The organism is Enterobacter sp. 22452 (assembly GCF_052045065.1).
GTDB lineage: Bacteria > Pseudomonadota > Gammaproteobacteria > Enterobacterales > Enterobacteriaceae > Enterobacter > Enterobacter mori.
In genome coordinates, this window is sequence record NZ_JBQEOB010000003.1 from 227,032 (window position 1) to 284,702 (window position 57,671).

At 54.2% G+C, this 57,671-nt stretch carries 49 protein-coding genes, 1 tRNA gene and 2 pseudogenes (2 of these 52 only partly in view); 26 read left to right on the top strand and 26 right to left on the bottom strand.

Annotation, left to right across the window (positions count from 1 at the left end):
- Both ACTJJA_RS10960 and ACTJJA_RS10965 read left to right on the top strand, forming a co-directional pair.
- Positions 1 to 154, top strand: the end of a protein-coding gene (locus ACTJJA_RS10960; protein WP_440667939.1) for an MFS transporter. It extends 1,466 nt beyond the left edge of the window; the window shows 154 of its 1,620 coding nt (coding positions 1,467-1,620); its start codon lies off the left edge, out of view; its stop codon occupies positions 152 to 154.
- Between the two features lie 30 nt (positions 155 to 184).
- Positions 185 to 1,006, top strand: coding sequence for an alpha/beta fold hydrolase (locus ACTJJA_RS10965; RefSeq protein WP_440667940.1), 822 nt, complete (start codon positions 185 to 187; stop codon positions 1,004 to 1,006).
- Here the strand turns inward: ACTJJA_RS10965 and ACTJJA_RS10970 are convergent.
- The gene (locus ACTJJA_RS10970) at positions 969 to 2,390 is read right to left on the bottom strand and encodes an MFS transporter (RefSeq protein WP_440667942.1); all 1,422 of its coding nucleotides are present in this window, start codon (positions 2,388 to 2,390) and stop codon (positions 969 to 971) included. The two genes, ACTJJA_RS10965 and ACTJJA_RS10970, sit on opposite strands and share 38 nt — an antisense overlap.
- Before the next feature lie 41 nt (positions 2,391 to 2,431).
- Positions 2,432 to 3,520: a cellulase family glycosylhydrolase gene (locus ACTJJA_RS10975; protein ID WP_440667944.1), complete on the bottom strand. Its 1,089-nt coding sequence runs from the start codon at positions 3,518 to 3,520 to the stop codon at positions 2,432 to 2,434.
- A gap of 185 nt (positions 3,521 to 3,705) precedes the next feature.
- Between ACTJJA_RS10975 and ACTJJA_RS10980 the strand changes: the two genes are divergently transcribed.
- Positions 3,706 to 4,713 carry a LacI family DNA-binding transcriptional regulator gene (locus tag ACTJJA_RS10980; RefSeq protein WP_010427279.1) on the top strand — a complete coding sequence of 336 codons (1,008 nt, stop codon included), beginning with the start codon at positions 3,706 to 3,708 and terminating at the stop codon, positions 4,711 to 4,713.
- On the opposite strand, the gene fosA is transcribed toward ACTJJA_RS10980, so the two are convergent.
- Positions 4,699 to 5,124: a FosA/FosA2 family fosfomycin resistance glutathione transferase gene (gene fosA / locus ACTJJA_RS10985; protein WP_032660973.1), complete on the bottom strand. Its 426-nt coding sequence runs from the start codon at positions 5,122 to 5,124 to the stop codon at positions 4,699 to 4,701. The genes ACTJJA_RS10980 and fosA overlap by 15 nt on opposite strands.
- Before the next feature lie 199 nt (positions 5,125 to 5,323).
- Between fosA and trpS the strand changes: the two genes are divergently transcribed.
- The 3 genes from trpS (at position 5,324) to ACTJJA_RS11000 (ending at position 7,284) form a co-directional block, all read left to right on the top strand.
- Entirely contained in the window at positions 5,324 to 6,325 is a 1,002-nt protein-coding gene (gene trpS, locus ACTJJA_RS10990; RefSeq protein WP_440667946.1) for a tryptophan--tRNA ligase, read from the top strand.
- Between the two features lie 188 nt (positions 6,326 to 6,513).
- Positions 6,514 to 6,858 (top strand): hypothetical protein, encoded by a 345-nt coding sequence (locus ACTJJA_RS10995; protein ID WP_048957625.1) that lies wholly within the window; start codon positions 6,514 to 6,516, stop codon positions 6,856 to 6,858.
- A 54-nt stretch (positions 6,859 to 6,912) separates the two neighbouring features.
- Positions 6,913 to 7,284, top strand: coding sequence for a hypothetical protein (locus ACTJJA_RS11000; RefSeq protein ID WP_440667948.1), 372 nt, complete (start codon positions 6,913 to 6,915; stop codon positions 7,282 to 7,284).
- 10 nt (positions 7,285 to 7,294) lie between these two features.
- Here ACTJJA_RS11000 and ACTJJA_RS11005 read toward each other — a convergent pair whose 3' ends face one another.
- The 4 genes from ACTJJA_RS11005 to ACTJJA_RS11020 form a co-directional block, all read right to left on the bottom strand.
- The gene (locus ACTJJA_RS11005; protein WP_440667950.1) at positions 7,295 to 7,750 is read right to left on the bottom strand and encodes a hypothetical protein; all 456 of its coding nucleotides are present in this window, start codon (positions 7,748 to 7,750) and stop codon (positions 7,295 to 7,297) included.
- A 21-nt stretch (positions 7,751 to 7,771) separates the two neighbouring features.
- Positions 7,772 to 8,035, bottom strand: coding sequence for a hypothetical protein (locus ACTJJA_RS11010; protein WP_096927824.1), 264 nt, complete (start codon positions 8,033 to 8,035; stop codon positions 7,772 to 7,774).
- Positions 8,010 to 8,540, bottom strand: a complete 531-nt coding sequence (locus tag ACTJJA_RS11015; protein ID WP_440667952.1) for a DUF2778 domain-containing protein — start codon at positions 8,538 to 8,540, stop codon at positions 8,010 to 8,012. The genes ACTJJA_RS11010 and ACTJJA_RS11015 overlap by 26 nt, the downstream gene beginning before the upstream one ends.
- Positions 8,541 to 8,708: 168 nt before the next feature.
- Entirely contained in the window at positions 8,709 to 9,176 is a 468-nt protein-coding gene (locus ACTJJA_RS11020; RefSeq protein WP_440668260.1) for a SymE family type I addiction module toxin, read from the bottom strand.
- A gap of 300 nt (positions 9,177 to 9,476) precedes the next feature.
- Between ACTJJA_RS11020 and ACTJJA_RS11025 the strand changes: the two genes are divergently transcribed.
- On the top strand, positions 9,477 to 10,346 hold the full coding sequence (locus tag ACTJJA_RS11025; protein ID WP_440668262.1) for a phosphorothioated DNA-binding restriction endonuclease: 870 nt from the start codon (positions 9,477 to 9,479) through the stop codon (positions 10,344 to 10,346).
- 100 nt (positions 10,347 to 10,446) lie between these two features.
- A pseudogene (locus ACTJJA_RS11030) lies at positions 10,447 to 11,535 on the top strand (ISL3 family transposase); the annotation flags it as partial.
- A 40-nt stretch (positions 11,536 to 11,575) separates the two neighbouring features.
- On the opposite strand, the gene ACTJJA_RS11035 reads toward ACTJJA_RS11030, so the two are convergent.
- Complete coding sequence (locus tag ACTJJA_RS11035) at positions 11,576 to 11,713, bottom strand: hypothetical protein (RefSeq protein WP_402741017.1); 138 nt, start codon at positions 11,711 to 11,713, stop codon at positions 11,576 to 11,578.
- Between the two features lie 416 nt (positions 11,714 to 12,129).
- Between ACTJJA_RS11035 and ACTJJA_RS11040 the strand changes: the two genes are divergently transcribed.
- The 4 genes from ACTJJA_RS11040 to ACTJJA_RS11055 are packed head-to-tail and all read left to right on the top strand — an operon-like array spanning position 12,130 to position 21,346.
- The gene (locus tag ACTJJA_RS11040) at positions 12,130 to 15,198 is read left to right on the top strand and encodes an anti-phage-associated DUF499 domain-containing protein (protein ID WP_440667955.1); all 3,069 of its coding nucleotides are present in this window, start codon (positions 12,130 to 12,132) and stop codon (positions 15,196 to 15,198) included.
- The gene (locus tag ACTJJA_RS11045; RefSeq protein ID WP_440667957.1) at positions 15,195 to 15,782 is read left to right on the top strand and encodes an anti-phage-associated DUF3780 domain-containing protein; all 588 of its coding nucleotides are present in this window, start codon (positions 15,195 to 15,197) and stop codon (positions 15,780 to 15,782) included. Before ACTJJA_RS11040 ends, ACTJJA_RS11045 begins: the two co-directional genes overlap by 4 nt.
- Entirely contained in the window at positions 15,782 to 18,619 is a 2,838-nt protein-coding gene (locus tag ACTJJA_RS11050; RefSeq protein WP_440667958.1) for an anti-phage-associated DUF1156 domain-containing protein, read from the top strand. The genes ACTJJA_RS11045 and ACTJJA_RS11050 overlap by 1 nt, the downstream gene beginning before the upstream one ends.
- Before the next feature lie 3 nt (positions 18,620 to 18,622).
- The gene (locus ACTJJA_RS11055; protein WP_440667960.1) at positions 18,623 to 21,346 is read left to right on the top strand and encodes a phospholipase D-like domain-containing anti-phage protein; all 2,724 of its coding nucleotides are present in this window, start codon (positions 18,623 to 18,625) and stop codon (positions 21,344 to 21,346) included.
- Between the two features lie 209 nt (positions 21,347 to 21,555).
- Here ACTJJA_RS11055 and ACTJJA_RS11060 read toward each other — a convergent pair whose 3' ends face one another.
- From ACTJJA_RS11060 to rraB, 10 genes are all read right to left on the bottom strand, one after another.
- Positions 21,556 to 22,545 (bottom strand): restriction endonuclease, encoded by a 990-nt coding sequence (locus tag ACTJJA_RS11060; RefSeq protein ID WP_440668264.1) that lies wholly within the window; start codon positions 22,543 to 22,545, stop codon positions 21,556 to 21,558.
- Between the two features lie 140 nt (positions 22,546 to 22,685).
- Positions 22,686 to 26,201, bottom strand: coding sequence for an AAA domain-containing protein (locus ACTJJA_RS11065; protein ID WP_440667962.1), 3,516 nt, complete (start codon positions 26,199 to 26,201; stop codon positions 22,686 to 22,688).
- Positions 26,202 to 26,525: 324 nt separating this feature from the next.
- Positions 26,526 to 26,903, bottom strand: coding sequence for an RNase H family protein (locus tag ACTJJA_RS11070; protein ID WP_440667964.1), 378 nt, complete (start codon positions 26,901 to 26,903; stop codon positions 26,526 to 26,528).
- Between the two features lie 68 nt (positions 26,904 to 26,971).
- Entirely contained in the window at positions 26,972 to 27,751 is a 780-nt protein-coding gene (locus ACTJJA_RS11075) for an HNH endonuclease (protein ID WP_440667966.1), read from the bottom strand.
- Between the two features lie 314 nt (positions 27,752 to 28,065).
- A complete protein-coding gene (locus ACTJJA_RS11080) occupies positions 28,066 to 28,749 on the bottom strand; it encodes a YrhA family protein (RefSeq protein ID WP_440667968.1) in 684 nt (227 codons plus the stop codon).
- Positions 28,750 to 28,759: 10 nt separating this feature from the next.
- Positions 28,760 to 29,875, bottom strand: coding sequence for a DUF6883 domain-containing protein (locus ACTJJA_RS11085; protein WP_440667970.1), 1,116 nt, complete (start codon positions 29,873 to 29,875; stop codon positions 28,760 to 28,762).
- A 662-nt stretch (positions 29,876 to 30,537) separates the two neighbouring features.
- Positions 30,538 to 30,622: transfer RNA gene (locus ACTJJA_RS11090), tRNA-Leu, on the bottom strand.
- Between the two features lie 106 nt (positions 30,623 to 30,728).
- Positions 30,729 to 31,451 (bottom strand): topoisomerase II, encoded by a 723-nt coding sequence (locus ACTJJA_RS11095; protein ID WP_440667972.1) that lies wholly within the window; start codon positions 31,449 to 31,451, stop codon positions 30,729 to 30,731.
- A 30-nt stretch (positions 31,452 to 31,481) separates the two neighbouring features.
- Entirely contained in the window at positions 31,482 to 32,240 is a 759-nt protein-coding gene (miaE, locus tag ACTJJA_RS11100) for a tRNA isopentenyl-2-thiomethyl-A-37 hydroxylase MiaE (protein ID WP_440667974.1), read from the bottom strand.
- A gap of 41 nt (positions 32,241 to 32,281) precedes the next feature.
- Complete coding sequence (gene rraB / locus ACTJJA_RS11105; protein WP_029739283.1) at positions 32,282 to 32,707, bottom strand: ribonuclease E inhibitor RraB; 426 nt, start codon at positions 32,705 to 32,707, stop codon at positions 32,282 to 32,284.
- A 99-nt stretch (positions 32,708 to 32,806) separates the two neighbouring features.
- Between rraB and argL the strand changes: the two genes are divergently transcribed.
- The 3 genes from argL (at position 32,807) to xynR (ending at position 34,761) form a co-directional block, all read left to right on the top strand.
- Complete coding sequence (argL, locus tag ACTJJA_RS11110; protein ID WP_216820367.1) at positions 32,807 to 32,902, top strand: putative translational regulatory protein ArgL; 96 nt, start codon at positions 32,807 to 32,809, stop codon at positions 32,900 to 32,902.
- Complete coding sequence (argF, locus tag ACTJJA_RS11115) at positions 32,872 to 33,876, top strand: ornithine carbamoyltransferase (protein ID WP_440667977.1); 1,005 nt, start codon at positions 32,872 to 32,874, stop codon at positions 33,874 to 33,876. The genes argL and argF (ACTJJA_RS11115) overlap by 31 nt, the downstream gene beginning before the upstream one ends.
- 126 nt (positions 33,877 to 34,002) lie before the next feature.
- Positions 34,003 to 34,761, top strand: a complete 759-nt coding sequence (xynR, locus tag ACTJJA_RS11120) for a DNA-binding transcriptional repressor XynR (protein ID WP_440667978.1) — start codon at positions 34,003 to 34,005, stop codon at positions 34,759 to 34,761.
- Between the two features lie 4 nt (positions 34,762 to 34,765).
- Here the strand turns inward: xynR and ACTJJA_RS11125 are convergent, their stop codons facing one another.
- The 5 genes from ACTJJA_RS11125 to ACTJJA_RS11145 form a co-directional block, all read right to left on the bottom strand.
- Positions 34,766 to 36,376: a glycoside hydrolase family 43 protein gene (locus ACTJJA_RS11125; RefSeq protein ID WP_440667980.1), complete on the bottom strand. Its 1,611-nt coding sequence runs from the start codon at positions 36,374 to 36,376 to the stop codon at positions 34,766 to 34,768.
- Positions 36,377 to 36,387: 11 nt separating this feature from the next.
- Positions 36,388 to 37,770: an MFS transporter gene (locus ACTJJA_RS11130; protein WP_440667982.1), complete on the bottom strand. Its 1,383-nt coding sequence runs from the start codon at positions 37,768 to 37,770 to the stop codon at positions 36,388 to 36,390.
- A 226-nt stretch (positions 37,771 to 37,996) separates the two neighbouring features.
- Entirely contained in the window at positions 37,997 to 39,964 is a 1,968-nt protein-coding gene (gene yagF, locus ACTJJA_RS11135; protein WP_440667983.1) for a xylonate dehydratase YagF, read from the bottom strand.
- 14 nt (positions 39,965 to 39,978) lie between these two features.
- On the bottom strand, positions 39,979 to 40,887 hold the full coding sequence (gene yagE / locus ACTJJA_RS11140) for a 2-keto-3-deoxygluconate aldolase (protein WP_440667985.1): 909 nt from the start codon (positions 40,885 to 40,887) through the stop codon (positions 39,979 to 39,981).
- A 226-nt stretch (positions 40,888 to 41,113) separates the two neighbouring features.
- Positions 41,114 to 41,566: a YhcH/YjgK/YiaL family protein gene (locus ACTJJA_RS11145; protein WP_440667987.1), complete on the bottom strand. Its 453-nt coding sequence runs from the start codon at positions 41,564 to 41,566 to the stop codon at positions 41,114 to 41,116.
- A 674-nt stretch (positions 41,567 to 42,240) separates the two neighbouring features.
- Between ACTJJA_RS11145 and arcA the strand changes: the two genes are divergently transcribed.
- The 5 genes from arcA to ACTJJA_RS11170 all read left to right on the top strand — a co-directional run bounded on the left by arcA (position 42,241) and on the right by ACTJJA_RS11170 (position 47,423).
- Entirely contained in the window at positions 42,241 to 43,461 is a 1,221-nt protein-coding gene (gene arcA / locus ACTJJA_RS11150) for an arginine deiminase (protein WP_029739276.1), read from the top strand.
- Positions 43,462 to 43,471: 10 nt separating this feature from the next.
- Entirely contained in the window at positions 43,472 to 44,383 is a 912-nt protein-coding gene (gene arcC, locus ACTJJA_RS11155) for a carbamate kinase (protein ID WP_440667990.1), read from the top strand.
- Positions 44,384 to 44,408: 25 nt separating this feature from the next.
- Positions 44,409 to 45,413, top strand: coding sequence for an ornithine carbamoyltransferase (gene argF / locus ACTJJA_RS11160; protein ID WP_032647051.1), 1,005 nt, complete (start codon positions 44,409 to 44,411; stop codon positions 45,411 to 45,413).
- Between the two features lie 46 nt (positions 45,414 to 45,459).
- On the top strand, positions 45,460 to 46,863 hold the full coding sequence (locus tag ACTJJA_RS11165; RefSeq protein ID WP_440667992.1) for a YfcC family protein: 1,404 nt from the start codon (positions 45,460 to 45,462) through the stop codon (positions 46,861 to 46,863).
- 80 nt (positions 46,864 to 46,943) lie between these two features.
- Complete coding sequence (locus ACTJJA_RS11170; RefSeq protein ID WP_003863366.1) at positions 46,944 to 47,423, top strand: arginine repressor; 480 nt, start codon at positions 46,944 to 46,946, stop codon at positions 47,421 to 47,423.
- A 3-nt stretch (positions 47,424 to 47,426) separates the two neighbouring features.
- Here ACTJJA_RS11170 and ACTJJA_RS11175 read toward each other — a convergent pair.
- Positions 47,427 to 47,544: pseudogene (locus ACTJJA_RS11175) on the bottom strand (hypothetical protein).
- On the opposite strand from ACTJJA_RS11175, the gene ACTJJA_RS11180 reads away from it, so the two are divergent.
- The 5 genes from ACTJJA_RS11180 (at position 47,524) to gbpA (ending at position 51,112) form a co-directional block, all read left to right on the top strand.
- Positions 47,524 to 47,628 carry a pyrBI operon leader peptide gene (locus tag ACTJJA_RS11180; protein ID WP_071524139.1) on the top strand — a complete coding sequence of 35 codons (105 nt, stop codon included), beginning with the start codon at positions 47,524 to 47,526 and terminating at the stop codon, positions 47,626 to 47,628. The pseudogene ACTJJA_RS11175 and the gene ACTJJA_RS11180 sit on opposite strands and share 21 nt — an antisense overlap.
- A gap of 34 nt (positions 47,629 to 47,662) precedes the next feature.
- Positions 47,663 to 48,595 carry an aspartate carbamoyltransferase gene (pyrB, locus tag ACTJJA_RS11185; RefSeq protein ID WP_089599762.1) on the top strand — a complete coding sequence of 311 codons (933 nt, stop codon included), beginning with the start codon at positions 47,663 to 47,665 and terminating at the stop codon, positions 48,593 to 48,595.
- Between the two features lie 12 nt (positions 48,596 to 48,607).
- Positions 48,608 to 49,069 carry an aspartate carbamoyltransferase regulatory subunit gene (gene pyrI, locus ACTJJA_RS11190; protein ID WP_080328857.1) on the top strand — a complete coding sequence of 154 codons (462 nt, stop codon included), beginning with the start codon at positions 48,608 to 48,610 and terminating at the stop codon, positions 49,067 to 49,069.
- A 74-nt stretch (positions 49,070 to 49,143) separates the two neighbouring features.
- Positions 49,144 to 49,530, top strand: a complete 387-nt coding sequence (gene ridA / locus ACTJJA_RS11195; RefSeq protein WP_014882305.1) for a 2-iminobutanoate/2-iminopropanoate deaminase — start codon at positions 49,144 to 49,146, stop codon at positions 49,528 to 49,530.
- 130 nt (positions 49,531 to 49,660) lie between these two features.
- On the top strand, positions 49,661 to 51,112 hold the full coding sequence (gene gbpA / locus ACTJJA_RS11200) for an N-acetylglucosamine-binding protein GbpA (protein ID WP_440667995.1): 1,452 nt from the start codon (positions 49,661 to 49,663) through the stop codon (positions 51,110 to 51,112).
- Between the two features lie 82 nt (positions 51,113 to 51,194).
- Here the strand turns inward: gbpA and ACTJJA_RS11205 are convergent, their stop codons facing one another.
- Both ACTJJA_RS11205 and mgtA read right to left on the bottom strand, forming a co-directional pair.
- Positions 51,195 to 53,579, bottom strand: a complete 2,385-nt coding sequence (locus tag ACTJJA_RS11205; protein WP_440667997.1) for a beta-N-acetylhexosaminidase — start codon at positions 53,577 to 53,579, stop codon at positions 51,195 to 51,197.
- Positions 53,580 to 53,781: 202 nt separating this feature from the next.
- Positions 53,782 to 56,490: a magnesium-translocating P-type ATPase gene (gene mgtA / locus ACTJJA_RS11210; protein WP_440667999.1), complete on the bottom strand. Its 2,709-nt coding sequence runs from the start codon at positions 56,488 to 56,490 to the stop codon at positions 53,782 to 53,784.
- 389 nt (positions 56,491 to 56,879) lie between these two features.
- Between mgtA and treR the strand changes: the two genes are divergently transcribed.
- Positions 56,880 to 57,671, top strand: partial view of a trehalose operon repressor TreR gene (treR, locus tag ACTJJA_RS11215; protein WP_440668001.1) — the 5' portion only. Its footprint extends 156 nt past the window's final position; 792 of the gene's 948 nt are visible here — the first part of the coding sequence; the start codon lies at positions 56,880 to 56,882; its stop codon lies beyond the right edge, outside the window.

Consider the following 57,671-nt stretch of genomic DNA (forward strand, 5'->3'; position numbering starts at 1 on the left):
GTTTATCGAGACCTTCCTGATGGGCTCGTGGATTGAACATCTGCGCCAGCAGGAGCGCCACACCATGAATGACCTCCTGCTGCAGAGCCGCGTTCTGGCTTTTCATCAGGGCACAACATCACCGGCAATTCGCTACCTGGTCGCGCCGGTATAACCATAACCATCACCTGCACAGGAACACACTATGGCAACGTTTAAGGCAAAAGACGGCACGCAGATTTACTACAAAGATTGCGGCGCGGGCAAACCGGTTCTCTTCAGCCACGGCTGGCCGCTGGACGGCGACATGTGGGACAGCCAGTTGAATTACCTGGCCGAGCGCGGCTTCCGCGCCATCGCCTTTGACCGTCGCGGCTTTGGCCGCTCGGATCAACCGTGGAACGGCTACGACTACGACACTTTTGCGTCCGACATCAACGACCTGATCACCCCCCTGGATCTGCAGGACGTGACGCTGGTGGGCTTCTCCATGGGCGGCGGCGACGTGACCCGCTACATCAACAACTACGGCAGCGCGCGCGTGGCCGGTCTGGCGCTGCTGGGCGCGGTAACGCCGATCTTCGGCAAATCCGACTCCTTCCCGCAGGGCGTGGATCAGAGCGTGTTCGACGGCATTCGCGACGGGCTGCGTAAAGATCGCGCCCAGTTCATCAGCGACTTCGCCACCCCGTTCTACGGCATCAACGCCGGGCAGACCGTCTCTGCCGGTGCCCTGACCCAGACGCTGAACATCGCCCTGCTGGCGTCGCTAAAAGGCACCATCGACTGCGTGACCGCATTCGGTGAAACCGACTTCCGCCCGGATATGGCGAAAATCGACGTGCCGACGCTGGTGATCCACGGCAGCAACGACCAGATCGTGCCGTTTGAAAGCACCGGCAAGCTGGCGGCAGAGATGATCAAAAACGCCACGCTGAAGGTGTACGACAACGCGCCGCACGGCTTTGCGCTGACCCACCAGGACCAGCTCAACGAAGACCTGCTGGCGTTTGTGAAGTCGCTGTAATTTTCTGTAGGCCGGGTAAGGCGCAGCCGCCACCCGGCGCTTTCGCAGACGCGTTGCGCTCCGCCAGCAGCCGACAAATCTCCGCATGCTTCTCCTCGGTAAAGGTAAAGCGCGACATAAACACGATGCGGATCAGCGACCCAATCGCCGGCAGCAGGCAAATCCCGAAGAACAGCCCCGACAGCACGCCTTCGCTCTGAATTTGCGCCTGCGGCACGTAGCCGATCATCGTCAGGAACACGCCGATTAACCCGCCGCCCACCGCCACCGACATCTTGCCGGTAAAGGTCTGCCCGGAGAAGGTGATCGCCGCGCAGCGCTTGTGGGTGTGGTACTCCGCGTACTCGATGGTGTCGGCAATCATCGACGAGGTGAGGATGTTAGTCATCATCACGAACAGCGTGCTCAGGCCGAGCAGAATAAACAGCATCGTCACCTGCTGATACCCGACAAACCACATCACCACGCGCACCGCCACGTCCAGCCCGCAGAGGATCATAAACAGCTTCCGCTTCTGCATCCGGCGCGTCAGCATCGGGGCGACCAGGCACAGCACCGCCGCCACGATCCCCATCACGCCAATCGCCATCTGCAGGCTGCCGTCGCCCAGGTTGTTGATAAAGAAGTAGATATAGAGACCGCCCGCCACGTTGTGGAACACGCAGAAGAAGAACGACAGCAGGACGATAAACAGCGGCTTGTTCTGGCGCAGGTTGTGGAAGGTGTCGCGGATGGTCACCTTCTCCGGGCTCGGCGGCACGCGCTCTTTGATCTGCATAAAGCCGTTGAGCATCAGCGGCAGGCCCACCAGCATCATCACCAGCGCCGCCATAAAGTAGCCTTTATCGTTGCTGTACTGGGCGAAGAACGCCGCCAGCTTCGGGAAGAAGATGTTGGCGCAGGCAATCCCCGCGTTCACCCCGAGCATCGCCGCCGTCACCGCGCGGGTGCGCTGGGCGGAGTCGTTGGTCATCACCGACGACATCGACCAGAACGGGATATCGGAGATGGCGTACAGCGTCCCCCACAGGATGTAGGTCACCCCGGCGTAGAGGATTTTGGTGGTCATGTCCGCTTCGATTTTATAGAACGACAGCAGCGTGACGCCGGTGATCAGCAGCGGGGCGATCAGCAAAAAGTGGCGAAACTTGCCGAACCGGCTGTTAATGGTGTCCATAATGCTGGCAAACAGCGGATCGTGAACCGCGTCCCACGCGCGGGCAATCAGGAAGATGGTGCTCGCCGCCAGCGCCGAAATCCCCAGCACGTCGGTGTAAAAATAGTTAATAAACGAACCCACTAAACCAAAGCTAAAACACTGACCTAATCCATAACCAAAATAAGACCACAGCTCGCGAGACGGTATTTTCATTGTCGTTGCCATTGATATATGCCTGCCTGGTTGCCCGGNCCGGGTCGATATTATTAGCCCTGCACCTTCGGGGCGATCTTGCGCAGCTGCTGCATCAGGGCGATTTCACGGCGCGAGAACGGAATGCCGTTCTCCTCGAACACGTCGTGGAACCACAGGCGGCAGTAGTCCGTGGACTCCTTCATCACCACCGGCCACGGCAGCCACGTCTGGGTTTTGCCGCGCACCAGCCCCCACTGGTACGGCGCGACCTTCGCCGCGTACATCAGCGGGAGCTGCTCTTCAATGGTGCTGCCCACGTGGCGCGCCAGCCATTCGGTGCAGAACAGCGGGCGACCGAGCTGTTGCAGCTGCTGGATAATCGCCGTCATGCGCCCCGTGTGGGTGTAGGCGTGGAAGCTCACCACGTCCGAGAGCGCCAGCGCGGTCTGGTCCAGCGGATGCTGAAAGAACGTCTCGCCCTCCTCTTCCGGCGGCAGACGCCACGCGCAGACGGTGAGCGGCTGGGTCGGGTCTTCTTCACGCACCCACTGGAACGCGAGCTTCATAAGCTTATGGGCGCAGGTCTCCAGCTTCGCGTCGTACTGCACCTCCTGCGTGCCCGTCGCGAAAATGCCGCGGTTGCCCGGCTCGTTGTAGAGATCCCACAGCAGAACGCGCTTATCGTCGCGGAACTGGCGGACAACGTCACGGATATAGCGTTCAATGTTTGCCCAGCAGTCGGGATCGCACACCTTGTCGCGCCCCGGGCTGGCCGCCGCCTGGCTGTTGTGCTTGCCCGGTACCGGCGGCTTTTGCGGGCCGAGGTACGGCTCGTCGCCGGAGAAACCACAGTCGTCCATCAGGGTCAGCATGGTGCTGAAGCCGCGGCCGTCGGCAATCGCCAAAAAGCGGTCGATGCGCGCCATCAGCCCGTCGCGGTCGTGCTCCCAGACGATAAACGGCAGGTTGATGCGCAGGGTGTTATAGCCCGCGTCCGCCGCCCAGCCCAGCTCGCGCTCGATGGTGGCGGCATCGAAGGTCTCTGCCTGCCAGATATCGGTCCAGTTCACCGCCGTCGACGGCAGATAGTTAAACCCGCACAGCCAGCCCTTCTGCTGATACCACGCCTGTGCCTGCTCCCTGCTCCATTGCTCTTTCATTACGCGTCCTCTTACTGATAATATTTAGCTAATAAATATTAGTTGCGGGATAAATGCGCAAATCGCGGCGTTTAGAAAAGCGACGGCTCTCACAAAGTTCACGCTTCGATGAATGAGAAACGTGATCGACGGCGCTAAAGCGTGCGGTTAGGGTATGATGCGAAGTCGCGAAAGGGAGAGGACGGATGAAGCGAAAAACGAAGGTAACGATGAACGATATTGCGCGGGCGGCGGGCGTGTCGCAGGCGACGGTATCGCTGGTGCTTAACCAGTCCCGCAACATCAAGCTCAGCGACGACACCCGGCAGCGGGTGATTGGCGTTGCCACTGAGCTCGGCTACGACCGCCTCCCCGCCGTTCACGCCCCGCGCAACCAGGAAGAGATCGCCCTGCTGGTCAGCTCCATGCAGAGCTTCGACCCGTTTATCGACGCCATCAGCCAGGCGCGGGAAGCGGCGTGGCGCAACGAGACCCTGCTCACCGTCTACGACTACGGCGACGACATTGAGCTGGCGCTGAACATCATCCGCCAGCTGGAGAAGCGCAACTGCATCGGGATTATTCTCGCCTCTCCGGTCACCACGCTGGTGGACATGACGGCATTCCAGGACTGCACCCGCATCCCGCTGGTGCTGCTCAACCAGCGCGACCCCGGCTCGCCGCTGCTGCCGTCGTTTATCCCGGACGACTACGCTAACGCCTTCCAGGTGACTAAACACCTCATCGCCTGCGGGGCCACGCGCATCGCCCACATCACCGGGGAGAGCTGGATGGAGGCCTCCCGCCAGCGTCTGGCGGGCTACCAGGCGGCATTACAGCAGGCCGGACTCGCGTGCGACGACGGCCTGGTGCGCCAGACCAACTGGCAGTTCAGCGAGTCTTTTACCGCGACGACCTCTCTGCTGGAACTGGCCGAGCGCCCGGACGCCATCTTCTGCGCCAGCGACTGGCTGGCGATTGGCTGCTATCAGGCGCTGGCGGTGAACGGCGTGCGCATCCCGCAGGACATGCTGCTGGCGGGCTACGACGACCAGAAGATTTCCGAGCAGCTCACCCCGCCGCTGACCAGTATCCAGCTGCCCTACAGCGAGCTGGGACGGCTGGCGGTGGAGTACCTGTGCAATCAGGAAGATGCCGCCACGCACGTGACGCTGGCGGGCAGGCTGAAGGTGCGCGCCTCAAGCCTCGTCTGAGGTAAACACCATGCCCGCATAGGGCTTCTCGCGACACGCCGCCAGCCGCGCGGCGAGACTGCCCACATGCAGCTCCAGCTTGTGACCGTCCGGGTCGAGAAAATAGAACGACGCCCCCTCGCTTTTGTTCTGCTTCCAGACGGTGACGCCCGCCTGCTCCAGCTTGTTCGAGAACGGTTCAAAATCCGCTTCCGCCACGGTAAACGCGTAGTGGGTGTAGTCGCTCTCCTGCGGCGGCACGTACTGGCGCGCCTCGTCGTACGACAGGCAGACCCACAGATCGCCGCAGGTGAGATAGGCCCCGGTATTCCAGCGGGCGTGCAGCGTTAGCCCCAGCAGCTCGTGCCAGAAGGTGACGCTTTTTTGCAGGTCGCTGACCGCAAGGGTCAGATGATTGAGTGATTGCAGCATGACGTGCCCTTTTGTTTTTCGCACCGGACGTGATACGGTAAAAGCATGAACATAAACCACGCCGTGCTCACCGTAAACCGCTGGTGGCTGCCTTCTTAAAGGCGGCACGGAGTAGTTTTCCTCATTTTCAGATAGCCGCCGAAAGGCGGCTTTCACATTTCTAAGACCCCTTTCGGCATTACCACGTTAAGGAGTCTTTATGAACGCACTAACCATCCTCACCGGCGACCGCCCAACCGGCCCGCTGCACCTCGGCCACTTCGTCGGATCGCTGCGCCAGCGCGTGGCGCTGCAGCAGACGCACAGCCAGTTTGTGCTGATTGCCGACCTGCAGGGGCTGACCGACAACGGCAGCAACCCGCAGAAGATCCGCGACAACATCCCCGAAGTGCTGGCCGACTACCTCGCCGCCGGCATCGACCCGAACCTGACCACGATCTGCCTGCAGTCCGCCCTGCCCGCCCTCGCCGAGCTGACGATGCTGTATATGAACATCGTCACCGTCGCCCGCGTGGAGCGTAACCCGACGGTGAAGAACGAGATTGCGCAGAAGGGCTTTGCCCGCTCGCTGCCGGTCGGGTTTATGGCCTATCCCATCAGCCAGGCGGCGGACATCACCGCGTTCAAGGCCGAGTGCGTGCCCGTCGGCGACGACCAGCTGCCGATGATTGAGCAGACCAACGAGATTGTGCACAAGATGAACAGCCTGCTGCCCGCCCCGGTGCTGCGCCACTGCAAGGCGATGCTGAGCGACACCAGCCGCCTGCCCGGCATCGACGGCAGCGCCAAGATGTCGAAATCGCTGGGCAACGCGCTGCACCTCTCGGCCAGCGAAGAGACCATTCATCGCGCAGTGAGCGCGATGTACACCGACCCGAATCACCTGAAGGTGAGCGACCCGGGGCAGATTGAGGGGAACGTGGTGTTTACGTATCTCGACGCGTTTCACCCGGATAAGGAGAAAGTGGCGGCGATGAAGGCGCACTATCAGGCAGGCGGGCTGGGTGACCGGGTTTGTAAGAACGAACTGGAAGCGTGCCTGCAGGAGCTGATTGCGCCAATGCGGGAGCGGAGGGCGATGTATATGCGTGACAGGGGCGAGTTGATGGCGATGCTGAAGCGCGGGACGGAACGGGCGCAGGGGGTGACGCAGGAGACGTTGAGGGAGGTGAAGGTGGGGCTGGGGGTGCCGGTGTTTTGATTACGTGAGTTGATTGAGGTTGGGCGGTGGAGTGCGTGGGATTGGCATGATGCCGCTAACTCGATTATTACGGAAATCAGCGAGGCGCAATAAATTCTGAAATGCATTATTAGCCAATGTCGTTTGTCATTCTGTAGAGAGCGCTATATTCATAGACTCTTTATTTTTCAACCGTCTCGGCAAAAGCTATGAGCAAGTTTATTATTTACATGCTGAATATATTATTTTGTGGTTATGTACTGGCTACATGCCTCATTTCTTTGGTTAGTTTTGATAACTGGGAGGACCGTACAATCGCAATAACAATCATATTAGGAAGTGCACAACTTATTGCGACATTACTTAATCGGGTGTTGCCTCATAAGTTACATATTTTAGGGGGGATAGCTGAACTGATAGAAGGTCCGCTATTAGTGATTGGCGCAATTGTGTGTCTGGATGTGTTTGAACCCTGGCCGATAAAGATTATTGGGATGTTTACGTGGATTGTTTTGATTTTCTTTGTACCTTCAATAATAAGTCCCAAGCGTTAACTCAGTCTATTAATCAATGTCTACGTCATTTCTTCACCCACGGAATCCAACATAATGTACCCTACTCTTTCGCAGGTCATTGAGGTTGTACGTCAGTCCTCGGGACATCATCGCAAGCGCATTGATGAGAACACCCTAATCGAAGCCGACCTCGATATATGCGGCATGGATGGCGATGCCCTGATTGAAGACTGCGAGGCAGCGTTTGGCGTTACGCTCGTCACTGAAGAAGATGGTTATGAGAAAACTTTTTCTCTCGCTGAAAACGAGTTTCTCTTTAGTACCGAGGGCATAGATTACTTTGGTATCTGCCGCTTGATTCGCAGGATACGAGGCATTCCCGAACCTGTGATACGCGATTTAACCGTTGGCGAACTCCATGCTGTATTGGTTAAGGCTGTGAAAGAGCAGATAAAGCACGAGTGATTTTTTCTTACTACGGGCATGGGATAACATGCCCGTTACCTATCACTTTGGTCAGTTCAATGTCACCCGTAGCGGTATTAAAGTACAGATAGAAAAAATCTGCGTTTAACCGTTCGGGTTTCGACCAGACCTCCTTCACTTCCAGGCTACGCTTTTCCTTCACATACCCTAACATTTCGAGATAAGCGCGCAACGGCGCAGCACTGGTAGCGCCTTTAAAAACGATACTGTTTGAAGGTTCGTAACCATCGCCCGAATGCGCCTCAAAATAATAGTCGTCCGTTACTTTTGGGGCGTTTTCAATCTCCCTGTCTGTCAGCAGGTGGGAGTGGAAAAAATCGTTTTCCGTGTAAACCGTCGTCTCATCAGAATCAGATGCCACAAGCCATACAAACAACCATCCGAGGATAAAAACGGTGGCAACCGTGAGCGCTGACCACTTCAGGGCGTTTAAAAGGATTGTCATAGAAAATGCCTATGAAATGTCTTATCCCTGCCTCAGATTGCATATCTTCCGAATGGCGAACATCAGTAGCGCGGTAACGACGACCATCATCCCACCCAACACCCACAGGAATGATGGGTCTGCTTCACCATCAGCAAACCCCAGACCGGTGCGATTTAAAAAATCGTTGCTGGTTTGAGACAAGTAATCGAGCAAGCCTCCCAGAGGAAACAGGACGATAAAGAAGGAAGCAATGAGGCATGCCAGACCAATAAGGATATTATTTTTTAACTTTGCATGAAGCATAATCAGCCCTTCCTGTCACATCAATACGTCCATATGCCATCAACCCTTTACCACCAGGAACACGAATCTTCTTACGTGCAAGCAAAGATTGTCTGACCAGTTGAAAATCAGGGATATTATAGAACGTTATGCATCCCCACGACTCTCCCTCACCATTCGGCCTCAATGGATGAAGTCGAAATGAGCCTCTGTCGACCCCATTCACAAATACGTTATCAGCCATGGTCGAAGCATTAAACAAGCCGAACCATTCAGAATGATTGGTACCGTTCTTGAAGTCTTTTACAAACCGCTCAACCCGATTAGCAATACTGCCTTCCGGTGCATCAACGATCCAGTACGTACCCACTGGTAACGCAGCATTCCTGATAAAGGCGCACTCAGCAATATTGGTTACAGGTTCAATCCCTGAAAAAACGGGAAACGTCCCAACGCCATAAACGTGTAGTTTCAGCCTTCTTCCATCTACGGAGACATCGTTGTAATCCATCCTACAAATCTGCATAGCAATCCTCCCTGTTGCTTTGCGGAGAATGTTACAACCGATTTATTGGGTGCACCAGCGTAGACAGATAATTAATTTAAAAAAGAAAAAAATACGGACATGTATATTCACATCCGTATTAACTTATCCTTTTACAGGATTAATGAAGGGAGACTTTAGATATTATTCTTATTCTGCCAGACCAGTTCCGCGCTTCACCATAGGTATATCTCCCGTATCATTCAACGCCCCAGGAAACGTTTTTAACCACTGTGCTATTTTCTGTTTATTTATATTCACCACACTCATACCTTCCAGGCATCCCCATAATTCTCTTGTATGTTGTGGCGTAATCACAATGCAGTCTTTCATGGCGCGGATTTTCACCGGCATGCCGTCGATAAAGCCCGCACGGGTTAACCACTCGCCGCCCAGAAGAAGGTATTTCATATCTATGCGGGAATAGAGTTCGCAGCAGGCTGCACTGTCCTGCGGCGTTTCGGCGCGGGGATGGACGGGCGCCGCGTTGAGCTGGTTGCCGTGAAGTCGGCGGGCGCTGTTTTTGCGTACCAGCTCGCGGTTTTCAATCATGCCGGTGAAAGAGTCTGATTCTGTTTTGCAAACAGTAAACTCTGGCTTAAAATTCGTCGCAGCCATATACAACTCCTATCAAGTTGGTTGTGGTTAGCGGTATGGGGGTGTTGCAGCACCTTCATATCGCGAATTCCTCGTTAAATATTCTTTGATACTTCCTTCGCCGTTCGGCGTAATTTCTGGTGCTTATTATACAGGGCTGAATATAAATACAGCGGTTTGGTGCGGGGTAAATTTGAAATTTGCGAGGGGGATTCAGGAAATAGTGTTGTGTGCAGTAAGCTCATGTTTTTGTTGATTGTGGGTTGATTGGTCTGGGTTTTGCGAGCATCATCGCAATTATTTACCTTCTTCCGTAACGCGATGGCTTCCAGCAAAACTCTCGAACAGGCAATTGCCGACATCACCATCTGGCGCAAAGGCGAACAGCGTGCGCCGCATAAGCCATTATTGCTTCTTTACGTGCTGGCGAACTATCAGCAGGGGCATGCGCGACTGTTTGATTACGGAACAGAGGTCCACGAGCAGTTGCTTAGCCTGCTAGAACGCTTTGGCCCACAGAGGAAGGCGCATTACCCAAATATGCCCTTCTGGCGGCTCAAAGGGGATGGATTTTGGGATCTGAAGAATACTGAGTTCTGTTCGACCAATGGCAGTAAGCAACCGCCCGTTAAAGAACTTGTGGAACATAACGTCGCAGGCGGGTTTGATGAAGAACACTTTGCGCTGCTGAGTAAGAACAAAAACCTGGTCGGCTCGCTTGCGCAGCAGATTCTTGAAGCGCATTTTCCGGAAAGCATTCAGGAAGAGATCGCGGATGAGATGGGTTTTGATATTAAGCAGATCCGTAAGGTTCGCGATCCGCTGTTCCGCCAGCAGGTGTTGCGTGCGTATAACTATGAATGTGCCATCTGCGGATTCAACATGCGACATGATAACGCCTCCGTTGGACTCGAAGCCGCGCATATAAAATGGAAGCAGTTTGGCGGGCCGTGTGAGATCCCGAACGGGCTGGCGCTGTGTGCGATTCATCATAAGGCGTTTGATAAGGGATCGATTGGGCTAGATGAGAGTATGCGGGTGCTGGTGTCCGAGGCAGTAAATGGGAGCGGGATTGTTGGGCGGTTGTTCTGGGATTTTGCAGGAAAGCAAATTGCGCTGCCGGTGGTGAAAGGGAACTATCCAAAGGAGGGATATGTGGAGTGGCATCGTAGGGAGGTGTTTAGAGGATGAGTGCGAAGGCCGGACTCGCCTTTTCGTTTAATTTCTTGAAAATTAATGGATTGTGAGGTTTTAATTAGGGGATTTGCCCCCAGAATGGGACATAAAATTGAATACTGCTTGGAAGATCAAAAAGTTGCGTGATTTTTCACGTAAAATTTTTGCCGAGTCGCTGGCCCCCTTCGCCGGTTCCCGGCAGCAGTCTTCGCAGGCGTTGCAAAATTTACAGCGCCAACTGGGATTAATCGCCGGTGGTGAGGCTGGAAGACGGGCTGCAACGGCAGCGGGTCTCCGGACCAGCGCAGATACTCTTCTTCGCAGGGTGGTCAATACTCCGGAGACGAAACTGCCTGGCACGCCTCATGTCGGTATCGATGAGTGGGCATGGCATCGAGGCCATCGTGACGGCACGTTAATAGTCAATCTTGATACTCACCGTCCCCTCGTCCTGCTCCCTGGCCGCGATCAGCGTACGCTGGCTGCCTGGTTCAGAAAATATCCAGAAATACAGGTTGTCTCACGCGATCTCGGTGGTATCTATGCTACAGCGGCATGTGAAGGTGCTCCTCAGGCCAGACAGGTGGCAGATCGCTGGCTCCAGTCAGGTACATTCCCTGCAATGTCGACCCGGCCTCCGAAACCTGGCCTTCTGGATCCCTGGCGTGAGTGGCTGGAAGAACGGCGCGAAAGTGGCGATCATAATGCCAGCCAGATCTGGCGAGAAATGGCTTCACGGGTAGCGGTTGCCAAATGGCATAACGATGGGGCTGCCCTAGTTAGTGCGCCAGCCTGTCTTCCGTCAGCTTGACGCGTGAGCCGTTGGTTTGTTGCCCTGGCGAATAATAAGGGGCGAAGAAAATTATGCCTCCCGCTTCATCGGGCTAATGTGTGAAAAAGAGCCGCAGCTGAAAATAGCACAGCAACTGGCGTTGGACTTCTATCGGATCCTGAAAACCAAAAACAAGCCACTGCTAAGTAGGTGGTTCACTCATGTCAGCGAAAGCGGCTCTGTTGAGCTTCAGCGCGTTGCTGCCGGGATGGAAGCTGATGCAGCAGCAATATGTGAAGCCATTATCAGCAGATGGAGTAACGGTGTAGTTGAAGGGCATGTAAATCACCTGAAAATGCTGAAGCGGCAGAGATGTACGGGCGTGCCGGGTTCGAGTTACTGAAGCAACGGGTGATGAGTCCTCTGGCTTGAAAGGCTCCACCCAAGTTGCGGAAGACCCACTTTCGCACCGTTAGTAACAGCGTACAGCCCGGACAGAAAAGGCGTCCATCCACAGCCCCATCTGGCCAGCTTCCGAGGTATACTGTGGGCGGATGCGTATGGAGTAGACCGTGCGTGATTCAGTTCGCCAGACTGCAGCGTTTTCCATGAATATAGCTCCATCTGGTTTAGAAAGAGTTCCAATCTAACGATATTGGGACCAGAATCACAGGCGGCAGTGGCTTTACGCTTACAATAACTATTACTATTCTATCCTGACAATTTTAAGCCTCGTTTGTTACGATGTAACCTTATAACTATGTGGTTCCTCAACCTTTTTTGCCCAAAAAATGCCCAATGAAGTACAAAGCGGAAAACAGATGGTTATCCGTTGATGAGATTGCAGATTACCTCGGGATTAAGCGAGACATGGTATACAAGTAGATCGCAAAGAAGGGTATACCTGCACACATGATTGGACGCCTTTTGAAATTTAAAAAGGATGAAGTAGATGGCTGGATACGCGATGGCAAAGCTGGCGAAAACAGTAATCAAGAATAAAAAAGCAAATTTAGGAGCAGTTTAATGAAAACCGTACGTAGTGCATGCCAGTTGCAACCGAAGGCCTTGGAAATCAATGTCGGCGACCAGATTGAACAGCTTGATCAAATCATCAACGACACCAATGGCCAAGAGTACTTTAAAAAGACCTTCATCACTGACGGTTTTAAAACTTTGCTCTCCAAGGGTATGGCGCGCTTAGCCGGTAAATCAAACGATACTGTTTTCCACCTGAAGCAAGCTATGGGTGGTGGTAAAACCCACTTGATGGTCGGCTTTGGTTTATTAGCCAAAGATGCTGCCCTTCGAAATAGCCACTTAGGATCAATGCCCTACCAATCAGATTATGGCTCAGCCAAAATAGCAGCATTCAATGGACGCAATAATCCCCATTCCTATTTCTGGGGTGAGATCTCTCGGCAGCTAGGTCGAGAGGGTGTATTCAGGGAGTACTGGGAATCCGGAGCCAAAGCTCCAGATGAACAAGCATGGATAAATATCTTTGATGGTGAGGAACCCATCCTAATCTTGTTGGATGAAATGCCACCATACTTCCACTACTACAGCACCCAAGTCCTTGGGCAAGGAACTATAGCTGATGTAGTGACACGGGCTTTTTCCAATATGTTGACCGCAGCGCAGAAGAAAAAGAATGTATGTATTGTAGTTTCCGATCTTGAGGCAGCTTACGATACAGGAGGCAAACTGATTCAGCGTGCATTGGATGATGCTACGCAAGAACTCGGGCGCGCCGAGGTATCCATTACGCCGGTAAACCTCGAATCCAATGAAATCTACGAGATTCTGCGTAAACGTTTGTTTTTGTCTCTGCCAGACAAAAGTGAGGTCTCTGAAATTGCGTCGATCTATGCATCAAGACTTGCGGAAGCCGCTAAAGCCAAGACCGTAGAGCGCAGTGCAGAAGCACTGGCAAATGACATCGAATCTACTTACCCATTCCACCCAAGCTTTAAAAGCATCGTTGCTTTGTTCAAAGAAAACGAAAAGTTCAAACAAACCCGTGGTTTGATGGAGTTGGTTTCTAGACTGCTTAAATCGGTGTGGGAAAGCGATGAAGAGGTGTATTTGATCGGTGCCCAACACTTTGATCTTTCGATACACGATGTTCGTGAGAAGCTGGCTGAAATTTCAGAAATGCGCGATGTTATCGCAAGAGATCTTTGGGACTCCACCGACAGCGCTCATGCTCAGATCATTGACCTCAATAATGGCAACCACTATGCACAACAGGTTGGTACGCTATTGCTAACAGCCAGCCTCTCCACCGCAGTGAACTCAGTTAAGGGCTTAACCGAGAGCGAAATGCTGGAATGTTTGATTGATCCTAACCATCAGGGTAGTGACTACCGAAACGCATTCACTGAACTTGCTAAATCAGCTTGGTATTTGCATCAAACACAAGAAGGGCGCAATTACTTCAGTCACCAAGAAAATCTCACCAAAAAGCTTCAGGGATATGCCGACAAAGCACCTCAAAACAAGGTTGATGAATTAATTCGTCACCGACTAGAGGAAATGTATAGACCAGTCACGAAAGAAGCATACGAAAAAGTACTACCACTCCCTGAAATGGATGAAGCACAGGCCACACTGAGGAGTGGTCGTGCCCTGTTAATAATCAGCCCAGATGGCAAAACACCACCTGGTGTAGTGGGCAACTTCTTTAAGGGCTTGGTAAACAAAAACAACATTCTGGTATTAACGGGCGATAAATCCTCTATTGCCAGTATAGAAAAGGCTGCACGCCATGTTTATGCTGTTACCAAGGCAGACAACGAAATTACAGCATCACATCCGCAGCGCAAAGAGTTGGATGAGAAGAAAGCACAGTATGAGCAGGACTTCCAAACTACAGTGCTCTCTGTATTCGATAAGCTCCTGTTCCCCGGTAACAATCGAGGTGAAGACGTTTTACGGCCTAAAGCGCTGGATAGCACCTATCCATCCAACGAACCATACAACGGTGAACGCCAAGTCGTGAAGACCCTCACGTCCGACCCCATCAAGCTTTACACCCAGATTAACGAAAATTTCGACGCACTGAGAGCCCGAGCAGAGTCATTGCTGTTCGGTACTTTGGACGAGGCAAGAAAGACAGATTTGCTCGATAAGATGAAGCAAAAAACACAGATGCCTTGGTTGCCAAGCCGTGGCTTCGATCAACTCGCTATCGAGGCATACCAGCGAGGTGTATGGGAGGATTTAGGCAATGGCTATATTACGAAAAAGCCCAAGCCAAAAACCACTGAGGTAATCATCAGCGAGGACTCATCACCGGATGATGCCGGCACCGTTCGTCTTAAAATCGGCGTGGCTAATGCAGGTAACAGCCCACGCATTCATTATGCTGAAGATGACGAAGTTAACGAAAGCAGCCCAGTACTTAGTGATAACACACTAGCAACCAAAGCATTGCGAGTGCAGTTTTTGGCAGTAGACCCTACCGGTAAAAACCTTACTGGAAACCCAACCACTTGGAAAAATCGACTGACATTACGCAATCGGTTTGACGAAGTGGCGAGAACAGTCGAATTGTTCGTTGCCCCCCGTGGCACAATCAAGTACACCCTAGATGGTTCAGAAGCACGTAATGGTGAAACCTACACCGTGCCAATCCAGCTCGGTGATCAGGAAGCCACTATCTATGTCTTTGCTGAATGTGATGGCTTAGAAGAGAAGCGAAACTTCACCTTTGCGGCAGCAGGTTCTAAAGAAATACCGATCATAAAAGATAAGCCCGCCACTCTGGTCAGCCCCTCACCCAAACGTATGGATAGCTCGGCAAAAACCTACGAGGGTTTGAAAATCGCCAAAGAGAAAGGTATTGAGTTCGAGCAGATTATCTTAATGGTTGGATCTGCACCAAAGGTGATTCATATATCGCTAGGTGAGATGAAAATCAGCGCAGAATTCATTGAAACCGTATTAACGCACTTGCAAACCGTGTTAAGTCCAGAAGCCCCTGTGGTCATGACCTTCAAAAAAGCCTACACACAGACTGGGCATGATCTTGAGCAATTTGTTAAGCAGCTTGGCATTGAAATCGGTAACGGCGAGGTGGAACAACGATGAATAAAACCGTTGATTTTGGGGCACCGGCAGAATTCGGTATGCATCACTTCTATGTGGAGATTCCCGCAGCGCCCCGTGACGCTGTTGTGATCTATGAAGACTATGGCTTTGACGGTGAAGATTCTCGCCGAGAAACAGTAGAGTGTCGCCTGATATTAGCCAGAGAGCTCTGGACTAAGATCCGCGATGACGTTCGCCGTGACTTTAACGCTCGCCTAAAGATAAAGAAGCAAGGCTCCGGTACTTGGTCTACCGGTAAAGTGAAGCTTGACCGCTTTCTTGGACGTGAGTTGTGCGTTCTTGGCTGGGCAGCAGAACATGCCTCACCCGATGAATGTCTGGTAATTTGCCAAAAATGGCTGGCTTTACGCCCAGAAGAAAGATGGTGGCTTTACAGTAAAACCGCAGCTGAAGCAGGTCGTGATGACCAAACACAACGAGGCTGGCGTAAAGCGCTCTATTGCGCGCTATCGGATGGGGCCAATATCAAATTGGAAACCAAAAAGAGGCCCAAGTCTAAAAAGCTACAAGTTGAAGATGAGACCCAGGATCTGTTTGGGTTTATGGAAAAGGGAGAGTTTTGATGGCCTTGCAACCGTTTGAATGGAGAGACAAACCGTCTCTTATTGAGCACCTGTTCCCGGTACAAAAAATATCTGCCGAGACCTTTAAAGAACGAATGGCAAGCCACGGTCAGTTGCTGGTGTCGTTGGGTGCTTTTTGGAAAGGCAGAAAACCTCTCATCTTAAACAAAGCGTGCATTCTGGGCTCATTGTTACCAGCAACTGACAACCCGCTTGAAGATTTAGAGGTATTTGAGCTGTTAATGGGCATAGACTCTGAGTCAATGCAAAAGAGAATTGAGGCTTCACTACCAGCATCAAAACACGAAACAATCGGCGATTACTTGGTAATACCCTATGCCGAACAAATCAGGATTGCTAAGCGCCCGGAAGAAATTGATGAATCTCTTTTCGTCCATATTTGGAAGCGGGTCAACAAGCATCTTGGTACTTCCGCTCACACTTTTGCGCAACTAGTTGAGGAAATAGGTGTTGCACGGTTTGGCCATAGGCCAAGAGTGGCAGATGTATTTTCTGGTTCGGGTCAAATTCCGTTTGAGGCTGCTCGCTTAGGTTGCGATGTCTATGCCTCTGACTTAAACCCGATCTCCTGCATGCTTACTTGGGGCGCTTTGAACGTTGTTGGTGCGAGCGCGCAAAAAAGCGTAGAAATAGACAAAGCCCAACGGGATATCGTTAGAAAAGTTCAAAAAGAGATTGATGAGCTTGACATTGAGTCCGATGGCCGAGGATGGCGAGCAAAGGTATTCCTATACTGCGTTGAAGTGACCTGCCCTGAATCCGGTTGGCGTGTGCCTTTAATTCCAAGTTTGATTATTAGCAATAGTTTTCGAGTTGTTGCTGAGCTTAAGCCCGTTCCTGCTGAAAGGCGATATGATATTAATATCCGTGAAGTATCGACTGATGAGGAACTGGAGTTCTATAAATCAGGCACTATACAAGATGGCGAGGTAATTCACTCGCCAGATGGAAAAACTCAGTATCGCGTTAATATCAAAACAATTCGCGGTGACTATAAAGAAGGCAAGGAGAACCTAAACAAGCTGCGAATGTGGGAGAAAACGGACTTTGCTCCTCGTCCTGACGATATTTTTCAGGATAGATTATTTTGCGTTCAATGGATGAAAAAAAAACCTAAAGGATCGCAGTATTACTACGAATTTCGTACTGTAACCAATGACGACTTAAAACGCGAAAAAAAGGTAATAGAACATGTCGCATCCAAATTAGATGACTGGCAGAAGCAAGGTCTTGTTCCTGATATGGTTATTGAAGCGGGCGATAAAACGGATGAGCCAATCAGGACGCGAGGCTGGACTCATTGGCACCATTTATTCCATCCAAGGCAGTTGCTATTTTTGAGCTTGGTGAACAAATATTCACTCGCAGAAGGAAAATTTAACTTCTTGCAGTGCATGAATCACTTGTCCAAGCTAACTCGCTGGCGACCCCAGGCCGGTGGTGGTGGCGGTTCTGCGGCTACATTTGATAATCAGGCACTGAATACTCTGTACAACTACCCAGTTAGAGCAACAGGATCTATCGAAAATATCTTGGCTGCTCAGCACAACCACTGTGGAATCAGCGAGAATGTTTCCTTTGTGGTTAATTCACATCCAGCGCCAGAGTTAGATGTGGAGAACGACATTTATATTACTGATCCCCCATATGGCGATGCTGTCAAGTATGAAGAAATCACAGAGTTCTTTATTGCCTGGCTGAGGAAAAATCCGCCGAAGGAATTTGCCCACTGGACTTGGGATAGTCGCCGTTCTCTTGCGGTAAAAGGAGAAGATGAGGGTTTCCGTACAGGCATGGTTGCTGCTTATCGGAAGATGGCGCAGAAGATGCCAGACAATGGTTTACAGGTGCTAATGTTTACCCATCAAAGTGGCGCTATCTGGGCAGACATGGCTAACATCATTTGGGCGAGCGGCCTTCAAGTTACTGCCGCATGGTACGTAGTTACTGAAACTGACTCTGCATTACGTGGTGGTTCTAACGTAAAAGGCACCATCATCCTGATTTTACGCAAGCGCCATCAGGCATTAGAGACCTTCCGCGATGATTTAGGTTGGGAAATCGAAGAAGCCGTTAAAGAGCAAGTCGAATCGTTAATCGGATTGGATAAGAAGGTTCGTTCCCAAGGCGCGGAAGGCCTCTACACCGACGCTGACCTGCAAATGGCTGGTTACGCAGCCGCGTTGAAAGTACTGACAGCTTATTCCCGTATCGACGGTAAAGACATGGTGACTGAAGCCGAGGCACCACGCCAAAAAGGCAAAAAAACTTTTGTTGATGAGTTAATTGATTTCGCCGTGCAAACGGCAGTTCAGTTTTTGGTGCCGGTTGGCTTCGAGAAAAGCGAATGGCAGAAGCTTCAAGCGGTTGAACGCTTCTATCTGAAAATGGCCGAAATGGAACACCAGGGTGCAAAAACCTTGGATAACTATCAGAACTTCGCCAAGGCGTTCAAGGTTCACCATTTTGATCAATTGATGAGTGATGCCTCAAAGGCTAATTCTGCTCGGCTAAAGCTTTCTACCGAGTTCAGAAGTACCATGATGTCAGGTGATGCCGAAATGACTGGCACTCCTCTGCGAGCCCTTCTTTATGCCTTATTTGAGATATCGAAAGAAGTTGAAGTAGACGATGTTCTTTTGCATCTCATGGAAAACTGCCCGAATTACCTGCCCAATAAGCAACTGCTTGCCAAAATGGCGGATTACTTGGCTGAAAAGCGTGAAGGTCTAAAAGGTACCAAAACGTTCAATCCTGAGCAGGAAGCAAGCAGCGCGCGTGTCCTTGCGGAAGCCATTCGAAACCAGAGGTTGTAATCTATGGCGATTAAGCGCTTTTCCTCCCGCACAGAAAGATTAGATACGGAATTCCTCGCTGAATCGTTGAAAGGGGCTGCTAAGTATTTCCGGATTGCGGGTTATTTCAGGAGCTCCATCTTTGAGCTTGTAGGCGAAGAGATTGCAAAGATTCCAGAAGTTAAGATCATCTGTAATTCCGAGCTTGATCTGGCTGACTTCCAAGTAGCTACTGGCCGGAATACAGCGCTCAAAGAGCGCTGGAATGAAGTGGATGTAGAAGCTGAAGCGCTACTGAAAAAGGAGCGCTACCAGATTTTGGATCAGCTATTACATTCGGGTAATGTTGAGATTCGCGTAGTCCCTAGGGAGCGGTTATTCCTTCACGGCAAAGCAGGCTCAATTCATTATGCAGATGGCAGCCGTAAATCTTTTATTGGCTCAGTGAATGAATCTAAAAGCGCATTCGCTCACAATTATGAGCTTGTTTGGCAAGACGATGATGAAGAAAGTGCGGACTGGGTAGAAAGAGAATTTTGGGCACTCTGGACTGAAGGCGTCCCGCTGCCTGATGCGATCTTAGCTGAAATCCACCGTGTAGCTAATCGCCGGGAAGTAACCGTTGATGTATTGAAGCCAGAGGAAGTCCCAGCGGCGGCCATGGCAGAAGCACCTATCTACCGTGGAGGGGAGCAGTTACAGCCCTGGCAACGCTCGTTTGTGACTATGTTTCTGGAACATAGGGAGATCTATGGCAAGGCTCGCCTACTATTGGCTGACGAGGTGGGTGTTGGTAAAACGCTATCAATGGCAACAAGTGCATTAGTCAGTGCTTTACTAGACGATGGCCCTGTTTTGATTCTGGCACCTTCTACACTCACGATTCAGTGGCAAATTGAGATGATGGACAAGCTCGGTGTGCCTGCTGCGGTATGGTCCTCGCAAAAGAAAGTTTGGCTGGGTGTAGAGGGGCAAATACTCTCACCTCGAGGTGATGCCTCCTCTATCAAAAAATGCCCTTATCGAATTGCCATTATCTCTACCGGACTGATTATGCATCAGCGGGAGAAGACTGACTTTGTTAAAGAAGCAGGAATGCTTCTGAAGAATCGTTTCGGTACAGTTATTCTGGATGAGGCGCATAAAGCCCGTATTCGTGGAGGATTAGGAGATCAAGCTTCAGAACCTAATAATCTCATGGCCTTCATGCTGCAGATCGGCAGGCGTACACGGCATCTGGTACTGGGTACTGCGACACCTATTCAAACCGACGTGCGTGAGTTATGGGATTTATTGGGTATTTTGAACTCTGGTGCTGAATTTGTACTAGGCGATGCTCTATCGCCATGGCATGACCATGAACAAGCGATTCCGTTGATAACCGGCCAGACTCAGGTGACATCTGAGGCTGAAGTTTGGCATTGGTTAAGCAACCCCCTGCCGCCAAGCAATGAGCACCATACTGTTCAGCAAATTCGTGACTACCTGTCCATTGATAATAAGTCCTTTGGATATTCTCATCGTTTCGAAGATCTCGACTATATGATTCAGAATCTTTGGCTCTCCGAATGCATGACACCTAGCTTCTTTAAAGAGAACAACCCTGTCCTACGCCATACAGTGCTGCGTAAGCGTAAACAGCTGGAAGATGACGGTCTGTTAGAGCGAGTTGGGGTGAATACACATCCCATTACGCGCAACCTAGCTCAGTATCAGTCGCGGTTTGTGGGGCTTGGCATTCCGACCAATACACCATTCCAGGTCGCTTACGAAAAAGCGGAAGAGTTCAGTAAGCTGCTTCAGTCACGCACTCGAGCCGCAGGCTTCATGAAATCTTTGATGTTGCAACGGATCTGCTCAAGTTTCGCATCAGGCTTAAAAACTGCTCAAAAGATGTTGAAACATACGGTTTCTGACGAAGACGAGGATCTAGTTGAAGATGTTGAGCACTTGCTTTCAGAAATGACTCCTGCTGAAGTCGCTTGTTTAAGAGAGATTGAAACACAACTGTCACGCCCCGAAGCCGTTGACTCAAAACTGAACACTGTGAAATGGTTCTTAACGGAATTCCGTACCGATGGAAAAACTTGGCTGGAACACGGCTGTATTATTTTCAGCCAGTATTACGACACGGCGGAGTGGATAGCGAAAGAACTGGCCAAGTCCTTAAAAGGCGAAGTGGTAGCCGTTTATGCTGGCGTTGGTAAAAGCGGCCTATTCAGGGGCGAACAGTTTAATAACGTTGAACGCGAATTGATTAAATCCGCAGTGAAGACGCGCGAGATTCTATTAGTGGTTGCTACGGATGCCGCCTGTGAAGGTTTAAACCTGCAAACCTTGGGAACACTCATCAATGTCGACCTTCCCTGGAACCCATCCCGTTTAGAGCAGCGCCTCGGGCGAATCAAACGTTTTGGTCAGACACGTAAGTTTGTGGATATGCTCAATCTTGTGTACAGCGAAACACAAGACGAGAAAGTTTATAACGTGCTGTCGGAACGCTTACGCGATACATACGACATTTTTGGCAGCCTTCCCGATACGATTGATGATGAATGGATCGACAACGAGGAAGCACTCAACACTCGAATGGATGAATACATGCATGAACGAAAGAAAGCTCAAGATGCGTTCTCCGTTAAGTATCGCGGTACTCTCGATCCTGATGCTCATCTCTGGGAACGTTGCGCTACAGTACTGTCACGTAGGGACATTGTAAGTAAGCTCAGTGAACCATGGGGAAGCTAATTATGTTGTGATGTGGATGCCCCCCTCAGCCAAAAGTCCTGCACAACTATGTTGGATGCTCTTTTTTAGATGGCTACATCATGAATTCGATCAAAGTTATTGGTACAAATCTGAGTAAATCTGTCTCTCAGGGTATCCATTTCGAGTGAATATTTAGTACCTTACCACAAGCTACAGCTACGCCTGTATATACAGGCGTAGCAAATTTTTCAGGCAGGCAAATACGTTTTCTTGAGTGGAACTAATAGCTTAGTCTCTATATCCACTTGCTCATAGTTTTCCACTAACGCACGAACCAGATCGTCAAGCGTCCATAGTGTCAACGGGATTGTAGAACGATCGGCTTCATAGCGCGCATCCTTGCTGAATCCGCCTGTACTGACATACAGCCCGCGATCGTCTTTATGACGGCCACCTATAAAGCTACGAATTTGCTGGCTGCTCATCTGTTCCCGCCGGTGCTTCACTTCCACAATAATGCGCGGATTTTCGAACCCGAAGCCGTCAGGGGAAGCAATAATATCTTTCCCACGGTCAGCACCAGCGGGCGATACCTGAGTTTTATATCCCATACTACGTAACACGCCTGCGACCAGATTTTGCATCTCATCCCAGTCGAGACGGTTGATACGATCCTTGATACCTTCAAAAGCGATCATCTCCATGTCACGCAGAGGATTAGAAACAACCTCATCCTCCTCACCTGAAACAGGTACTTCCGGCACGACATCTGAGGCAGGCTTTTTGCCCTGCACTAATTCATTCACGGCAAAATCAGGCACCTGAAAAACCGTCAGTGTTGAGCCAAGGGTGTTTCTGGTTGCATCACTCAGACTATCGCGCTTGATCTCTTCCGCATTCCACTTCACTTTACGCGCAATGCCCATGCCATCTTCAAGCCACTCGGCATGAAACTCAAAATCTGAGGCGATTTTCCCTATCAAATAAGTCCGATTAGAAGGTGAATAAGTGATAGCCCAGTCGTCTTTTTGCATCTCATTCACAAAGCGCCAGACCTGGGAAGCACCGGAACGAACTGTGCCTGGCTTAGTCTGTGGCTCAAGCTCCTGATACCGGGTAAACAACTGCTCTCTTGAGCATCCCGGTTTCACATAGGGAGCGAGCTGCGACCAGCCGATTGCAACAACCTGTTTGTCCCTGAAGTCATCGTACAATTTTCCGCCATCGCCGCGGATCATCCACATTTTAGTCGCCACAATAATTCCTTCTGAAAATGCCTCACCGTACGGGCAGAAACTGTCTACCAGAATATGGTCATTCCATTCAGCCATCTTACTCTGGAAAACCGTCGATAAGATGACCAGTCAAAATTCCTACCCTAAACCTGACGCCTCTCAAGGCTATTATAAATTGCCTCAATCTCCCCCTTCAGGTTATCACCGCAATAAACCATCGATGTATCGTATCGTTCATATCGCGCTTCACGTGTCGCACTAAACCAGTTGAACGATCCCACGCACAGCAAACCATCATCCCCAATAACAATTTTGCTATGAACACGATTGACCAGTTTTGTCGCAATACCAAGGGCGTTCAGTTTCTCCAGCGCCGCTTTGAGGTTCTGCTGCTTCTCTTTTCGCTTCTCAAAATCATTATGTTCAGTGTTGTAGCTTCTGTCAGTGACAATCGTGACGTTAATACCACGTGAACACGCCGCAATCATAGAATCAAGAAAACCGGTTTGCTCCAGTTTTTGCCAGGTCAGCCATGGAGAAACTATCGTGATGTGTTTACCGGTATTTTCAAACGTCTGATTCAGGAAATTATCATGCTGCTCCACACCATGGAGTGTGTAGATTTTGGTCTCGGAAGTTTTTAAATCCTTACGCTCTTTATAATCAAAAGTGAGCGCATTCTTCTCAGACTCAAAGAGATATTTTGCCAGTAATCCCCGTGGAGATGAGGCTGGCTGGATCTCAAACAGGTCCATATCGCCAAAGACCAGGAAACTGTCCTTCGCACGGGAGACAGCAACGTTCAGCATGCTGTTATCACTATCAATAAACCCACCGTCCTCATGCTTTGAATAGACTGGCGAGAATATAACAATCGCTCTTTCCGCCCCCTGAAGAGAATGCACTGTGCCCACTGTGAGCGACTTTTCATTCGCGCCTGTACTGATGCCTTGTTTACCCAGCGCCTGTTTGATGGTGGATACCTGAGCGCTAAAAGGCGTCACGATACCGACAACCTCATGAAGCGATTTGCCGTAATGCGCTTCAATATCTTGCTGGTTATCTGTCAGCCAGGCAGCTATCGTTTCAGCCTCAAGCAAATTATATCGACTTCCGCTACTTGCCAGCTCTCCTTTACCATCAATATGGAGATAACCCATGGCGGGCATTAAATTGCTCTCTTCACACCCTCTTTTAGGCAACAACTTACCGTGATAGCAGAGCGTATTGCAGTATCCAATAATATTATCGAAGCACCGGCGGTGCTCATATAAGTACATACCACGAGCCAGTTCGGGATCATATTGGTAGCGTGAAGCACACTGCGCTATTTTCATGACGCTACCAGATGCAGCGCTTTTACCAAGCTCTGCGATTGCCGTATATTTCTCAGTAATCTCTTCTTGCGTACTACCTGACAGAATTTTTTCCGCCAGCATGTTACCTATATCAATAGCGGGAGCAATACTCCATATTGGCGGAATCTGTTCCGTATCACCAATCACTAATGCCTTTTTAGCCAAGGCAAACGAGGCAGCAGCCACTTCAGGAAGCACCTGACCGGCTTCATCGACAATGAGTAAATCAGCGAAGTCATATAAATAGCTTTTCTCGAATTTACGCTGACCTTTATGCTCGCTTATCTGCATATTGCCGGGCAGCATATAGCAGGTCATGACCACACATGGGGTAAGTTTCATTCGGCGTTGCCAGCGAGCTGTTACCCCTTTAGCACCTTTCTTGCCCTTTTCTTTTTGCAGATCATCAATGCTGGCCATATCCATCAACCAACGACCTTCCCAGTAGTGGGTCGTCAGTAAGAATGCAGGGAAGCGAATCTGCGTATCAGCCAGTTCATCTGCCTGTGAGAAGCTCAGCTCCTCGTTGCCCCCATGTCCTAAATCAAGTGCCAGCCTCTGCCATTCCTGAGCCGCCTGCTGTTCTTTAAGAACAATTTCATGGGCGGAGTCAATCTGCTGCCGGTATGTTGTTTGCTCGCGCTCAGCGGTGTTGAGCAGTCCATCTATATTACGTTCGATGGTTTCAGGATCAGACCACTGATTTCCCGCAATCAGCGCACCTAATTTATCTTCGAGAAACAGTTGTATTTGGTACTGCCGCTTACTGCGAACCGCTGGAAGCCAGGAAAATAATGAATAGATCAGCGATTCACCGGCGCGATATTTTTTCCATTCCGCTTTAGCACTCTTCAGTAGAGTAACTTTTTGTTCTTGCCCGGAGAGTAATTTATTTAAATTATCGAGATATTGCTCAATGTCGTTAGCAATAAGCTCACGCGCCGCCCGAACCTGGCTTAACGTTTGCCATGCTGCATTCAGCCTTACCAATTGTTCGGATTTTGCTACTAACTGGCCATGCAGGAGTTCAATGACCTTTTCAGGGGATGAACAATCTTTTTCAGGAAAGGCTGCCTTAGCTTTCTCCAGATAAAACAGCAGTGCATCCTCTACATACTCTTTTGACTCAACCTGGTTGAAGAAATCTTCAGTTTGGTATTTTTTGGCTGCCTCGGCTTTACGAGTGCTTGAGGGGAAATAAGCGCCGAAGCTTTTCAGCTCTGGCAACCATCGTCCGGCCATTGCACCAGTACCCTGGGAAAAGTCTTTCCCGAACGCCTCGATAATGTTCGTTACAGCCTGGTTATTCGTTGAAGTCGCGATAATAACCGGAGGCTCCGCTTTTTCGAGAGCCGCTCTGGCCCACTGTGTGGCGATGATAGAAAGCACCAGCGTGGTTTTCCCGGTTCCCGGAGGGCCGTTAACGGCAAGTATATCGCCATGCCTGGCATCCAGAAAATGGCTTAAGGCATCGCGCTGAGCCTTTGCCAGCGGGAACTTATCTCCGGAGTGTCCAAGCCTGTCGCTGAATTTTGCTTCCGGAGCGAGCAAAGACTCTGCAGCATGAACCTCCCGCGAGGCGAAACGATTGAAAAGCGGCACATCCTTTTTGCAAACAAGCAGGTGGTCATAAAGCGAAAGGATATGGAAACTGGCGCCTCCAGATTGCGCCGTTTTAACAATATAACCGTGCTCAGCGAGTTCATATTGCTCGGGATTTTTAATCCAGTCGCCGACAACGTTCTTCAGTAGCCTCTCTGAATCATCCAGATATCGACGCCAATCCTGCTGCCAGGCTGCATACCGTGCTTCTCGTTCTTCATCCGTTTCGGCAGTGTTGTCAACGCTGTCATCAAAGTTGATAGAGAATGACGTATGTGTCGTTTTATATTTGTCATACTGCTCAATCTCACCAATCGAAAATGCCCCTTTTGGCAAAGGTTCAAGCAGGTCTCTGGGAATAGAAGTCGCTGGATTCGGATATAAAAAACCTTCACGGCTCAACAGGGCTTGCGTCACTATCGGGGTAACAATATCAGGCGCACCAGCGGAACGGTCCTTTCCATGCTGCAGTAACCGGAAATAAACCTTTGGCCGCAGGATGACATCGACTGTTTCGACGTCGTCTTTTTCTCCTTCAAAAAATTTATCGACGATCGCTTCGTCAAGACGTCCCGCCGCTATCCCATGCCAGTGAGTGAAATTTTTGGCGTCTTTGCGTTCAAAACTGCCCTTTCCTGATTCAGCATCTGCCAGCGAGTTGCGCCAGTATGAGGGAAACCTTAAAGCATTTTCATCCATTACCAGTCCTATGACTCAATGAAATCCATTGATTTATCGAATATAAAATCACCGTATGGATAACTATTGTCCACGTTGAAAGGCTGGCTGCAACGTTTTGTTCACGCTTCGATACAAATACTCAGGTTATACGGAGTCCAGGAGGCAACCATATCCTGCTGCATGGCACATAAAAGCTTTATAACCGAAGCAGCAGAGGGTTACCGGTTTCACAGCACGCTCCAGAAGCCAGTGAGCCCTACTGGCAGCGTTCAATGCAATATTGGAACCTGTAAGTTCAGAAAATATAGCTGTCAAAGGTGGTTCTGTATGTAGGCTCTCCAGCTATTGTTTTGTCCGATGCTTGCGAATAAAAGCATTCAAAATGTCGCCTTCACCATGCATGACAGAAAAAGAATATTCACACTCTTTCTTTATCAAGATTCCACATAATTCCTTGTGCAAATCTACATTAACTCCCTTTCCTTTCTGAGCTTTCTTCACACCGAGCTCACATGAACTGATTAATTCAACGTTACAGGGTTTCTTCAAACAATTCACACCCTCAATTAATCCCTGGAGAATGCATCTATTTGCGGTCGTATCACTGTAGGAGAAGGTCAGATATTTTATTTTTCCTTCACATTCCAGCACAACTTCCGCCGAACCTTCACGTGTTGCAGCATCACAACTTCCTGTTGAATATATTTTTACCATCTTCATTTTGTACCTCTCTCCTTACCAAACGAATCATGACATCCTATATCAAAGGCATTCTCGTCAAAACTTAACTATCTCAGTAAATTCTCCCGATGCCATTCCAGATAACAATACGATTCAACAGAAAATTGCTTTATTTTCTCCGGCAACGAAAACTGCTCTTTAACACTAATATCCAGCTCCTTACTAATTAATAAACGTCCATCGTTTTCAAACGAAATCCATCCCTGATCAAATAGAATATCAATATGAGCAGCCAATATCATTCCATTATAAGGATCAAGACGTTCATTCCCATTCTCGCAGGCAGCCCACGGTTTTATATGGCTGGCACGTAGTAACGGCGCAAAAGTCGTTCCCGTAACAGGGCATGCCGGATACAACATAAGACAATTTTTCCGAAAGGTACCCTGCCCCAACCGTGCCGCAATAAGTTGCTCGCGTACAGTATCTTCAATACTTTTATCCTGCTGAATAATAAGACAGTCTCGTTGTGCCTGTTCATCTCCATCAGAAGATATTAACGAAAGAACGCGCTGCTCAATCACACTCTCTGAAAGCACACTCAATCGCTGATGCACACGCTGCGCTGAATGAGAAAGCGCAGCAGGAGCGCCCTGCTCGTCAAGCCAGCCGACACGCACATCACTAAGCCAGGAATCAAAACGGTCACGACTATTTTTCAGGCTATTGCGAAACTCACTAGCGGTTTTGCCCGCCCCGAAACAGGGATAAAACAAGGCATAAGCCTCTTTCCATTTCTGAACACCCAGTCCCACGGGTGGTTGAGATTTACCGTACTTCGACAAATACCACGCCACTTCAAGCAAATCGTCTTCCGAGCTATTCAATGTTACATCCTGTTTTTCCAGCGTAATTCATCACCGGATTATGTCTGAAAAGATCGTTAACTAAACTGATCAGGTTAGTTGTTTTAGCAAAAACTTCTCACACCGGTTTTCACCATCAACAAGCACGACACGCGACCAACAACACAAAAAGGAACACGCTATACCCCTACACAAAATCCGCCAGGAGTGGCTGACGCTGGATGAGGCCGCAGAAGTCATCCGGCAGAACAACACCACATCACCTTATAAAGGTTATCCAATTAACAGGCAGGTATGCTGGTTGCCGATACAACCAGCAATCAATGTGGCGAATATCAGTTCACCGTATCAATCAGCGCGGACAACAATGTGCTGAAGTTAGCGTATGTTTCAATGACATAATCCGTAGATGCTTTATCGCGGATCTCGAAACAGTCATTTGCGAAGTTGTAAGCAAACAAGGACAAAACATCCTCCCCAATCAGTACCTTGTCAGAAAGGTTCGGATCGACATACATCTCGTTGTCACGTGTTTCAAAGTTGCGTATGTAGATATTCGACCATACGGGTTCACCGTTCTCCGCCTGCACCACGCTATACAGCGTCAAACCGTTGTACTCAAATCCATCCATGATTTTGAACATATCTGAGTAGTCCAGCCGTTTGATCATCAGGCGCTGGATATCCTCAAAAACCTTTCTCTTCTGTGCCTTCCATTCAGCAGGGGCTATTTGGCGCATCAAGTCTGCCATTACGTCTGGGTCTACTGGGTTAACTACCGGGTAATTATTTTCAACAAGCAGTTTTTTGAGGGCTCCAGGAGTGAAATAATTCTTTAGCTGAGCAGGTAACAAAGCAGGCATTGCTATTGTTCTTCCTTCCTCGTCGCAAAACTCGACAAGATAGCCCAGTGTAGGGGTATCGAAAATCATGACAATCGTACCAACGGCCCCTTTTACCAGTCCTTCATTCGGTAAATCCTCGCCTAAAACCACAACGTCTAATTCGGCTCTTTTCATTTTTATTCTCTCATTTAACGAATATGGTTGTAAGTCGGGGAACTAGCGCGTCTGTTTCATACATCCAGCCTGTACGCACTATCGCTGTTTCACCGTTGACGCCTAAAATGGGCATATCGACAGCCATTGTTTGGCCGTAATTATTTGTCTGCAACACTTTTGCTGGGGCCGATAATACGCCTTCCTGAATTCTTGCGGCTAAAACATCTGCATTAGTTGGGTTGTATCCCAGTGCTGACTCAAACACCCTGGCTTTGTGCCCCCCTGTAGGATGTGTTGAATCTAAAGCATAAGCCGCGAGTTTTTTCGGGTCGATAACGGCGTGTTCAGCATTCACTAATGTACCACTCTCAGAGGTGAAGCCTTTTACATATGGGCTTTCAAGTACTGGTATTTTACTGAGACCCGATATTTCATCTATTTCGCTTAAAGGGTTCAACCTGCCCATTGTTAATCCTGCCGCAACAGAGGCACCCGCAATGATTAATCCTTTGTTGTTCATGATTTGATCGTAGCCCGCTGGAGCATCCCCACCAAGCTGCTGCGCTATTTCATGGAAACCTTCAATATTGCCGTTATACACACCACCAGCGGCCAGCAGTCGACCAACAGCTTTACTATTCAGCGTCTTCCCCGATGGCGCAGTTATTGGCTCATAATAATCGTAATGCATCCGTTGGGTGGGGGCAGGCTTCCTGCCTTGCCGATCGGCTATTGCGTAACGATAAGCGCTAGTAATTTCGCCCTTAAACCATGAATGCCGCGATGAGGCGGTAGGTGTAAAAATCAAATCACCATTATCGTCGATGTAAAATGGATTCCTGTCACTGCTCCAGCGCCTGGAGGTATCTACTCCAACTAGCCAGCCAATTTGCAGTGCGCGTTCTACTTCATCATAAATGGGATCTGCGTAGCGGCGTTGCCTTCGTTCATATGGTCTTTGATGTGGAGATATGCTGTATTTTTTTTTGGGAAGACCAAAAGAGAGACTGTGACCGTTCGCTTCATAAGAAAGATCGTAATGTATACATGCCTCTCTCAGCGAACCCGCTGGCGTCAGAATGTATTGAAAATCTTCAGGGTCTAATCGCCGTGTTAAATCGTGTGACCGGTAAAGTCGAAGCATGTGAAATCCTTATCCTTAAAATTAATAAAGATTCTCCGCCCCGACAGATTAAAAATCAACCGATGAACACACTGAATATATAATAATTCGTTGCTGACAACTAATGCAGGCAGAATTTCAGTTCAAAACACACTTTAAATTCAGCTAGCGAATATTTACAGACAAAATAATAAACAATATTTATCCTTTAAACCATAGCAGTCTTCTTACCGTAATAGATTTCTTCGATGCCATTCCAGATAACAATACGACTCAACAGAAAACGCCTTTATTCTCTCTGGATACAAAAGCGGCTCTTTAGCATTCATATCCGGTTCATTGCGAATTAATAAACGCCCATCGTTCTCAAAGCTGTTCAGGTTAGTTGTTTCAGCAAAACTTCTCACACCGGTTGTCACAGTCAACAAGCATTACGCGCAATCTACAACACAACAAGAAACGACCCGCCAGGGTTCATCTGAATGCCGAGACCGCTAAAGTCAAAGAGTCTGTATTCCGTGTCAGGTGGCCAAGGTGCGGATAGATAAAAATGAATAAAACGGAAAAATCACAAAATAATCACGGTTACTTTTGGGAGGTAAATTATGTTTAAATTACAGCCGGATATGGACGGAAACGGACACAAAAAAAGCCGCCCTTAAGCGACTTTGATTTGCATCTTTTGGTGCCGAAGGCCGGACTCGAACCGGCACGTATTTCTACGGTTGATTTTGAATCAACTGCGTCTACCGATTTCGCCACTTCGGCACTGAAGGGGATGCGGAAACGTTGTGGATTATACCTGTCGCGCGCCGCCATGCAAGCGACGACGCGCTAAACACGCGCTAAGTGCCCAAAAAACCAGCGCCCTTCGTCAGTCCAGCTCAGACACCGCCAGCCGAATCACCCTCGCTGCCTTCTGCTCCGGCAGCGCCAGCACCTTCGCCCACATCTCCTGCACCATATCGCAGGAGAGCTTCTCTTTGCCCGCCGCCTTCTCCGGCGTCTGCAGCAGCTGGATGTCCTCGCCGTACTTATCGGCAAGTTGCTTCATCACCGGTCGCACATCTTCGACAGCCGCCTCGCGCTCGGCCGGGGTTACGGTGTGGCGATTTTTGCCGTAGGCCGCGCGCATCATGTCGGCGTCGGCCTGCATGCGCCGCGCCATCAGGTCTTTATCCAGCATGCGCATCGGGTTGATGCCGCCCTTCACCATCGGGTAGAGGAAGCGGAAGCAGGCGTCATCGCTCACCTTCTGGATGGCGGCGGTCTGCTCCATGTTGATGGTCATGTAGTTCACCACGTTGGCGTCCGGGGCGTTTTGCAGGCGCGACATCTGCAGATGTAGGATCTGCGGCTGGATGGTGTCGATAATCTGCTGCTCCGGCTCGCCCGCTTTTTGCAGGGCGGCCATCTGGTCAAGGATGCGCTGATGCAGCGCGGGCTCCTGCTCCTTAATCACCTGCCAGGCGGGCATCGCGTTGAGGGCGTTATCCATCTGCCGTTCCGGGGCGCGCTGCCTGTCGAAGAACACCCAGAACGCCACGGCGGCGGCCACCACAACAACCATCACGGTACGGGTCCACGTTTTATTCATCTCGCATCCTTATCCTTGAGTTGTGCCGGTTTACACCGGCACGCCGCTGTGGAAGCGAAACTCGTTGTCCGGTGTCGAGATAAGTGTGGCTTCAATTTCGCCAAAATGCTGTATGCGCGGTGAGATATCGTCGTCGCTCACCTGCTGGGCCAGGATCAGATAGTCCTGATAGTGGCGCGCTTCCGAGCGCAGCAGCGAGAGATAGAACTTCTGCAGGTCGTCGTCGAGGAACGGGGCCAGCGCGGCGAAGCGTTCGCAGGAGCGGGCTTCGATGTAGGCGCCGCAGATGAGCTTGTCGATCAGCGTCAGCGGTTCGTGGGTGCGCACTTCCTTCAGCATCCCTTTGGCGTAGCGGCTGGCGGTAATTTTGACGTACGGAATGTCGCGGGCCAGCATCGCCTCGCGCACCTGCCAGAAGTGGTGCAGCTCCTCTTTAATCAGCAGTACCATGCTGTCGATGAGCGCCTGGCCCCACGGGTCGTCGGTTTTGGGCATCATGCTTTTGCCAATCTGCCTGTGCAGGGCGATGAAGTCCGGCTCCGGGCCGTCGCGGAAGGTGAACTGTTCGTAGGGTTTGAGCCAGTCGAGCAGCGCGTCGGCACCGCTTTCGTCGGCGACGTATTTACGCACCAGCAGCAGCGCGGTCTGGGCGGCCTTGAGCTCGCACACCATGTGGTCGGTAAGCAGCAGCGGCAGGTTCGCCGGGTCGCGGGCGTTATCAATCCATGCTTGCGGGGTCGGGCACTGGAGGAAGTTGAGTACGGGGGCGAGTATCTGCGGGTAATCCATGGTTCTGCCTTGAAAAAGCGGTGGNCCACCGCCTGAAACGCTTAGTGACGCACGCCGTCGTCGTCTTCGTCGACGTAATCTTCGTCGTCGCCTTCTTCGCCGTCTTCACCGTTCGGATCTTCGAAGTAGGTTCCCCAGCCGTCGTATTCCACTTCAAACTTCTCGGCCAGGTTCATCAGCTGTTCTACCTGCGCGTCGATCAGCTCCGCCTTCAGCGCGCCTTCGCTCAGGATGTCGCAGCAGATGACGGTGTCGCCCTCTTCCACTTCCAGCTCTTCCGGCTCGGTCACTTCGTAACCCAGCTTGAAGGCCTCTACCGCCAGTTTTTCCAGCGCGTCGAAATCATCCGCAGAGAAATGGTGCTCGATGGTGTACAGCGCGTCCGGATCGCTACCGTCTTCCAGCAGTTCTTCAATAATCAGACGCGTCTCTTCGCGTTGCTCTTCCAGGTGTTCCGGGTTTGCCATGGCTCAATCCTCTTTAAAGTGCGGCAGATACTTCTATTTTCACACACGGACGGGTTTGCCTCCACCTTTGTTGGAAAGATTTGTGAAACGGGGTTGCAAATGAATAATTACATATATAAAGTGAATTTTAATTCAATAAGTGGCGTTCGCCATGTGAGGATAAAATGTCTGATCTGTACAAGAAACACTTTCTGAAATTGCTCGACTTTACCCCTGCACAGTTCACTTCTCTGCTGACCCTTGCCGCACAGCTCAAAGCCGATAAAAAAAATGGCAAGGAAGTACAAAAGCTTACCGGTAAAAACATCGCGCTCATCTTCGAAAAAGACTCAACCCGTACACGATGCTCTTTCGAAGTTGCCGCATTTGACCAGGGCGCGCGCGTTACCTATTTAGGGCCGAGCGGCAGCCAGATTGGGCATAAAGAGTCAATTAAGGACACCGCGCGCGTGCTCGGACGGATGTACGACGGCATTCAGTATCGCGGTCACGGCCAGGAAGTGGTTGAAACGCTGGCGCAGTACGCGGGCGTGCCGGTGTGGAACGGGCTGACCAACGAGTTCCATCCGACACAGCTGCTGGCAGACCTGCTGACCATGCAGGAGCACCTGCCGGGCAAGGCGTTTAACGAGATGACGCTGGTCTACGCGGGCGACGCGCGCAACAACATGGGCAACTCGATGCTGGAAGCGGCGGCGCTGACCGGGCTGGATCTGCGCCTGGTGGCCCCGAAAGCCTGCTGGCCGGAAGAGAGCCTGGTGGCGGAGTGCAGCGCGCTGGCGGAGAAGCACGGCGGGAAAATTACCCTGACGGAAGACGTAGCGGCGGGCGTGAAGGGCGCGGACTTTATCTATACCGACGTGTGGGTGTCGATGGGCGAAGCCAAGGAGAAGTGGGCGGAGCGTATCGCGCTGCTGCGCGGGTATCAGGTGAACGCGAATATGATGGCGCTGACCGGCAACCCGGACGTGAAGTTCCTGCACTGTCTGCCGGCGTTCCATGACGACCAGACCACGCTCGGCAAGCAGATGGCGAAGGAGTTCGACCTGCACGGCGGGATGGAAGTGACGGACGAGGTGTTTGAGTCGGCGGCGAGCATCGTGTTCGACCAGGCGGAAAACCGGATGCATACGATTAAGGCGGTGATGGTGGCGACACTTGGGGAGTGATTGGGTCCTCTGCGCGTTGATGCCCTCTCCCACGGGGAGAGGGAGAACACCGGCTCCATTTCATTGATTTTTCACCCCGAAAAAGGTACGTTTTCGCCTTAATTCCAGCGTGGACATGCCAGCATTATGCCGATTATTCAGTCTGTTGAACGTGCGTTGCAGATCCTCGACCTGTTCAACGAGCAGGCCACCGAGCTTAAGATCACCGACATCAGCAAACTGATGGGGCTGAGCAAGAGTACCCTCCACTCGCTGCTGAAAACCCTGCAGCTTCACGGCTATATCGATCAGAACCCGGAGAACGGTAAGTATCGCCTCGGCATGAAGCTGGTCGAGCGCGGTCATTTTGTCGTGGGCTCCATCGATATTCGTCAGAAGGCGAAAGGCTGGCTGACAGAGCTGTCCCAGCGGACCGGGCAGACCACCCATCTGGGGATCCTGGACGGGCGTGAAGGGGTCTATATCGAGAAGATTGAAGGCAAGCTGGCCGCTATCGCCTATTCGCGCATCGGCCGCCGCCTGCCGGTTCACGCCACCGCCATCGGCAAGGTGTTGATTGCCTGGCTGGGCGAGACCGAGCTGAACGCCCTGCTTGAGGGCTATCAGTACACCGCCTTTACGCCCGCTACTCTCTCCTCTCGCGAAGCCTTAATGAGCGCCCTGGCGCAGACCCGCGAGCAGGGCTATGCCCTGGATAGCGAAGAGAACGAGCAGGGCGTGCGCTGCGTGGCGGTGCCGGTGTGGAACCACGAGTCCCGCGTCATTGCCGCCCTGAGCCTGTCGACGCTGACCTCCCGCGTGGACGACGCAGAGCTGGCTAACTTCCGCGAGCAGCTTCAGCAGGCCGGGCTCCAGCTTTCACGCGCGCTGGGCTACCCGGCCTGAGCCGTCAGGCCGGCTCGTAGGTGAAGTAGTCGAAGTCCGCGTGGCAGCCGTCGCCGCTGATGTCCTCGCAGTGCAAACCCACAAACGCGCCGGTGAAGAAGCCGCGCCCGCCGATGTAGTCGTCCGACAGCTTCCACGCCTCATACGTTACCGGCACGGTGTGCCACGTCTCGCCGTCAAACGAGTAGCTGTAGCGGTAGACCAGCGTATCCACGTCCACGCGCAGCCAGACGCTCTCCGCACTCTCCGGCACCGGAATCGGCTGCTCGTGCAGCGGCCACGACGGCACGTTGTGGTCGAGCTGGATCACCTTAATCGTTCTGCCCTGCCCCTCCTCGTAGTCCACAAAGCAGTAGCTCCAGTTTTTGCTGTTGTAGTAGCAGGTCAGCCCCGCGCTCTGCTGGAAGTGGACCGGCGAGAACTGCATCTGCGTTTCTGAGCGGAAAGCGAAGTGCTGCCAGCGGCGCGCCACGGTCGACTGGGTAAAGGTGGAGTTGAGCGAGTCGTTGCCGTAGAGCCGTAAGTAGCCCGGCCGCGCGGTGAGTGAGCCGAGAGTGTCGTCGAACGGGATGCGCAGGGTCTGCAGTTCCGGGTCGAGCGAACTGGCGTCGAAATCGTCCCGCCAGCCGTTCTGAGCGGTAGCGGGCTGCTCCGCCATCTGCGGGCCTTTCACGGTCAGCTGCGCGTGCTTGCCGCCTTCCACGTACGGCCAGCCGTCGCGCCATTCAATGCGGGCGATGCCGGTCTCGCGCCCCAGCGGGCAGTAGCCGCGCCCGCCGGAGGCCAGCAGCGGCGCGCCGGGCAGGCGCAGCGGGCGGCTGGTGAGGTAGGCCATGTACCACTCTCCGGTGTGGGTCTGCAGCAGCGAGCCGTGCCCGCTCTTCTGCAGCGGGTTCTCCGGCAGGTGCCAGCTGGTCATCATCGTCACGTCCGGGTGCAGCTCGTACGGCCCGTCGATATTTCTTGAACGCAGCACCACGACGGCGTGCTCGTAGCTGGTGCCGCCTTCGGCGACCATCAGGTAGTACCATCCCGCGTGGCGATAGAGGTGCGCGCCTTCGGTGTAGCAGAGCGGCGTGCCGGTAAACAGGGTTTTGCGCTCCGGCGAGAGCGTGCCGGTCTGCGGGTCAAACTCCTGCATCACGATGGTGTTGTGCGGGTTGCTGTGGTGGCGCGGCCCCCACGGGCGGTAGAGGTAGTACTTGCGGCCATCGTCGTCGTGGAACAGGGACGGGTCAAACCCGCCGTTGCCCATCGGGATCGGCTCGCTCCACGGCCCCTCGATGGACGGCGCGGTGACGAGGAAGTTGCGGCCGTTTTTCCACGGCGAGTCGACAATCTTCACGTCAGTGTAGAGCAGCCAGAATTTGCCGTCGGCGTAGCTCAGGCACGGTGCCCAGATGCCGCCGGAGTCCGGGTTGCCCCTCATGTCCAGCATCGACACGCGGTCCAGCGGGGTGCTGACCAGCGACCAGTTTTTCAGGTCGCGGGAGTGGTAGATGCGCACGCCCGGGAACCACTCGAAGGTCGAGGTGGCGATGTAGTAGTCCTCGCCCTGGCGGCACAGGGACGGGTCCGGGTTGAAGCCGGTCAGGATTGGGTTAGTAATTTCCATGTTGCCTCCGGTTAATGGGATGCGGCTGTCGCGGCGTCGGGAACGATTTCACCCTTCGCCGCGCGATGCTTAATCAGCTGCTGGCTGATGGCCTCCACGCGGGCGTCGGTGAGCTTATAAAACGACAGCATGATGAACATGCCCGCGTAGAGCACCACGGGCACCACGCAGAACAGAATTTTGATGGTGGTGAGCACCTCGACCGGCTGCACGCTGCTGCTGGCGGAATAGTTCACGTACGCCAGGATCCAGCCCACCACCGCCCCGCCAATCGCCAGGCCAATCTTCAGGCTGAACAGGTAGGTGGAGAACACCAGCCCGTCGAGGCGGCGTCCGCTGCGGCTCTCCTCGTAATCCACCACGTCAGAGGCCATCAGCCACTGCAGCGGCGTGGTGGTGTTAAAGACGAACAGGAACAGAATGTTGAGGGCAAAAATCAGCGCGATGTGCTCCGCCGGGGTGACGAAAATCAGCAGGCTGATCAGCGAATAGGCGACGATGATCCACTTGAAGGCGGTAACGCGGTCGAAGCGGCCCAGCAGGCGGGAGGAGCAGAGCGAGCCGAACATGGTGGCGAGGCTGCCGTAGAGTAAGAACTGGGTCGCCATCTCCGGGTGATCCATCACGTATTTCACGAAGTAGAGCGTCGCCCCGCCGCGCACTACGTTAGAGCAGGTCGCCATCATCTTGAACGCGCACATGATGCGCCACTGGCCGTTGCCCAGCAGCAGCTTAAGGTCTTTCGCCACCGACGAGCCCGGCTGCACCTCAAAGGTATAGCGCTCTTTGGTGGTAAAGAAGCAGACGTAGAGCAGCACCACGCCGCTCAGGCCCAGCACGCACATGGCGCCGAAATAGCCCACCTGCTCGTTCCCTTTGCCGATGATGCTCACCAGCGGCAGCGCGATGCCGCTGATGGCGAGCGAGCCCGCCGCCGCCAGGAAGAAGCGCCAGGACTGCAGGGCGTGACGCTCTTTCGGGTCGGCGGTAATGACGCCCGGCATGGCGCAGTACGGCACGTTAACGAAGGTATAAACCAGGGTCAGGAGAATGTAGGTCACGCAGGCGTAGATGATTTTGCCCTGCGCGGAGAAGTCCGGCGTGTAGAAGGTTAGCACGCAGACGATGCCGAACGGGATGGCGCCCCACAACAGGAACGGGCGGAACTGGCCGTGCCGCGTGCGGGTGCGGTCTACCAGCAGCCCCATCAGCGGGTCGGTAACGGCGTCGAGCACGCGGGAGACCAAAAACAGCGTGCCCATAATCCCCGCCGACAGGCCGAAGACGTCGGTGTAGAAATAGGCCAGCAGGAACATCGTGGCCTGCCAGACGAAGCCGCAGGCGGTGTCACCCAGCCCGTAGCCAATTTTGTCTTTCATGGTTAATTGCGTCATCAGAATTACACCCTTATGTAGTGTGCTGAATTACAACATCGTGTTAATGGAGTGTAATGAGCTGTTCAATTAACCAGCAATGGTCATATCTTATTTCCGAATTACGTTATTTTGCTTTTGTGACGCCACCGATATATCGCAACTTATTGTTTATATTATTAACTAACAAAAACAACAAAGCCGTCCGCGGAATATTTTTCGCAGACGGTTTTATCTCAGAAAATAATTAAATGCCGAGCGCTTTTTTACCGGCGTTAATTACCTCAATGATTTTTTCGGTGTCATAAATACAGCCTTTCCAGGTGCCGCCACTCACCGACTGCAGTGCCGCCCACAGCCGGGTATCGTCCGGCAAAAAGTCGTGAGCGTGCAGGTCCGGGTGCGTCGGCCTGACTGCCAGCTCGCGCGCCCCCTCTTCCGGCGTCAGCGGGTTTTCTGCGGTACCGATAAAGTTGACGCTGCCCGTCAGGGTCAGGCGGTCCACGGCTTTCTCGATGATGTCGTTATCGCGCAGCTTGCCAATCGGCCCGCCCGCCAGCGCCTCCGGCGACACGTGGCCGAAGCAGGCGCCCGTCGACACGCCCGAGAAGCGCGCATCGGTGATTAACGATACCGTCTTGCCCCATGAGATGTGTTTGAGCGCGGAGGTGAGCTGGTAGGTCTCTTCCATGCCGGTGCCGGACGGCCCGCCGCCGATCACCACCATGATATCGCCCTGCTTAATCTCTTCCCGCTTGATGGCCTTAATCGCCTGCGCTTCCGAGACAAACACCCGCACCCGGCCGGTGTGGCGGTACACGCCATCGTCATCCACCACCGACGGGTCGATCGCTGTGGCCTTGATCACCGATCCTTCCGGCGCGATGTTGCCCGTCGGGAAGCAGACCGTCGAGGTCAGCCCTTTCGCTTTTGCCTTCTCCGGCGGCAGGATCACGTCATCCGGATCCACGCCATCCTGCTCGCGCAGACACTGGCGGAAGCGCGCCCGGCGCTCGGACGCTTGCCACCAGTCGAGGTTCTCGCCCACCGTCTGGCCGGTGACGGTCATCACATCAAGATGCAGCAGGCCGAGATCGCGCAGGTGGAGCATCACCTCCGGCACGCCGCCCGCGAGGAAGGCGCGCACGGTCGGGTGATAGTCCGGGCCGTTGGGCAGCACGCTTACCAGGCGAGGCACCCTGCGGTTGACGCGCGTCCAGTGTTCAACGTCCGGAATCGTGCAGCCCGCCGCGTGGGCGATGGCCGGAATGTGCAGCAGTAAATTGGTGGAGCCGCCGAACGCCGCGTGGATCACCATCGCGTTTTCGATGGCTTTGTCGGTGAGGATGTCGCGCGTGGTGATGCCGCGGTTATCCAGCTCGCTCACCGCCCGCGCCGACTGGCGGGCGATCTCCAGCCACACCGCCTGTCCAGACGGCGCCAGCGCGGAATGCGGCAGCGCCAGGCCCAGCGCTTCCGCCACCACCTGCGAGGTGCCCGCTGTGCCGAGGAACTGACACCCACCACCCGGCGACGCGCAGGCGCGACAGCCCAGCTCGGCGGCCTCCTGCAGGGAAAGTTCGTGGTTGGCAAAGCGCGCGCCGATGGTCTGCACCTTGCCCGCGTCTTCCCCCACGGTCGGCGGCAGCGTCGCCCCGCCCGGCACCAGAATGGTCGGCAGGTCGTGCATCGCGGCCAGGGCAATCATGGTGGCGGGCAGCCCTTTATCGCAGGTCGCCACGCCGATCACCGCCCGGCGCGTCGGCAGGGAGCGGATCAGGCGGCGAAACACGATCGCCGCATCGTTGCGGTACGGCAGAGAGTCGAACATGCCGTGCGTGCCCTGCGAGCGCCCGTCGCACGGATCGCTGACGAAGGCCGCGAACGGGATCCCGCCGTTGCGCGTGATCTCCTTCGCTGCCGCCTGCATCTGCATGCCAATTTCCCAGTGCCCGGTGTGGTAGCCCAGCGCGACCGGGCGTCCGTCCCCGGCGCGGATCCCGCCCTGGGTACCGATAATCAGCACCTCTTTGCCAGTGAGCTTGTTGGCGTCCCAGCCCATTCCAGCGTTCTGGGTCATGCCGAACAGGTTGCCGCTGGGGGATTCCATCAGCATCTGCGGGGTCAGCGGCAGCGCGCCCTGCGGCCCCGCCGCGTGGGTGATCACCGCATAAAACGCATCTTCCTGCGGGGTGAAAATTTTCTCGATGGTCATGGTTGTCTTCCGGCTCAGCAGAGCTTGAGCTGTTGCAGCAGGGTTTTCAGCTGCGCCTTGCGCGGCTCGTCCAGCGGTGACGCGGGCGGCAGCACGTGCGTGGAAATCGGGCGGCCGCAGAGCACTATCGCCTCTTTAATCACGTTCACAAACGGCGTATCCAGCTGATACATCTGCGGAATTTGCAGTAAGGTCTGATGATACTCAGCCGCCTTCGCCACGTCTTTATCCCGCCAGGCTTTCAGGAGATTCACCGACACCTGCGGGGCAAAGTTGCCGCTCGCCGAAATAGCCCCGTCGCCGCCGAGCAGCAGGGTATTAAACAGATGATCGTCGTAGCCGCACAGCACGGTGAAATGCGGATGGGCGGCTTTGACGGTGTGGATCATGCTGCGCAGGTGGGCGACGGAGTCGATGGTGTCTTTGATGCCGATAATGTTGCTGCGCGAGTCGGCGAGGGTTTTCACCAGCGCCGGGGTCAGATCCTGCCCGGTCAGCGCCGGGAAGTTATAGAGCATTACCGGCAGCGTGACGCTGTCCGCCACCTGCTCGAAGTAGCGGATCAGATTCGCTTCCGACACTTTCCAGTAGTAGGGGTTAATCACCACGATGCCGTCCGCGCCCGCCTGCTGCGCGTGCTGGCTCAGCTCAATGGTTTCCCGGGCGTTGGTGCCGCCGGTGCCGATCAGCACCGGCACGCGACGATCGACGTGATCGATAGCAAAGCGGGCAATGGTTTTACGCTCTTCGGCGCTGAGCTGGGAGAACTCGCCGCCGCTGCCCAGGAAGAACAGGCCGTCAACGCCTGCTGCAATCAGATCGTCGATCAGCGCGGCGGTGCCCTGCTTATCGAGCTGGCCGTCGGCGGTAAAAATGGTGGAGACAGGGGGAATGATTCCCGTGAACAACGCGGACTGCGGCATGAGATCTCCTTGCTGAATCATTTTGTTCTACATTATAGAACGGCGTTCATTAATTTAACGATCATACTATGACGCAGAAAAAGCGCAGGTAAATGGGAAGGGATGAGGGAGTGCGGGAAATATAAGCTGGATCACATTATGCGTGGGTGCGGTCTGGTGCCCTCACCCTAACCCTCTCCCACAGGGAGAGGGAACTTTTACACTCTCCCTGTGGGAGAGGAGGGTCTTACTTCACCAGCATTTTCACTACTACTTTTCGCACCTGCGCAGGCGCTCCCACCGCGCACAGCGGCTTATGCACTTCGCCCGGCCAGAACACCACGAAATCCCCTTCGTTCAGCACCACGGTTTTTTCCTGCTCGCCCTCCGGCAGGAACGCGATGTCTTTCTCCGCCAGCCAGTCCGTGTCCGGCGTGCCGTGCGGCAGGGTGCTGAAGGTCATTCCTTCCTGGCCTTTCATAATTATCTGGATGTCCAGATAGCGCGCGTGGAACTCGGCGCGGCGCTCGGCGAACGGCTGGGTCGTGTCTTCAGAAACCAGATAAAACAGGCTGTTGCCGTTGATGTCGTGTTTCCCGAGCGGCGTGGCGTCGGTGACGTGGGCTTTGACGTGCTCAATGGCCTGACGCAGATCGTCAGGCAGCCAGGACTGCAGATGGTGGATGTTGCCAACAATCATGTTTTAACCCTCAATATAAAACATTGTTTCATTTTTATCTTTTATACGAGAATCCCGGCTGCCATACCAGCCCTTTTTGGAAGAGGTTTGCGCGAGCGCATGTTTATCGGGAATGGTGTTAAATTGCTGTTAACCCTGCCCAGGCATTTATGCAGGGGTTATGCATAACCTCGATCCGTGCTTATCGCACGGCTGTTCTAACCTCTTGATCATGCTCTCTAATTAACAAAACCCGTTGCCGCCTCACACTTTACTGTTTTGATAATTTGCTCTAAAAAACCATAATTATTTATTGATTTTTCTTAAGTCAAAAATAGTTAATTACGTTAATTGCATAGCCATTCTTATGCATAATATTTATTATTTAAAATCAGCCACATAACAACATATTTCAAAAGATTAATATCTACAAAATAATAACAACCTCAAATAATGCCACCGGATCCTGCTTAGCTATTCACCCCTCAATAATATGAAATTAATCATTATCTGATGCGAATCATGCAAATGAAAACAAACCCCTTAATATCCGGTTTCGCGTGAGCAATATCACATTACGGATTATTTAACTGCCTAGTATAAATCACGAAATCAATTGAGCTTAGCCGCCATGCAATTAAATACATCACATGGCGCATGCCCTTTTTATTCTGAAAACAGTTAAAGGAATAATTATGGAAAAGCATTACGTCGGTTCTGAAATTGGTCAATTGCGTAGCGTTATGCTGCACCGTCCGAATTTAAGTCTGAAACGTTTAACGCCGTCAAACTGTCAGGAGCTGCTTTTCGATGATGTGCTCTCGGTTGAACGGGCGGGTGAGGAGCATGATATTTTCGCAAACACGCTGCGCGAGCAGGGTGTGGAAGTCCTGCTGTTGACCGACCTTCTGACACAAACCCTTGATATTGCAGAGGCGAAGGCCTGGCTTCTGGATACGCAAATCTCTGACTACCGTCTCGGCCCGACCTTTGCCGGCGACGTCCGCGGCTGGCTGGCGGATATGCCGCACCGCGAACTGGCGCGCAGATTAAGCGGCGGATTAACCTACGGTGAAATTCCGGCAGCCATTAAAAATATGGTGGTCGATACCCACACGGCGAATGATTTTATTATGAAGCCGCTGCCGAACCATTTATTTACCCGAGATACTTCCTGCTGGATTTATAACGGCGTGTCCATTAACCCGATGGCCAAACCGGCGCGTCAGCGCGAAACGAATAACCTGCGGGCAATATATCGCTGGCACCCGGCGTTTGCCGACGGTGATTTTATTAAGTATTTCGGCGACGAAAATATTAATTACGACCACGCCACCTTAGAAGGAGGTGACGTATTAGTGATTGGCCGCGGTGCGGTGCTGATCGGCATGTCCGAACGCACTACCCCGCAGGGCGTGGAGTTTCTCGCCAACAGCCTGTTCAAACACCGCCAGGCCGAGCGCGTGATCGCCGTTGAGCTGCCAAAACACCGCTCCTGCATGCACCTCGACACCGTCATGACCCACATCGACGTGGACACCTTCTCCGTCTACCCGGAAGTGGTGCGCAAAGACGCCCAGTGCTGGACGCTCACTCCGGACGGTCGCGGCGGCCTGCTGCGCACCCAGGAAACCGACCTGCTGCACGCCATCGAGAAGGCGCTCGGCATTAACCAGGTGCGTCTGATCACCACCGGTGGCGATGCCTTTGAAGCCGAACGTGAGCAGTGGAACGACGCCAACAACGTCCTGACCATCCGCCCGGGCGTGGTGATTGGCTACGAGCGCAACGTCTGGACCAATGAGAAGTACGACAAGGCGGGTATCACCGTGCTGCCCATCCCGGGTGACGAGCTGGGACGCGGGCGCGGCGGCGCGCGCTGCATGAGCTGCCCGCTGGAACGCGACGGAATTTAAAGGAGCCATCATGGAACGAAAACCTACTCTGGTAGTGGCCCTGGGCGGCAACGCGCTGCTCAAGCGCGGCGAGCCGCTGGAAGCGGAGATCCAGCGCCAGAACATCGAGCAGGCCGCCCGCACCATCGCCGGGCTGACGGAACAGTGGCGCGTGGTACTGGTGCACGGCAACGGGCCGCAGGTCGGGCTGCTGGCGCTACAGAACAGCGCCTACGACAAGGTCGCACCCTACCCGCTGGACGTTCTCGGTGCCGAAAGCCAGGGGATGATCGGCTACATGCTCCAGCAGGCGCTGAAAAACAACCTGCCCCAGCGCGAGGTGAGCGTCCTGCTCACCCAGGTGGAAGTGGACGCCGCCGACCCGGCCTTCCACAACCCGACCAAGTACATCGGCCCGGTGTACAGCGAAGCCCAGGCGAAAACGCTGGCCGCGGAGAAAGGCTGGGTGTTCAAGGCCGACGGGAGCTACGTCCGCCGCGTGGTGCCTTCACCACAGCCGAAGCGGATCGTTGAGAGCGACGCCATCACGGCGCTGATCCAGCGCGACCACCTGGTGATCTGCAACGGCGGCGGCGGCGTGCCGGTGGTGGAAAACGCCAACGGCTATCGCGGCATTGAGGCGGTGATCGACAAAGACCTCTCCGCCGCCCTGCTGGCGCGCCAGATTGAAGCCGATGCCCTGCTGATTTTGACCGATGCCGACGCGGTGTACCTCGACTGGGGCAAACCGACCCAGCGCCCGCTGGCGCAGGTGACGCCGGAGTTGCTCAGAGGTATGCAGTTCGACGCCGGTTCGATGGGGCCGAAGGTCGCCGCCTGCCGCGAATTTGTTGAGGCCTGCAATGGCATTGCCGGGATCGGCGCGCTGGCCGACGGCGCGGAGATCCTGGCGGGCGAGAAAGGCACGTTGATTCGTAACTGAACACTTATTTAAAAAGGATTTACCCATGACCATCAACCTGAAAAACCGCAACTTCCTCAAACTGCTGGACTACACCCCGGCAGAGATCCAGTACCTGATCGACCTCGCCATCGAGCTGAAGGCGGCCAAAAAAGCCGGGCGTGAGAAGCAAACCCTGGTCGGGAAAAACATCGCCCTGATCTTTGAAAAAACCTCCACCCGCACCCGCTGCGCCTTCGAAGTGGGTGCGTTTGACCAGGGCGCGCAGGTCACCTACCTCGGCCCAAGCGGCTCGCAGATTGGCCATAAAGAGTCGATGAAAGACACCGCCCGCGTGCTGGGCCGCATGTATGACGGCATCGAATACCGCGGCTACGGGCAGGCCATCGTCGAAGAGCTGGGTGAATACGCGGGCGTGCCGGTGTGGAACGGCCTGACCGACGAGTTCCACCCCACCCAAATCCTCGCCGACCTGATGACCATGCTGGAGCACGCGCCGGGCAAAACCCTGCCGGAGTTGAGCTTTGCCTACCTCGGGGATGCGCGCAACAACATGGGCAACTCGCTGATGGTCGGCGCGGCCAAGATGGGGATGGATATCCGCCTCGTCGCGCCGAAATCCTTCTGGCCGGAAGCGGGTCTGGTTGAGCAGTGCCGCGCCATCGCCAAAGAGACGGGCGCGCGCATCACGCTGACCGACGATGTGGAAGAAGGCGTGCAGGGCACCGATTTCCTCTACACCGACGTGTGGGTCTCGATGGGCGAGCCGAAGGAAGCCTGGGCCGAGCGCGTCAGCCTGATGAAACCGTATCAAATCAACGCGGACGTGATGAAGGCCACCGGCAACCCGAACGTCAAGTTTATGCACTGCCTGCCGGCATTCCACAACGAGCACACCAAAGTGGGCCGCGAGATCGAGATGGCCTACGGGCTGAAGGGGCTGGAGGTGACGGAAGAGGTCTTTGAATCACCGAACTCCATCGTCTTCGACGAAGCAGAGAACCGCATGCACACCATTAAAGCGGTCATGGTGGCGACACTCGGCGACTAATCACCGCCCGGCGCGCCGTGCGGTGCGCCGGGTTCAGGAGAACATCATGGGCAAGTTCAAGTTTCCCTCCGCTTACACCATCCTCTTTTTTCTGATTGCCGTCGTGGCAGTGCTGACGTGGGTTGTCCCGGCCGGGCAGTACCATATGGCAATGAACGAGGCGCTCGGCAAAGAAGTGCCGGTTGCCGGAACCTACGCGCACGTGGCGGCGCATCCGCAGGGGCTGGTTTCCGTCCTGATGGCGCCGATTGCCGGGCTGTACGATCCGGAATCCGGCCAGGCCGGGGCGATCGATGTGGCGCTGTTTATTCTGATCATCGGGGGATTTCTCGGGATCGTCACCAAAACTGGGGCGATTGACGCCGGGATCGAGCGCGTCACCACCCGGCTGCGCGGACGCGAAGAGTGGATGATCCCGATCCTGATGGCGCTGTTTGCCGCAGGCGGCACGATTTACGGTATGGCCGAAGAGTCTCTGCCGTTCTACACCCTGCTGGTGCCGGTAATGCTGGCCGCCCGTTTCGATCCGGTTGTCGCCGCCTCCACCGTGCTGCTTGGCGCGGGGATCGGCACCCTCGGTTCCACCATCAACCCGTTTGCCACGGTGATCGCCGCCAACGCCGCCGGGATCCCCTTCACCAACGGGATCGCCCTGCGCGTGGCGCTGCTGGTCATCGGCTGGGTCATCTGCGTGGCGTGGGTGATGCGTTATGCCCGTAAGGTGCGTCAGGATCCGTCGCTGTCGATCGTTGCGGATAAGCAGGAGGAGAACCGCGCCCATTTCCTCGGCAACAAAGGCGAACAGTCGCTGGAATTTACCCCGGTGCGCAAAATCATCCTCGTGATTTTTGCCCTCGCTTTCGCGGTGATGATTTACGGCGTGGCGGTGCTGGGCTGGTGGATGGCGGAGATCTCGGCGGTGTTTCTCGCCAGCGCGATTATCGTCGGCATGATTGCCCGCATGAGCGAAGAAGAGCTGACGTCGACGTTTATCAACGGCGCGCGAGATTTGCTGGGCGTCGCGCTGATTATCGGCATCGCGCGCGGTATCGTAGTCATCATGGATAAGGGCATGATTACCCACACCATTTTGCACAGCGCCGAGGGGATGGTTACCGGGTTGTCGACGGTGGCGTTCATCAACGTGATGTACTGGCTGGAAGTGGTGCTGTCGTTTCTTGTGCCTTCTTCGTCCGGCCTTGCCGTTCTGACGATGCCGATCATGGCACCCCTTGCCGATTTCGCTAACGTCAACCGCGACCTGGTGGTCACGGCTTACCAGTCGGCGTCCGGCATCGTTAACCTGGTCACTCCCACCTCAGCCGTCGTGATGGGCGGTCTGGCTATCGCCCGCGTGCCTTACGTGCGTTATCTGAAATGGGTGGCGCCGCTGCTGGGGATATTAACGGTGGTGATTATGGTGGCGTTAAGCCTGGGTGCCATGTTGTGATTTGCCGGATGGCGCTGCGCTTATCCGGCCTACGGATCGGTGCGGTGCCACCGGTTATTTCGGGAACTGATATGGGAACTATGATGGATTACGAAGAGTACTCTCCCAAAGAGCAACTACAGCTAACGGTATGCCAGCGTCTGATCGCGGAAAAGAGCTACCTCTCCCAGGAGGAGATCCGCCGGGATTTGCAGGAGCGTGGTTTTGAGACCATCAGCCAGTCCACCGTTTCACGTCTGCTCAAGTTGCTTGGTGTCATAAAAATTCGAAATGCCAAAGGTCTAAAAATTTATTCGCTGAATCCCCAGCTGCGCCCTGCCCCCGATGCTGCGCGCACCGTCTCCGAAATGGTGGTGAGCGTGGAGCACAATAGCGAATTTATCCTTATCCATACCGTTGCCGGATATGGCCGCGCGGTGGCGCGTATTCTGGATTATCACCAGTTACCGGAAATTTTAGGCGTGGTAGCCGGAAGCAGTATCGTCTGGGTCGCCCCTCGCGTCGTGAAGCGCACCGCGCTGGTGCATAAGCAAATTAATTATTTACTCAGAACGCATTAATATTCATAAAGAACCGTTTGCATTGAGTAAAGCGTGCATTAAATCGCTTGATCCGCAAAACGAGCTGCGTATAATGCCCGACAATTTGCCGGGAGGAAGCATGGTCAAGCGTGTACGACATATCGTCTTACCGCGTCTGAAATCAGACGCTGGCCTGCCGTTTTTCTTCCCGTTGCTAAACCTATTCCCAGAGCCCCTCATTTGAGGGGCTTTTTTTTGCCCGGCGTCAGGAGATAAACATGAATCCGCTTTATCAAAAACACATCATTTCCATAAACGACCTCAGCCGCGAAGAGCTGGAACTGGTTCTGGAAACCGCGGCAAAACTGAAGGCCAATCCGCAACCGGAGCTGCTGAAGCACAAGGTGATTGCGAGCTGCTTCTTCGAAGCCTCGACCCGCACGCGCCTCTCCTTTGAAACCTCCATGCACCGCCTGGGCGCGAGCGTGGTGGGCTTCTCAGACAGCAGCAACACGTCGCTGGGTAAAAAAGGCGAGACCCTGGCGGATACCATTTCAGTCATCAGCACCTACGTCGACGCGATTGTGATGCGCCACCCACAGGAGGGTGCGGCGCGTCTGGCAACCGAATTTTCTGGCGGCATTCCGGTACTGAACGCCGGTGACGGTGCCAACCAGCACCCGACGCAGACCCTGCTGGATCTGTTCACCATTCAGGAGACGCAGGGCACGCTTGAGAACCTGAACATCGCCATGGTCGGCGACCTGAAATATGGCCGCACCGTCCACTCCCTGACCCAGGCGCTGGCGAAATTTAACGGCAACCGCTTCTTCTTCATCGCGCCTGACGCGCTGGCGATGCCGCAGTACATTCTCGACATGCTGGACGAGAAAGGCATTCAGTGGAGCCTGCACGCCAGCATAGAAGAAGTGATGGGCAACGTGGATATTCTCTACATGACCCGCGTGCAGAAAGAGCGTCTGGATCCGTCCGAATACGCCAATGTGAAGGCGCAGTTCGTGCTGCGCGCCAGCGACCTCGAGGGCGCACGCGACAATATGAAGGTGCTGCATCCGCTGCCGCGCATCGATGAGATCACAACAGACGTGGATAAAACGCCGCACGCCTGGTACTTCCAGCAGGCCGGAAACGGCATCTTCGCCCGCCAGGCGTTACTGGCACTGGTTCTGAATCGCGAATTGGCACTGTAAGGGGAAACGACAATGACACACGATAACAAACTCCAGGTTGAAGCCATCAAGCGTGGCACCGTGATTGACCACATCCCTGCGCAGGTGGGCTTTAAGCTGCTGACGCTGTTCAAACTGACCGAAACCGACCAGCGCATCACCATCGGCCTGAACCTGCCGTCAGGCGAGATGGGCCGCAAGGACCTGATCAAAATCGAGAACACCTTCCTGACCGACGAGCAGGTCAACCAGCTGTCGCTGTACGCGCCGGAGGCCACCGTTAACCGCATCGACGATTACGACGTGGTGGGCAAATCCCGCCCGAGCCTGCCGGATCGTATTGAGAGCGTGCTGGTCTGCCCGAACAGCAACTGCATCAGCCACGCTGAGCCGGTTTCCTCCAGCTTTGCAGTGAAAAAGCGCGCCAATGACATCGCGCTCAAATGCAAATACTGCGAAAAAGAGTTTTCTCATTATGTGGTGCTGGCCAACTAATTGAGGTTGGTAAAGGATCCCGGCCTCCCTATAATGGCCGGGACTCTTAAATCAGCTGTTATTCTGGAGAAATCATGACCAAAGTACTCGCGACGGAAAATGCACCAGCGGCTATCGGCCCATACGTTCAGGGCGTTGATCTGGGCAGCATGATCATCACTTCGGGTCAGATCCCGGTGAACCCAAAAACCGGTGAAGTACCGGCAGACGTAGCGGCTCAGGCGCGTCAGTCGCTGGAAAACGTGCAGGCGATCGTTGAATCTGCCGGTCTGAAAGTGGGCGATATCGTGAAAACCACCGTTTTCGTGAAAGATCTGAACGACTTCGCGACCGTTAACGCCACCTACGAAGCCTTCTTCACCGAGCACAACGCCACCTTCCCGGCGCGCTCCTGCGTGGAAGTGGCCCGTCTGCCAAAAGACGTGAAAATTGAAATTGAAGCGATTGCCGTACGTCGTTAATTTATTTCAATAAATAATGGGCGGCTTCGGCCGTCCATTTTTTTGGCTATTTTTCCTCTCACCACAGCATGACGTTCCCCACCCGCCATTAATAACATCGGGCTGCATATTTATTATTAATGGACTAACAATGAAACTTTCAAAAATAGCGCTGGCGGTGGCGACGATGACCGTTGCGTCCTCCGCTTTGGCGCACGGTTATATTGAATCTCCTGCCAGCCGCGCTTATATGTGTAAGCTCGGTGAAAATATTGAATGCGGTTCCGTACAGTATGAACCGCAGAGCGTGGAGAAAACCTCCGGCTTCCCGGCGGGCGCGCTACCGCCGGACGGCCAGCTCGCCAGCGCGGGGATCGCTAACTACTCCCAGCTGGATAAACAGAGTATGAATGCCTGGACGAAAACGCCGATGACCGCCGGCGCGCATGAATTCGTCTGGTACCACACCGCCCCACACAAAACCACCAACTGGCGTTACTACATCACAAAACAAAACTGGGATCCGAATAAGCCCCTGACCCGCGATCAGTTTGAATTAACCCCTTTCTGTACCGTGAATGGAAATGGCCAGGCGCCTGAGATGCGCAAAGCCATGACCTGTAATGTGCCGGCACGTACGGGCTACCAGGTGATTTATGGTGTCTGGGAAATTGCGGATACCTCAAACAGTTTCTACCAGGCCATTGACGTTGATTTTGGGAGCGGCGGCAACGTGACGCCGGATGAAAACCCGGGCGTGGTTTCCGAATGGAGCAAAACCCTGAGCGGGCAGATTGCCGGTAATAACCTGAATGCGGGCGATAAGGTCATTGCCCGCTTCTTCGACGCTCACGGTGAAGTCACGTCCATGCGCACCGACATGACGATCGCCACCGCCGCCCAGGGTGATGCCAACCAGTGGTCTTACGATCTGGCGCAGAAAATCAACACGGCGCACAGCGACGTCCGCGTCGGCGTGAAGGATGAAGCGGGTGAAATCAGCCCGGTTCACGGCGCGAACAGCGTCTTCGTGAAAGACGGCAGCACGCTGCAGTCAGTTGCGATTTCGTATGAAGAGCAGAAAGCGGACGTGAATGAAACCATTGCCGTCACCGATCTGCAGTACAGCAAAATCGAGCATGGCAACGCGACCGTGACCTTCCACGTCAACACCAAAGGTGACGTGAATGTGGAAGCACACGTGATGAACCACAGCGGTGCGGAAAAAGGCTACCTGAAGCAGGACATGAACAACGCCAACCAGGACGTGACCATGACCCTGAATGACGTGACGCCGGGCCACCACATGCTGAAATACTATGCGACCAATAAAGACGGCACGATGTTCGCCCAGGACGTGCTGAACCTGATGCTGGAAGGCGACGCGGCGGCGGACAACTCCGGTCAACATGACTTTATCTTCCCGGATAATATCGCGTCGTACAAAACTGGCACCGTGGTGCTGCAGCCGAAAGACGGTAAGACCTACCAGTGTAAGCCTTTCCCGTACAGCGGCTACTGCGTGCAGTGGAGTAAACATGCCACCCAGTTTGAGCCGGGCGTGGGTTCAGCATGGAAAGAGGCGTGGGTTCTTAAGAACTGAGACGCCTTCATGCCCGGCGGCACTGCGTTTGCCGGGCCTACACGTTACGTAGGCCCGGTAAGCGTAGCGCCACCGGGCATTTTTACTGATTACGGGTAGCCCGTAAGAGCGTCTCCAGCGGGTACACTGCCGCAATCACCACCTCGTCCTGCACCTTCGCCGCGTTATCCAGCTCGCTCTGAATCGATGCTATTTCTTTATCGTCCAGCGTGCCCTGACGTGCCACCAGATCCGTCAGCCTCAGGCCAATCGAGGCCAGCTTATCCACTTCCTGGACCACCGGCTTCATCGCCTTCAGCTGATAGCTGTTTTCGCTTAGCGCCAGCGCGTCGCTGGTGTTGCTCTGCCAGCGGTTAAAGACGTGGCGCAGCGCGTCGGCGCTTTCCGTGTCTTCCGCATCGCTCACCAGACGATCGGCCCATTTGTTCATCTGCCGCACCGTGGCGCTTTCGGCGTTCAGCGCATCCGCGAAGCGGTTGAGCGGTTCGAACTGATGATAATTTCCCGCCTGGAACTTCAGGTGCTGACGGGTGTAATACTGCGCGGGCTCTACCGCCTGCGCGAGGATCTGCAGCGGCAGGGTATCGGCATTGTTCGCCAACCGCGTGAACTGCACCTGCTGCTGGGTATGCTGCTGTAGCCCGACAGACACCGTCGACCAGCTGTCCATCGCCTGCAGGCGGGTGTACATGTTGTCGACGTCGTTGACGTCCTTCGCCGACCACAGCCGCTCTGCCACCGCAAAGGCGCGCGGCCACAGGCGGATATCCAGCACCGGTGCCACCACGTTTTCCGCCCACAGCGCGGCTTCTCCGCCGAGCAGGTTGGCCTGATTCGCCACGTCCGGCACGACAGGCGGAATGCCTTTCGGCACCTCGTCCAGACGCGTGCCGCTAATCGGGTAGCGGGTGTTGCCCACCAGGAAATAGCCGGTGAGCGTGTCGTTATCGACGGAGACCACCGGGCGCGTTTCGCCCATCCAGGTGTCGACGGTAAACGTGACCTGATTGTCGTCGCGCCACGCAATGTTTTCCACCGCGCGGCGAGATTTCCCGGCAAAATCAATAAATCCGCGCCAGCCGGACTCCCCTTTCACCAGCGTGAAGCTCCCCTCAACCGGCTTGCCCTTCAGGCGCGGCATGGTGAAGGCCCAGCTCTGGACGCTGTCGGTGTCGGCAATCACATCCACGCCGTTCAGCCCCTGCGGGACAATTTCGTTGCGGTAGTGATAGGCGGTGGACTGGGGCTGGTCGAGATAAAAGCCGGTCGACAGAATGCCCTTGTAGCCGTTCTGCGCCACCTGCCCCAGCGCATCCTGCCCCTGCCAGGACTGGATCAGAATGCTTTTCGGCAGGTCGGGATGATAGATCTCGTCCCAGCCGACCATCTGCCGGTGGTGTTTCTCGAGGATCGTCTCCAGCTTGCGGTTGAAATACGCCTGCAGCGCGTGGCTATCCGAGAGCTTGTTCTCGCGCATGAATTTTTGGATCGCCGCATTATCTTTCCACTGGCTGTCGTCCACCTCATCGCCGCCGATATGCAGATACGGATCGGGGAAGATCGCCGCCAGTTCGCTGACCATAGCGTCGGCGAAGGCGTAGGTTGCGTCTTTTGTCGGATCCAGCACCGGCTTCAGCACGCCCCAGTGTCGCTCCATCTGATACGGCCCCGGCGCGCTCATCAGCTCCGGGTAGGCCACGGCAATTGCCGAGGCGTGGCCCGGCATGTCGATCTCCGGCACCACGCGGATGCCGCGCTCGGTAGCGTAACGCACGACCTCGCGCATCTGTTCCGGGGTGTAGAACAACCCGTCGCTGGCAAGCTGGGTCAGCTTTGGATAGCGCTTCGAGCTGAAGCGCCAGCCCTGATCGTCGGTTAAATGCCAGTGCAGCACGTTGAGCTTTGCGGCGGCCATGCCGTCAATCTGGCGTTTGATATCCGGCAGCGGAATAAAGTGACGCGCCGAGTCCAGCAGCAGCCCGCGCCACGGGAAGCGTGGGGAATCCTCAATCGTCACCCACGGTAGCGAGGTGTTTTCCGCGCCGTTCTGCATCAGCTGGAGCAGGGTTTCCATGGCGCGCAGCGCGCCGAAGCGGGTGTTGGCGGAGATATTCACACCGTTGGCGTCCACCGTGAGCTTATAGCTTTCGTCGCTGTCAGGCAGCGGCTGCGGCTTGACCTTTTTCGCAATCGAGATGCGGATGGTCGGTTTGTCTGGCTTTTCGGCCTGCGGCTGCAGCGTCCAGCCGGTTTGCAGGGCGATACGCTGGCGCAGACGGTTAACGGCGTCACCCAGATCGTCGCCGCTGACGCTAACGGAAATTTTATCGTTAAGCGCCAGCGCACCCTGCGTCGTCGGGCGTTCGACCTTCGCAGGCCAGGGCATTAAAGGGAGGTCGCCTGCCGGGGCGGCAAAGGCTGAGGCGCCGAGCATCAGCCCGGCGGTTAAGAGACTGTACCGTAACATGAATGTTCCTTATCTGACGGGCCAAATAAAGGCAAAACATTCTGTTAACATGCGTTCATTTTGTCGTCAAGCGAATGCGCCGACGGAGATCACAGGTTGTTGAATTTGGGAGGAAAGCTATTGCCCGGTGGCGCTGCGCTTACCGGGCCTACGTTTCGGGAGTAGGCCGGGTAAGGCGAAGCCGCCACCCGGCAAACATAACTCACTGCCACCCATACCGGCGCGCATAGAACCCTTTCACCATCTGGGTCAGCACCATATAACCGGCGAGGATCGCTACCAGCCACGGGAAGTAGCTCAGCGGCAGCGCCTGCAGCTGCAGGTAGCTTGCCAGCGGTGAGAACGGCAGCGCGATACCGAGCGCCATCACAATCCCCGTCATTACAATCAGCGGCCACGCGGCACGGCTCTGGATGAACGGAATGCGGCGGGTGCGGATCATATGCACAATCAGCGTTTGCGACAGCAGCCCCACCACGAACCAGCCGGACTGGAACAGCGTCTGGTGTTCCGGGGTGTTGGCGTGGAACACAAACCACATCAGGCAAAAGGTCAGGATGTCGAAGATGGAGCTGATCGGGCCAAAGAACAGCATAAAGCGACCGAGATCGGACGGGTTCCAGCGCTGCGGCTTCTGGATCTGCTCGTCGTCCACGTTATCAAACGGGATCGCCACCTGAGACACGTCGTACATCAGGTTCTGGATCAGCAGGTGCAGCGGCAGCATCGGCAGGAACGGCAGAAACGCGCTTGCCACCAGTACGCTGAAGACGTTACCGAAGTTGGAGCTGGCAGTCATTTTGATGTACTTGAGCATGTTGGCGAAGGTGCGGCGGCCTTCGATCACGCCCTCCTCTAGCACCATCAGGCTCTTTTCAAGCAGGATGATATCCGCCGCCTCGCGGGCGATGTCCACCGCGCCGTCGACGGAGATACCAATGTCCGCCGCACGCAGCGCGGGCGCGTCGTTGATGCCGTCGCCCATAAAGCCCACCACGTGCCCTTCGCGACGCAGCAGCGTGACGATGCGCTCTTTGTGCATCGGGGTCAGGCGGGCAAACAGCGTGGTGCGCTGGGCAAGCTGCGCCAGCTCGTCGTCGGAGAGATGTTCAATATCGCTTCCCACCACCACGTCACCCGCGTCCAGCCCCACCTCATGGCACACTTTGGCCGCCACCAGCTCACTGTCTCCGGTGAGAATTTTGACGGTAATACCGCTCGCCTTCAGCGCCTTCAGCGCCGGTGCGGTGGTCTCTTTCGGCGGATCGAGGAATGCGATGTAACCCTCGAGGATCAAATCGGATTCGTCGATACGCTGATAGTCCCCTTCACGCGCGGGCAGGAACTTGCTGGCGACGGCTACCACGCGCAGCCCCTGACGGTTCAGGTTATCGGTGACGCGTTTGATGCGGCGCAGCATGGTGTCGTCCAGCGGCACGATCTCGCCGTTATGGCGAACCTGCGTCGACACGCTGAGGATCTCCTGCAGCGCGCCTTTGCAGATCAGCTGGTGGACGCCCTGTTGCTCGCTCACCACCACCGACATGCGACGGCGCTCGAAGTCGAACGGGATCTCATCCACCTTCTGCCAGCGGCCGGAGAGCGTGCGGGCAGACTCTTCGTCTACCCCTTCCAGCACCGCGACGTCGAGCAGGTTTTTCAGCCCGGTCTGGTAGTGGCTGTTGAGCCACGCGCTGTGCAGCACGCGCTCGCTGGTTTTACCGGCGATATCCGTGTGGTTCTCCAGCACGATTTTGTCCTGCGTCAGGGTGCCGGTTTTATCGGTGCAGAGGATGTCCATCGCGCCAAAGTTCTGGATGGCGTCGAGGTGTTTGACGATCACTTTCTGTTTAGAGAGCTTCACCGCCCCGCGCGCCAGCGTGGAGGTGACAATCATCGGCAGCATTTCCGGCGTTAAGCCGACGGCCACGGAGAGCGCAAACAGCGCCGCTTCCCACCAGTCGCCTTTGGTGTAGCCGTTAATCAGCAGCACGATCGGCGTCATCACCATCATAAAGCGGATCAGCAGCATGCTGACGCGGCCAATGCCTTTCTGGAAGGCGTTCGGCTCGCTCTCCTGCTCGCTGACGCGTCCGGCAAGCTGACCAAACCAGGTGTTGCCCCCGGTGGCGGTGACAATCGCCTGCGCGGTGCCGCTGACGACCGTGGTGCCCATAAAGCACAGGGTGTCGCACTCTAGCGGGTTCATCTGCTGCGGGTCGCGGCTGCGCGCCACCTTTTCAACGGGCAGGGATTCCCCGGTCAGCGAGGCCTGGGCGACGAACAGATCGCGCGCCTGAATGATGCGTAAATCCGCCGGGATCATGTCCCCCGCCGCCAGCTTCACCAGATCGCCCGGCACCAGTTGGTCGATAGGCAGCTCCACCCAGGCGTTTTCGCCGAGATCGTTAATCACGCGCGAGACGGTTGCCGTGTTGCTGACCATCGCCTTCAGGGCGTCCGCCGCTTTAGTGGAGCGGGCCTCCTGAATAAAGTTCAGCAGCGTGGAAATGCCCACCATCAGGGCGATCACCCCTGCGGCAAACAGATCTTCCGTTGCGTAGGAGATAATGCCCAGCACGGTCAGCAGGAGGTTGAACGGGTTGCGGTAGCAGAGCCAGAGATGCACCCACCACGGAGACGGTTTCTGCGCCGGGATCTGGTTATCGCCATGCACGGCGCGAATTTTTTCGACTTCGGACGCGTTCAGCCCTTCGGGGTGGCCGCCAAAGGCGCGCCAGACTTCGTTTTCATCCATCGCCGCCGCGTTCAGGCAGCGCTCGGTCAGAGACGCGGGGATCGCGGCGCCCGCCACGTTTTTGCCATTGGGCAGTGGGTCGCGCTGAACAAGACGGTGTGGCAGGTGGCGGCTCAGCAAGGCCTGCAGCTGCCGGGTGATATTTTTAAACATAGGCATTCCTCCGCATCCGCAGGGGCGGACGCAGCATTTCCTTCAGGCGTGGCAAAGCCGTACCTGAGAGGCACTTAATTTTTCAAGCAGGAACGTTTAAGACGCTACTGCCTCACGCCGGTGAGACAGCAACAAAGCTGGCTTACCGGAAAGAACGTTTTCTCCCGTTCAGGAGAGGTGTGGGATCGGGATCCATGTGGCCTCCGGTAAGTAAAAAGTCAGGTTTCGCCACGCAGTATAAGGATTTATCCATACCGTTCGTGGCGCATCGGACGGTATTATAACCCCACGCAAATAAACCGAACGTAAACCAGACTTTGCCCATAGCGAAATCGCGCTATAGCATTAGGCTCAATTGACCACTTTGTCGTTGTTACAGGGAATACAGCATGCAGAACCGCCTTACGATTAAAGACATCGCGCGTTTAAGCGGCGTGGGGAAATCAACCGTCTCACGCGTGCTGAACAACGAAAGCGGCGTCAGCGAACGCACCCGCGAGCGCGTTGAGGCGGTCATGAATCAGCACGGGTTTTCCCCTTCCCGCTCCGCGCGCGCCATGCGCGGGCAGAGTGACAAGGTGGTCGCCATTATTGTTTCGCGTCTGGATTCTCTGTCAGAAAACCTCGCCGTGCAGACCATGCTCCCCGCCTTCTACGAGCAGGGCTATGACCCGATCATGATGGAGAGCCAGTTCTCGGTGCAACTGGTTGAAGAGCATCTGGGTATGCTTCAGCGGCGCAATATTGATGGCGTGGTGCTGTTTGGTTTTACCGGCATCAAAGAAGAGATGCTCAAACCCTGGCAGCCCTCGCTGGTGCTGCTGGCGCGCGATGCCCACGGTTTCGCGTCCGTCTGCTATGACGATGAAGGCGCCATTATTACCCTGATGCAGCGCCTGTACGAGCAAGGCCATCGCCACATTAGCTATCTGGGCGTGCCGCACGCGGACGTCACCACCGGCAAACGCCGCCACGAAGCGTATCTGGCCTTTTGCAAAAAGCACAATCTCTCCGCCGTGGCCTCCCTGCCAGGGCTGGGCATGAAGCAGGGCTACGAGCAGGTCGCCAGCGTTCTGACGCCGCAGACCACCGCGCTGGTGTGCGCCACGGATACCCTGGCGCTGGGCGCGAGCAAATATATCCAGGAGCAGCGCATCGATAACCTGCAGGTGGCGAGCGTC

Coding starts and splice junctions, on each gene's coding strand:
- ACTJJA_RS10965 (WP_440667940.1), top strand. CDS start 185: ATGGCAACGTTTAAGGCAAAAGACGGCACGCAGATTTACTACAAAGAT.
- ACTJJA_RS10970 (WP_440667942.1), bottom strand. CDS start 2,390: ATGGCAACGACAATGAAAATACCGTCTCGCGAGCTGTGGTCTTATTTT.
- ACTJJA_RS10975 (WP_440667944.1), bottom strand. CDS start 3,520: ATGAAAGAGCAATGGAGCAGGGAGCAGGCACAGGCGTGGTATCAGCAG.
- ACTJJA_RS10980 (WP_010427279.1), top strand. CDS start 3,706: ATGAAGCGAAAAACGAAGGTAACGATGAACGATATTGCGCGGGCGGCG.
- fosA (WP_032660973.1), bottom strand. CDS start 5,124: ATGCTGCAATCACTCAATCATCTGACCCTTGCGGTCAGCGACCTGCAA.
- trpS (WP_440667946.1), top strand. CDS start 5,324: ATGAACGCACTAACCATCCTCACCGGCGACCGCCCAACCGGCCCGCTG.
- ACTJJA_RS10995 (WP_048957625.1), top strand. CDS start 6,514: ATGAGCAAGTTTATTATTTACATGCTGAATATATTATTTTGTGGTTAT.
- ACTJJA_RS11000 (WP_440667948.1), top strand. CDS start 6,913: ATGTACCCTACTCTTTCGCAGGTCATTGAGGTTGTACGTCAGTCCTCG.
- ACTJJA_RS11005 (WP_440667950.1), bottom strand. CDS start 7,750: ATGACAATCCTTTTAAACGCCCTGAAGTGGTCAGCGCTCACGGTTGCC.
- ACTJJA_RS11010 (WP_096927824.1), bottom strand. CDS start 8,035: ATGCTTCATGCAAAGTTAAAAAATAATATCCTTATTGGTCTGGCATGC.
- ACTJJA_RS11015 (WP_440667952.1), bottom strand. CDS start 8,540: ATGCAGATTTGTAGGATGGATTACAACGATGTCTCCGTAGATGGAAGA.
- ACTJJA_RS11020 (WP_440668260.1), bottom strand. CDS start 9,176: ATGGCTGCGACGAATTTTAAGCCAGAGTTTACTGTTTGCAAAACAGAA.
- ACTJJA_RS11025 (WP_440668262.1), top strand. CDS start 9,477: ATGGCTTCCAGCAAAACTCTCGAACAGGCAATTGCCGACATCACCATC.
- ACTJJA_RS11035 (WP_402741017.1), bottom strand. CDS start 11,713: ATGGAAAACGCTGCAGTCTGGCGAACTGAATCACGCACGGTCTACTCC.
- ACTJJA_RS11040 (WP_440667955.1), top strand. CDS start 12,130: ATGAAAACCGTACGTAGTGCATGCCAGTTGCAACCGAAGGCCTTGGAA.
- ACTJJA_RS11045 (WP_440667957.1), top strand. CDS start 15,195: ATGAATAAAACCGTTGATTTTGGGGCACCGGCAGAATTCGGTATGCAT.
- ACTJJA_RS11050 (WP_440667958.1), top strand. CDS start 15,782: ATGGCCTTGCAACCGTTTGAATGGAGAGACAAACCGTCTCTTATTGAG.
- ACTJJA_RS11055 (WP_440667960.1), top strand. CDS start 18,623: ATGGCGATTAAGCGCTTTTCCTCCCGCACAGAAAGATTAGATACGGAA.
- ACTJJA_RS11060 (WP_440668264.1), bottom strand. CDS start 22,545: ATGATCCGCGGCGATGGCGGAAAATTGTACGATGACTTCAGGGACAAA.
- ACTJJA_RS11065 (WP_440667962.1), bottom strand. CDS start 26,201: ATGGATGAAAATGCTTTAAGGTTTCCCTCATACTGGCGCAACTCGCTG.
- ACTJJA_RS11070 (WP_440667964.1), bottom strand. CDS start 26,903: ATGAAGATGGTAAAAATATATTCAACAGGAAGTTGTGATGCTGCAACA.
- ACTJJA_RS11080 (WP_440667968.1), bottom strand. CDS start 28,749: ATGAAAAGAGCCGAATTAGACGTTGTGGTTTTAGGCGAGGATTTACCG.
- ACTJJA_RS11085 (WP_440667970.1), bottom strand. CDS start 29,875: ATGCTTCGACTTTACCGGTCACACGATTTAACACGGCGATTAGACCCT.
- ACTJJA_RS11095 (WP_440667972.1), bottom strand. CDS start 31,451: ATGAATAAAACGTGGACCCGTACCGTGATGGTTGTTGTGGTGGCCGCC.
- miaE (WP_440667974.1), bottom strand. CDS start 32,240: ATGGATTACCCGCAGATACTCGCCCCCGTACTCAACTTCCTCCAGTGC.
- rraB (WP_029739283.1), bottom strand. CDS start 32,707: ATGGCAAACCCGGAACACCTGGAAGAGCAACGCGAAGAGACGCGTCTG.
- argL (WP_216820367.1), top strand. CDS start 32,807: ATGAATAATTACATATATAAAGTGAATTTTAATTCAATAAGTGGCGTT.
- argF (WP_440667977.1), top strand. CDS start 32,872: ATGTCTGATCTGTACAAGAAACACTTTCTGAAATTGCTCGACTTTACC.
- xynR (WP_440667978.1), top strand. CDS start 34,003: ATGCCGATTATTCAGTCTGTTGAACGTGCGTTGCAGATCCTCGACCTG.
- ACTJJA_RS11125 (WP_440667980.1), bottom strand. CDS start 36,376: ATGGAAATTACTAACCCAATCCTGACCGGCTTCAACCCGGACCCGTCC.
- ACTJJA_RS11130 (WP_440667982.1), bottom strand. CDS start 37,770: ATGACGCAATTAACCATGAAAGACAAAATTGGCTACGGGCTGGGTGAC.
- yagF (WP_440667983.1), bottom strand. CDS start 39,964: ATGACCATCGAGAAAATTTTCACCCCGCAGGAAGATGCGTTTTATGCG.
- yagE (WP_440667985.1), bottom strand. CDS start 40,887: ATGCCGCAGTCCGCGTTGTTCACGGGAATCATTCCCCCTGTCTCCACC.
- ACTJJA_RS11145 (WP_440667987.1), bottom strand. CDS start 41,566: ATGATTGTTGGCAACATCCACCATCTGCAGTCCTGGCTGCCTGACGAT.
- arcA (WP_029739276.1), top strand. CDS start 42,241: ATGGAAAAGCATTACGTCGGTTCTGAAATTGGTCAATTGCGTAGCGTT.
- arcC (WP_440667990.1), top strand. CDS start 43,472: ATGGAACGAAAACCTACTCTGGTAGTGGCCCTGGGCGGCAACGCGCTG.
- argF (WP_032647051.1), top strand. CDS start 44,409: ATGACCATCAACCTGAAAAACCGCAACTTCCTCAAACTGCTGGACTAC.
- ACTJJA_RS11165 (WP_440667992.1), top strand. CDS start 45,460: ATGGGCAAGTTCAAGTTTCCCTCCGCTTACACCATCCTCTTTTTTCTG.
- ACTJJA_RS11170 (WP_003863366.1), top strand. CDS start 46,944: ATGATGGATTACGAAGAGTACTCTCCCAAAGAGCAACTACAGCTAACG.
- ACTJJA_RS11180 (WP_071524139.1), top strand. CDS start 47,524: ATGGTCAAGCGTGTACGACATATCGTCTTACCGCGTCTGAAATCAGAC.
- pyrB (WP_089599762.1), top strand. CDS start 47,663: ATGAATCCGCTTTATCAAAAACACATCATTTCCATAAACGACCTCAGC.
- pyrI (WP_080328857.1), top strand. CDS start 48,608: ATGACACACGATAACAAACTCCAGGTTGAAGCCATCAAGCGTGGCACC.
- ridA (WP_014882305.1), top strand. CDS start 49,144: ATGACCAAAGTACTCGCGACGGAAAATGCACCAGCGGCTATCGGCCCA.
- gbpA (WP_440667995.1), top strand. CDS start 49,661: ATGAAACTTTCAAAAATAGCGCTGGCGGTGGCGACGATGACCGTTGCG.
- ACTJJA_RS11205 (WP_440667997.1), bottom strand. CDS start 53,579: ATGTTACGGTACAGTCTCTTAACCGCCGGGCTGATGCTCGGCGCCTCA.
- mgtA (WP_440667999.1), bottom strand. CDS start 56,490: ATGTTTAAAAATATCACCCGGCAGCTGCAGGCCTTGCTGAGCCGCCAC.